The organism is Rhodococcus sp. IEGM 1379, assembly GCF_030056815.1.
Lineage (GTDB): Bacteria > Actinomycetota > Actinomycetes > Mycobacteriales > Mycobacteriaceae > Rhodococcus_F.
On record NZ_JASHKR010000006.1, the window covers coordinates 1 to 57,671 of the forward strand.

Sequence of the window (57,671 nt, forward strand, 5' to 3'; positions counted from 1 at the left end):
TCTGCCTTCCGTAAATGAAGTGCTGGTGTGCACGTCTGTACAAGGCATTCGGAGTCGGCGCCGCGATGGATGGGTGGAGTTCGATAGAAAGTTCGGGGCACTCGAACACGAGAAAACCCCCGAGTTCATCGGGGGTTTTCTGGTCTCGGTGTGTGCAGATCGTGCTGTGTGAGCCGACCTTGCTGTGCCGCTGGGCGCGCCGCGTCTTCAGGAGGCGAGGCGTCCGTTCCGGCGGTGACGCGCGAGAAGTTCACGTTCGGTCTCCGACATCCCGCCCCAGATTCCGTACGGCTCGGAAACGGTCAACGCGTGACTACGGCACTGAATGAGAACCGGGCACTGACGGCACATCTCCTTGGCTCGGGTTTCTCGTTGAGTTCGGGCTCGACCGCGTTCGCCATCCGGGTGAAAGAACATCGAGGAGTCGACTCCGCGGCACAGTCCGTGCATCTGCCAGTCCCAGATGTCTGCGTTCGGCCCGGGAAGATGATTCGGTGCAGGCATGTTGACTCCTTACTGCAAGCTCGTCTTGTTCAACGAGCGGATCAAGTCGCCCGAAGATTATCCGGGCCTTCTACATGTTCGCGCTCGCTAACCGTAAGGGTGCTGAGTAAATCGCGTCAATAGGCTCGCTAGTGGGAATCGGCATATTTTGCCGGGCAAGAATTAACGAGGAAAATATTTACATTTCGGCCACTTCGTGCGTGAGTGAGAATCCGGACAATGTTTTACAGTGTGATGTGATGTGTAAAGGATTTGTGAAGATGGAATATGAAATCGCAGTTCAAGTGCTACATTTTTGTGGTGGTTCATGTCAAGGTTCGGTTTTGGGGCCTACCGCTTGGGTGCGCAGAACCACGTTCAGCGGGCATTATTCGGACTAACTTCCCATATTGGCAGTCGAGCAAGCGTCCAGTAAGTAATGTGTAGTTAACGTAACAGATACGCATCTGTTAAATATCGTTGCAATCAGAATTCTGAATTTAGTTGAACATTTGGTGAACGCCGACGAAAATCGGCCGATTCCGCATCCCACCTTGTGGAACGTGCTTTTTGTGGTGCTTGCTTACCGGGTGCCATGGAGTTCAGCTCCCGCAGCGGCTCCGATGGCAGTGACTGCAATGATCTGACGGTGTCGACAACTTTGCAGTCCGTGGCCTTTGGTGCGGAACCCCAACTCATCCTGCTTCCGGTCCCGGCTTCGGTCGAGAGTTGGTGGTTGACCGCGGTAGCGCTCGGCGGACAAGGGCGTTACGCGCAGGCCCGCGCAGCCCTGGACGTGGTGGACCGGAGAACTGCCGGCCCGGTCACGGATTACGAACGGAGGTACGCGTCGTTGGCGGCGAGTACGCGGGCGTCGTTTCGGCGGCAAACGGGCTGGCACGCAAAGGCCGCGCTTGATGACGGTAGGGCGCTCGCGATAGTGGCCGGACTCGACTCATCGCCATCGGTGGACGCTGCTGTCTGTGACGCGCTTACCGGCCTTGCGGCCGACGCACTCGGCGTCGGACGACTTTCGCTGGGTTGGCGTCTTCTCGCAGAATGTGGTGAGCGTATCGGGGGCAGTTCTCCGGAAGGACTGTGGCGCCAGTCGATCAGGCTCGAATGGGTCTCGGCGGAGCTTGCGCTGGCGTCCGGAGACTTCAACCGCGCACTTCGACACGCTGATACTGCCGTCGAGCTGTCCGGCGATTGCGGCTCTGTCAGGCACAAGGTGAAATCGGACCTCTTGCATTGTGCCGCGATGACGGGTTTCGACGCGAGTGAAGCGGCGCAGCGTGCCCGTGCGGTGTTTGATCAGTGCATGACGTTCGGGTTGCTGCCCTTGGCCTGGGCTTCCTCGATGCTGATCGAGGGTGTGACCGGTACCACGGCGACGCCGAATTCGAGCGTCCTCGATACTGCGATCGCTATCGGTGGTGGCGTTTTCCGTAGCCCGTCGTAGTGCGGTGTGCCACGAAGTAGCGGACGAGTCTCGAACAGAGAAACGATGCCGCAGCGGGCCGGGGATGCGCGGACCAGTCGGTTCGGATGGTTACTCTTAGAGGGTTCCGCTGAGAGTGGAAGCACACCCACTCGGGAAGTGCCACTGTAACGCCAGGATTTTCGCTGACGATGACTAATACGAGCGATGAGTTGGACTCCGCGGTCGCCGCTGCAGCGCAGGGCGACCGTACAGCTCTAGCTTTGGTTTTGGAAAACATTCGACCAATGGTGGTTCGTTACTGCCGTGGTCGGGTGGGTGCGGCGGAGAGAGGCCACCTGTCTGCCGATGACGTCGCGCAGGAGGTGTGTCTGGCTGTGATGACCGCATTGCCGCGTTATCAGGACCAGGGACGACCCTTCATGGCTTTTGTGTACGGCATCGCTGCACACAAGGTTGCTGACGCGCATCGAAGCTCCGCCCGTAACAAGTCGGAGCCCGTAGCCGAAGTACCGGATGTAATCGCACTTGACGACGGACCCGAGCAACGAGCGCTCGATTCGGAATCCAGTAGACAAATGCAAGAACTGCTCGGCACTTTGCCGGAGAAGCATCGAGAAATCTTGATTCTCCGTTTAGTTGTCGGGTTGTCGGCCGAAGAAACGGCCGCCGCCGTCGGGAGCACCGCCGGAGCTGTACGAGTCGCCCAGCATCGGGCGATTGCGAAACTGAAAAAAGTAGTAACGAAAGCGGGTGAGAGCTATGGCTAGAGACGAGAAACGTGATCCTTCCGATCTCGACGACCTCGCAGCCGGTCTCACCGATGACGGGGCACCGGTGGATCTGGCTGCGGTTCGGCGTGACGACGCGCTGATCGAAGCGATTTCGAGTGGTGGGCCGGTAACGACCGATAGCACCGAGCAATACGAATTGGCACTGATCCTATCGAAGTGGCGAGACGACGTCGTGTCGACTCCGATGCCGGAAGGCCCACTTCTCGAAGACGTGATTGCGGCTATCGAATCGGCTCCACCGAGTATTGCTGATAGAGAACGTTCACGTTCACGGCTACGCCTGGTGCGTCCGATAGCGGCTGCGGCAGCTGTGGCGGCAGTGGTGTTCGGTGGCGGTTCGATGCTTGCCTACGACGCGCAGCCCGGCGACGCACTGTGGGGTGTGAAGCAGGTTGTCTTCGCGGACGAAGCAAATTCGACTGTGGCAAAGATCGATACGACTTCCGAACTCGAGAAGGCTGAGCGGTTGTTGGCCGCCGGTGACATTCCCGAAGCGAAGAAGGTCCTCGACAACGCTGCGCAGCGCGCCGGTGATGTGAAGGATTCGCAGGAGAAGACGGACCTCGTCGAACGATGGGGCAAGTTGATGACCCAGGCGCAGGAAACCGGAGCTCCGATCGCTCCGCCGCTTCCCAGCACAACCGGTGGGCAATCGAGCCTGCCGGCGACGTCGGTGACTTCGATTCCGGCGCAGCCGAGTACGTCATCCAACGTGGAGATGCCGGGCACCGGTCCGGTGACGTCGACGTCCAACGCGGAACTTCCGCCGCCGTCGTCGACCAACCCGAGTCCGTCGACGAGCGCACCGACATCCACGAGCGCTCCGTCGTCTTCAACGACGACTCCGTCGTCGAAGACGACAACGACGTCGCCGAATGTGAACACGCCGTCCTGATAGCAGTGAAACCTGTTCAGTAGCAATAGATTCAGCAGGCACAAAAGAGTGGGCCGACAAGCATCAGCTTGTCGGCCCACTCTTTCTGCGTACTTGGGGTCAGGCGTCGAAACCGTCGCCGTGCATCGCTTCGTTCATGGATGCGTCGGCATACCCACGGCAGTAATCCCACGTGACATATGCCTCAGGCATGGGGTCGTAGGCGGGTTCGTGGGGGCGGACGGTTCCGTCGACGAGGAGTTGGAGCAGGTTTGCCCGCAACATGTCCCAGTCGTGGTAGTGGTCTTGTTGGCAGTCTTCGCAGCACACCACGAGTCCGCGGATGCCACGATGAGCGAGGAGGGCTTCGTAAACCGCGAGGTCAGCGAGATCTTCCTCGACGGCCTGCCGTTCTTGAGGGTCGAGTGGTTGACCCGGCTCGATGGCATCGAGAGCCGCGGAAGGGTCAGCGGGGTCGCCGGCAAAAGGATCTGGCGGCAGACCGGGGGGCAGTTGATCACGCACAGCACCACGGTACGCAGGTCAGGGGGGTTGGCGCCACTTGTTACGCGTACCCGCAGCGTGGGTGGGATGGTTCGGACCAATGCGGGAGCCGATACCATGGTGTGCAACGCCGGGAAAAGGTGCCAGGAATATCTTTCTGTGCAGGTGCCTTCTATCCGATATCCAGCTTTCGTAATCCGCTTCGAGGTAGCTGCTACAGCGGCTGCCGACAGGGCGAATCTAGGTCCATGGAGGGTCCTGACCGCATGACTAGTTCTGCAGGGCATGTACACACCGGAGGAGACGACCCCAACAAGGTCGCAATGCTCGGGCTGACATATGACGACGTACTGCTGTTGCCTGCAGCGTCCGATGTCATTCCGAGCCAGGTCGACACGTCGAGTCAGCTGACCCGCGATATTCGTCTGCGTATCCCGTTGGTCAGCTCCGCGATGGACACGGTCACCGAGTCGCGCATGGCGATTGCCATGGCTCGCGCCGGCGGTATGGGAGTTCTGCACCGCAACTCGTCGGTGGAGGTCCAGGCCGGGCAGGTCGAGACCGTCAAGCGTTCGGAGGCCGGCATGGTCACCGATCCCGTCACGTGTAAGCCGACCGACACGATGGGCGAAGTCGACGCGAAGTGCGCTCGCTTCCGTATCTCGGGTCTCCCGGTCACGGACGACGCCGGCCAGTTGGTGGGCATCGTCACGAACCGTGACATGCGTTTCGAGGTCGACCAGAACCGTCCGGTCGTCGAGATCATGACCAAGATGCCGCTGATCACCGCGCAGGAAGGCGTCACTGCAGACGTTGCACTGGGTCTTCTTCGTCGTCACAAGATCGAGAAGCTTCCGATCATCGACGGCAACGGCAAGCTCACCGGCCTGATCACGGTCAAGGACTTCGTCAAGACCGAACAGCATCCGTTTGCAACCAAGGACCGTGACGGTCGTCTGCTCGTCGGTGCCGCGGTCGGTGCCGGCGACGATGCCTTCCAGCGTGCGATGGCGCTAACCGACGCCGGTGTGGACGTACTGGTGGTGGACAGCGCGCACGGGCATTCGTCCAATGTTCTCGACATGATCGTCAAGCTCAAGCGTGAATTGGGCGAGAGGGTTCAGATTATCGGTGGCAACGTAGCTACGCGCGCCGGTGCATTGGCACTTGTCAACGCAGGCGTCGACGCCGTCAAGGTCGGCGTTGGTCCCGGTTCCATCTGCACGACCCGTGTCATTGCCGGCGTCGGTGCTCCCCAGGTCACTGCCATCCTCGAAGCGGCCGCGGCATGCAAGCCTCTCGGCATTCCCGTCATCGCCGATGGCGGCCTGCAGTTCTCCGGCGACATTGCCAAGGCACTTGCTGCCGGTGCGTCGACGGCCATGCTCGGCTCGCTCCTGGCCGGTACTGCCGAGTCGCCGGGTGAGCTGATCCTGGTCGGCGGCAAGCAGTTCAAGAGCTACCGCGGCATGGGTTCGCTCGGTGCGATGCAGTCGCGCGGCGAGGCCAAGTCGTACTCCAAGGACCGTTACTTCCAGGACGACGTCCTCTCCGAGGACAAGTTGGTTCCGGAGGGCATCGAAGGACGGGTTCCGTTCCGCGGTCCGCTGTCACAGGTGACGCATCAGCTCACCGGTGGTCTGCGTGCTGCCATGGGTTACACGGGCAGCGCCACGATCGAGCATCTGCAGGGCGCTCAGTTCGTCCAGATCACGGCTGCCGGGTTGAAGGAAAGTCACCCGCACGACATCACCATGACTGTCGAAGCTCCCAACTATGCTGCCCGGTAATTCGGCCGCTCGTTAGTTCAGTTCGCTAGTTCATCTGTCACGAGAAAGGGGCGCGCGTGCGCGACCTCGTTGAAATCGGAATGGGTCGTACGGCCCGACGTACCTACGAACTGGACGATGTGAATATCGTTCCCTCCCGGCGAACCCGTTCGTCCAAGGAGGTGTCGACTGCTTGGCAGATCGACGCGTACAGGTTCGACATTCCAGTCCTCGCTCATCCGACCGATGCCTTGGTCTCACCGACCTTCGCAATCGAATTGGGTAAGCGCGGCGGACTCGGCGTCATCAACGGTGAGGGCCTGTGGGGTCGTCACGCGGATGTCGAGGCGAAGCTGGCTCGCCTTGTCGAGATCGCGGAAGCGGACGGTGGCGTCGACGCGGCCATCCGTTACCTGCAGGAGTTGCATGCGGCTCCGCTGCAGGCGGAGTTGTTGGCTGCTGCGGTTGCGCAGGTCAATGCTTCTGGTGTGACGACGGCGGTTCGAGTGAGCCCGCAGAACGCGCGTGCACTGACGCCGGCATTGGTCAAGGCGGGAATCGACTTGTTGGTCGTTCACGGCACGATCATTTCGGCCGAACATGTTGATCACAACGAGCAGGAACCGCTCAACCTCAAGACCTTCATCTCGGAACTCGACGTTCCGGTGATCGCCGGTGGTGTGAGTGATCACCGCACTGCGCTTCACCTGATGCGTACCGGTGCGGCCGGCGTCATCGTCGGTTATGGCTCCACCGAGGGTGCAACCACGACGGGTGAGGTTCTGGGTATCGGCGTGCCGATGGCGACGGCTATTGCCGACGCTGCTGCTGCTCGTCGCGACTACATGGACGAGACGGGTGGACGGTACGTCCATGTCATCGCGGACGGCGACATCGTGACGTCGGGTCACCTCGCGAAGGCCATCGCGTGTGGCGCGGACGCTGCTGTCCTCGGTGCGCCGCTGGCTGTGTCTGCGGAAGCTCCCGGCGGCGGTTGGTACTGGCCATCGGCTGCGGCGCATCCGTCGATGCCTCGTGGTGCGCTTCTGCCGGTGTCGTACGGCGACCGTCCGAGCCTGGATCAGGTTCTCAGCGGTCCTTCTGATGATCCGTACGGTTCGCTGAACTTCGTCGGCGGCCTGCGTCGGTCGATGGCAAAGTCCGGATATTCGGATCTCAAGGAATTCCAGCGCGTCGGGCTCACTGTTCGCGGGTAATTTGTACGTTTCTGTGGCCCCGGTTCCTCTGGAACCGGGGCCACAGTTCGTTGTGCAGGACTTTCACCCGTTTCTGCTACCTGCGGTTACGCTTAGAGGCACCCTTGTGGTGGTAGTCACAACAAGTGGGTGCATACTGGCCAGTAACTACGGTTCATGGTGGAGGTTCCTGATGGGCAAACAACGGGCGACGGATTACGACGTACTGATCGTCGGGTCCGGGTTCGGCGGAAGCGTCAGTGCGCTTCGTCTCGTGGAAAAAGGCTACAAAGTCGGTGTCATCGAAGCTGGTCGACGGTTCGCCGATGCAGATTTCGCTAAGAACAGCTGGGATCTGAAGAAGTTCCTGTGGGCGCCCAAGCTGGGGTGCTTCGGTATTCAGCGGGTTCACCTGCTGCGCGACTGCCTGATTCTGGCGGGTGCCGGCGTCGGCGGCGGTTCGTTGAACTACGCGAACACGCTGTACCAGCCACCGGAACCGTTTTTCCAGGACAAGCAGTGGGCGCACATCACCGATTGGCGTAGTGAGCTCACGCCGTTCTATGAGCAGGCGCAGAAGATGCTCGGTGTGGTCCGGAATCCGCACATGACGCCGGCCGACGAGATCATGAAATCGGTCGCAGACGACATGGGCGTCGGCGACACGTTCATTCAGACTCCCGTCGGAGTCTATTTCGGAGAACCAGGCAAGAAGGCTGCCGATCCGTACTTCGGTGGTGTCGGTCCGGAACGCACCGGGTGCATCGAATGCGGTGAGTGCATGACAGGCTGCCGTCACGGCGCCAAGAACACTCTCCTCAAGAACTACCTCGGCCTCGCCGAGACGGCAGGCGCCGACATTATCCCGATGACCACGGTGTCCGGACTCCGTGAGTCGCGCGACGGTACGTGGGACGTGTTCACCGAGCGGACCGGCGCTTTCAAGCGCAAGAATCGTCGCACCTACACCGCTGCCAACGTGATTCTCGCGGCCGGCACCTGGGGCACTCAGCACCTGTTGTTCGACATGAAGGACACCGGAGCGCTGCCCAAGCTCTCCGACAAGCTCGGTGAGCTGACGCGTACGAACTCCGAATCCATAGTCGGTGCCGGCAAGTACAAGGTCGATCCCGCACTCGACCTCACTCGCGGTGTGGCGATCACGTCGTCGTTCCATCCCAGCAAGGACACGCATATCGAGCCGGTTCGCTACGGCAAGGGTTCCAACGCGATGGGCCTGCTGCAGACGTTGATGACCGACGGCGGCGGAACCAAGCCGAGGTGGGTGACGTTCTTGGGCACTGTCGCCAGGAATCCGTTCCAGATGCTGCGCATGCTCACGGTCAAGGACTGGAGCGAGCGCACCATCATCGCGCTGGTCATGCAGAATCTCGACAACTCCATCACGACGTACACGAAGAAGGGACTCTTCGGGCGTCGTAAGGTCACCAGCAAGCAGGGCCACGGCGAGCCGAATCCCACGTGGATTCCCGAGGGCAACGACGCCACTCGACGCGTGGCGGAAAAGATCGACGGCGTGGCCGGCGGCACGTGGGGAGAGATCTTCAACGTTCCGCTCACCGCGCACTTCCTCGGTGGCTGCGCTATCGCGTCCGATCCGGAACACGGTGTGATCGATCCGTATCAGCGCGTCTACGGATACCCGACGCTCAGCGTCGTCGACGGTGCTGCGGTGTCCGCCAATCTCGGTGTGAACCCGTCGTTGACCATTGCGGCGCAGGCTGAGCGCGCGGCGTCGTTGTGGCCGAACAAGGGCGAGAAGGACCTGCGTCCGGCGCAGGGAGATGACTACGAGCGGTTGTCGCCGATTGCGCCCAACTCGCCCGTCGTGCCGGCATCGGCTCCTGCGGCCCTGGTTCTTCCGATTGTGAAGATCACGGTTGGAAAGAAGCCGGTATCGCCTGAAGTGGCGTGATCTTCGTCGCCCCCGGACCCTCGTATGCTGCGTAGAGTCCGGGGGCGCGCAGGTTCACTAGCTGGGCATATTAGACTGCACGTGTGGCAGATATCGAGCAGCAGAGACCAGTTCTTGTCGTCGACTTCGGTGCGCAGTACGCGCAGTTGATCGCACGGCGAGTTCGTGAGGCCAAGGTCTACTCGGAGGTGATTCCACATACCATGACCGTCGAGGAAATCGTGGCCAAGAACCCCTTGGCTGTCGTGCTCTCCGGCGGCCCGTCCAGCGTGTATGCCGACGGCGCCCCGAAGCTTGATCCGGCGCTCTTCGACCACGACATCCCGGTGTTCGGAATCTGCTACGGATTCCAGGCCATGGCCGGTGCCCTCGGTGGCACCGTCGCCGAGACCGGAACCCGTGAGTACGGCCGCACCGACATCTCGGTGTCCGGTGGACTTCTTCACGACGGACTTCCCGCGACGCAGCCTGTCTGGATGAGCCACGGTGACGCTGTCACCGAAGCGCCGGCAGGTTTCGAGGTCACCGCGACCAGTGACGGCGCTCCCGTCGCTGCTTTCGAGGATCGCGCTCGCAAGTTGGCCGGCGTCCAATACCACCCCGAGGTTCTGCATTCCCCGCACGGCCAGCAGGTTCTGAGCCGCTTCCTACACGAGATCGCCGGTATCCCGGCAGCGTGGACGGCGTCCAACATCGCCGAGTCGCTCATCGAGCAGGTTCGCGAGCAGGTCGGCGACGGCCATGCCATCTGTGGTCTGTCCGGTGGAGTCGACTCCGCTGTTGCCGCTGCGTTGGTTCAGCGCGCAATCGGTGACCGGTTGACGTGTGTGTTCGTCGATCACGGTTTGATGCGCGCCGGTGAGCGCACGCAGGTCGAGAACGACTTCGTTGCCGCTACGGGTGCTCGTCTCATCACGGTTGATGCTGCTGACACCTTCATCGGAGAGTTGGCCGGTGTCACCGATCCCGAGACCAAGCGCAAGATCATCGGCCGCGAGTTCATTCGCAGCTTCGAAGGCGCGGTCAGTGATGTCTTGGGCGAGAACGCTTCTCATGGCGCAACCGTTGACTTCCTCGTTCAGGGCACCCTGTACCCGGACGTCGTGGAATCCGGTGGCGGTACCGGAACCGCAAACATCAAGAGCCACCACAACGTTGGCGGACTGCCGGAAGATCTGCAGTTCAAGTTGGTCGAACCGCTGCGCTTGCTGTTCAAGGACGAGGTCCGCGCAGTCGGCCGCGAACTGGGCTTGCCGGAAGAGATCGTCGGACGCCAGCCGTTCCCCGGACCGGGTCTCGGTATCCGCATCATCGGTGAGGTCACTCAGGAGCGTCTCGAGATTCTCCGTCACGCAGATTCCATTGCGCGCGAAGAACTTACGTCCGCTGGTCTCGACGGTGTGATCTGGCAGTGCCCGGTTGTCCTCCTCGCCGACGTGCGCAGCGTGGGTGTCCAGGGCGACGGCCGCACCTACGGTCACCCGATCGTGCTGCGTCCCGTCTCGAGCGAAGATGCGATGACCGCAGACTGGACGCGTTTGCCGTACGAAACCCTCGAGCGTATTTCCACGCGCATCACCAACGAGGTTCCGGACGTCAACCGCGTTGTTCTCGACGTGACGAGCAAGCCGCCGGGAACCATCGAGTGGGAGTGATCCCCAACTGAACGAAAACTGCTGTGTGCCTTTGTCAACCTTCCGCGGTTGACAAAGGCACACAGCTTTTTTATTTCTTGCGATTCGGCAGGATTACCAGCAGTAGCCCCGCAACGACGGCTGCGCCGACGAAGATCCACCGGAATTGCATGTCGGCTGCCGGTGCGAGAGAGAACGGCCCGAGCAGAGCCCACACGCTGACCAGCATCGCCAAGACTCCTGCGATCAGCAGAAGTACGGACGGGCGCTTGGTCTTTCGAGCTTCTTCAGAGTCCGTGGTGTCGTCGTATTCGCTCATGACTGGTGTACCTCCAAGCTTCCGAACGTTGCTTTGGCGTTGATAGTCACAGTGGGTGCATCAGGTCCGGCTTGGGATCCGTGGTGGGGATTGTCCGGGAGACAACCGGATCCATCACCGAATACGACGGTGCAATTATTCACGACGTTCACGTTGTCCGGAACGGAGATGATGAATTCGCCGAAGGCCGCCGAGACGTCGATTGTCTTGTCCTCGGTGAATGCCACACCCTTGAGATCCAGTTGGAAGCTACCGAACCCGCCGGTGTACGACGGCTGAATCTCGGACGCGTTCATGGGAACCCATGTCTGTTCACCCGAGGCGTCGAATTTCAAGGGATCGACCAACGACGCGAGTAGAACAAAGCCGACGAGCGGCGCTGTCACGACCAGCAATCCATATCCCTTGCGAAAGAACGCGCCCAGAATCAAACCGGCGGCGACGACGGCAAGTCCGACGGCACCGACGCGGCCCGGCGTGAACCAGTCGTTGCCGGTCGCAGCCCCGGCCGCGCCGGTGACGGATGTGGCGATGATCGCGAGTCCGAGGACGGTCAGTGTCCAGCGGGAGCGTCGGGGCCGAGGGCGAAGGGGCAGCAGGGGAGTGTTCTTGACTGCCGGATCGGGAAGATCCCAGGCGAACGGTGCAACTCCCAGGGGATCCCAGGACGGTGGGGTGACGGTTCGCTCTTGCTCGTCGACGGAACCGCTGGAGCTCTTGGAACCGCTGGGGCTCTTGGAACCACCGGGGCTTTTGGATAGATCGACAGCCGGCTCGGGGGCGATGTAGCTGTCCGGGAGTTTGGTGTACGGCGTGTAGACCGGCGGCTGGTCCGGGGTGAAATGTCCGGGGGCATAGTATCCGGGAGTGAACGGGCCGGGTGTGAATCCTGTTCCGGGATAGGCTGTTCCGGACCCGATGTACTGAGAGGTGCTCGGGGGCAACGCCGGTGGAACGGGTTGTCGTTGATAGAGAAGCCACAATCCGCCGAGCATCAGCATCAATCCGATCAGTCCAGCGCCGCCCTTTCCGGCCCCGATGGGCCCGATTGTGGTTGCGGCGATGGCGAGTGCCACCAACAGGACGATCGTTTTGGTGCCGGCTTCGGATCGCCGTCGACGATGGAACATCGACTCGGCCGAGGAGGGGCCGGTATCAGCGCGGGCGAGAACCAGCCATCCCGCGAGATACAGGAGGATGCCCGAACCCCCGAAGATGGTCGAGACGACAAAGGCGACGCGCACGAGGATCGGGTCGACGCCGTAGCGGTATCCGATTCCGGCGCACACGCCGGCAACGTGGCCCTGGGCGGGTAGACGCACGGGGCGGGTCCGCCACAGATCTTGGATCTGTTCCTGGAAAGTCGGAGTGCTCATGAATCCATCGTCGTGGGTCGGGTGGTGGTGGCGCATCAGGGCTGGGCCCTGATCTTTGCCGTAGTCGAGCTACGACCTCAGGGTTGGACCCTGATGTGTGCGCCGGAGGTTCGTGCCAGTATCGACTATGTGCAATCTGTGTCTGATCCCGCGCTCGTGAGTGCGCCGCTTCCACTGCCGCTGCGAAAGCTGGAGCGCCGCTCCGGTGGTCGCATCGTCGGCGGTGTGGCCGGCGGAATCTCGGATCATCTCGGCGTCGACGTCCTGAAGGTTCGTGTTGCGTTCGCGATCCTGGCAGCGATGGCCGGTGCCGGAATAGTGGTGTACGGGCTTCTCTGGGCGTTCGTATCGGTGGGTACAGATACCGAGAAGGCGAGTGCTGCCGAGCGTCAACGTGCCTATGGATTGATCGCTCTCGGCCTGGGCGGAGCCGCGGCACTGTCCTGGCTGTTCAGCGGCACTGCCGGATCGGTGCTGGCGCCCTTCTTCGTCGTCGCCATCGGTGCGGCCCTGGTGTGGCGGGAGTTCGATTCCGAGGGCCCACGTACCGTCATCGGACTGCCGCAACGCCCTACCGTCCTGACGTGGACCCGTGTGGTCGGCGGTGCGACGCTTATCGTTCTGGGCCTCGCGGTCGTGGTGTTGGCTCAGGTCGATATCGATGCCCTGCGGTCATCCTTCTTGGCGGTGATCGTGACGTTGATCGGTGCCGGACTGTTGACGGTTCCGTTATGGCTGCGGATGTGGCGAGCTCTGGGCGCCGAGCGTGCTGCTCGAATCCGCAACGACGAGCGTGAGGAAATCGCGTCGCACCTGCATGATTCGGTGTTGCAGACCTTGGCGCTGATTCAGAAACAGTCCGAAAATCCTGCGGAAGTCGCGCGGCTCGCCCGGGGGCAGGAACGCGAGCTTCGGAAGTGGCTGTTCAGCGGCGGCGAGATCGACCACACCAGCCTGACCGAGGGGCTCAAGATCATCGCGGGTGAGGTGGAGGATCAGCACGGCGTGACGGTTCGTCCGGTCACGGTCGGAGACGTGCAACTCGGCGGTGAGAACGGCCTGCCGAAGGAAGCATTTACCGCCCTTCTCGGTGCGACCCGCGAGGCTCTGGTCAACTCGGCCAAGCATTCTGGAGAGAAGGAGATCAACTTGTTCGCCGAAGTCGAGGGCGATCAGGTCAGCATTTTTGTACGCGACCGCGGTGTGGGTTTCGACGTCGACGCGGTGCCCGAGGATCGTCAGGGATTGGCCAAGTCGATCCGGGGGCGCATCGAGCGTCGTGGGGGCCGCGTAGTGGTTCGGTCGAGTCCGGGCAAGGGGACCGAGATCCGGGTTCACATGCCGCTTGACGGCAAGGCTGACCTACAGTGGGACGAGTCCGTAGACCATGCCCCGAACCCTGAGGAACAGTTCTAGTGACCTTGCCGCCAGTGCCCCCGTATCGCGTTTTTCTCGTCGACGATCATGGGGTGTTCCGCTCCGGAGTTCGCGCCGAATTGTCTCGCGAGAACGACATGGAGATAGTCGGTGAAGCCGGCGGTGTGGCCGAGGCGATCGCCGGCATCAACAAGACCAAACCGCACGTCGTCTTGCTTGACGTGCACATGCCCGACGGCGGCGGGGTGGCCGTGCTTCGCGGGATAGATTCGGGCCCGGTGTGCTTGGCGCTCAGCGTGTCCGATGCGGCCGAGGATGTCATCGCGGTGATTCGCGGCGGCGCGCGGGGCTACGTGACCAAAACGATTTCAGGGTCGGAATTGGCAGACGGTGTGCGTCGGGTCGCGGGCGGCGACGCCGTGTTCGGGCCTCGGTTGGCGGGATTCGTGCTTGATTCCTTCACCGGCCGGTCTGCAGCTCCGGAACCGCAACTCGATCCGGAACTGGACTCTCTGACACCGCGTGAACTCGAAGTCCTCCGGTTGCTCGCCCGGGGTTACACCTACCGTGAAATCGCGGAGGAACTGGTGATTTCCGTGAAGACGGTCGAGACCCATGCGTCGAATGTTCTGCGAAAGACTCAGCAGTCCAATCGCAATGCGCTGACGCGTTGGGCGCATCGCCGTCAGATCGACTGAGGTCTTTCGCGATACTCGGCGAAGGCGCACCATGGACCAATGACGGAACCATTGGCGCTGGCGTCGAGACGAGGGCGCTGGGTTGTTGCCGCCACGGTTCTCGGTTCGAGTATGGCTCTCCTCGACGGCACTGTCGTCAACATCGCGTTGCCGCATATCGGCTCCGACCTGGGATCCGGTGTGGCGGGCCTGCAGTGGACGCTCAGCGGGTACACCTTGGCGTTGGCGTCGTTGATCCTTCTCGGCGGTGCGCTCGGTGATCGGTGGGGCCGACGCAGGGTGTTCGTGTGGGGCACCGTGTGGTTCGCGGTGGCGTCGTTGCTGTGTGGAATTGCTCCTGACATCACGTTTCTGGTGGTGGCAAGGATTCTTCAAGGTGTCGGGGCGGCGCTGCTGACGCCCGGGAGTCTGGCCATCATCTCGGCTTCGTTGCGTGAGGAGGACCGGGGTGCGGCTATCGGATTGTGGTCGGGTCTCGGGGGAGTTGCGGGTGCCGTCGGCCCGCTGTTCGGCGGTTGGCTCGTGGAGGTTGCCGGGTGGCGTTCGGTGTTCTTCCTGAACCTTCCGTTGGCTGCTCTTGTGGTGTGGGCCTCTGTGCGTCATGTTCCGGAGAGTCGTGACCCGAACCCGCCGCAGCGCCTCGACGTACTCGGATCTGCCTGTGCTGTGGTCGGTCTCGGTGCATTGACGTACGGGCTGATCGAGATGAGCGTGCTTGCCGGTGTTGTCGGCGGGCTCGCCCTGTGTCTTTTTGTTGTCGTGGAACGACGTTCGCCGAGTGCGCTGGTGCCGCCGTCGCTTTTCCGTTCGAGAATGTTCGTGGCGGCAAACTTGGTGACGCTGGCCGTGTACGCCGCGTTGGGCGGAGTGTTCTTCCTGTTGGTGCTGCAACTGCAACTTGTCGCCGGCTATTCGCCGGTGGCGGCAGGTGTAGCAACGATTCCGATTACGTTGGCGTTGTTGCTGTTCTCGTCGCGGGCAGGAAGATACGCGCAGACTCACGGACCGCGCTTGCCGATGACAGTCGGGCCGGTGTTGGCGGCAGCGGGATTGGTACTGATGACGCGCATCGGTGTGGATGCGTCGTATCTGACCGACGTGCTGCCCGGGGTGCTGGTCTTCGGTCTGGGTTTGTCGGTGATGGTGGCACCGTTGACTGCGGCGGTGCTGGGTTCGGTTCCGGTGGAGCAGTCGGGAATTGCGTCCGGTGTGAACAATGCTGTTGCCCGAACCAGCCAATTGCTGGCAGTTGCTGCGTTGCCGGGAATTGCGGGAATCAACACCGAAGCCCTGGTGGACCCGGCACTGTTCGACGGCGGATTCACGGTAGCGATGTACGTCTGTGTTGGACTCTTGCTGCTCGGCGCAGGTATTGCCGCCGTGTTGATCCGAACTCCGGCAGTGGAGCCGGTGCCCGAAGAGGATTCGGTTGCCTGCAAACCGCATTGTGATCTGACAGGGCCTGCAGTGCAACCGAATCCGGCCGCGGACTAGGTGCTGATATCGCGATCGCGCTTGGGCACCAATGGGATTGCCGCAGCGGGGAATGCTGCCACAATCGCAAAAGCGATGGGATACCCGACCAGGCCGATCAGTGCGCCCACTACCGGACCCACCGCCGACGCGGCAATGAACTGCCCGGTGTTCTGGGCGCCCAAGGCTTTTCCCTGCCACTGGGGACCGGCAGCTTCGGCGACGGACGTGAAGGCCAAGCCGTTGTCCGCCACACTGACGGTAGTGGCGAGCAGGAGTATCAGCGCCGGGATTCCACACGCGGTGGCGTCGGCCGCTGCCATGGCCAACATGACCACGACGGCCGATATCGAGACCAGTCGCAACGGGCCGACTCTGCTCCCGGCGTGGTCGCTCCACATACCCACGACGATGCGTCCCAGAGCGCCGACGAACTGCGAAACCCCGATCAGAATGCCGGCCGGAGCGGCATCCCACTGTTGCTCGCTGATCAGCCACACCAGTCCGAAGGTCGACAATGTGAACTGCGGGAACACCAGCAGCGCCGAGACGATGTGGATGCGCCACAGGAACCAGTTGGAGCGGTAGGGGTTGACTGCCGCGGGAGGTGTCTGGGCTGGGGACGCGGGCCGCGGGGGATTGACCAGTGCAACTGCACAGATCAGCGCGAGCAGGCCGTTGAGAGCTACGGACAGCGCGACCGCCGAACCGATTCCGGTGTGGGCCGCCAGCGTCGGGATGGTGACCGAAGCGATGGTCACGCCCAACGGTTGGGACATCTGCCGGATGCCCATGGCCAGTCCGCGTCGATCCTTCGGGAACCAGCCGACCACTACGCGTCCACTGGCGGCGTTGGTGCTGGCCGCCGCCATCCCGCCGAGCAGGAATGCACTACCCAGGAGCGCATAGTTGTCGGTGGTCGTGGCTGCCAGGGCAGCGAACGCGGTCAAGGCCAATCCGATGGAAATGACCCACTTTTCGCCGAATCTGTCGGCCAGGGCGCCCCAGGCGACCAGCGTCAGCACCATGCCGAAAGTGGGTGCAGCAGCGAGTGTTCCGGCCTGAGTCAGTGAGAGACCGTGCTCGGAGTGCAGTAGTGGAATCAGGAAGGCGGGAGTGCTGACGAAGACGGTGCCTGCCGCCTGGGCTGCGACACCGATGCCGAGCATCGACCATGCCCGGGGTGAGACTGCTGATTTTTCCAGCCGCGACGGTGCGGTCATGTCTGCCTCCCAGTTCGCCGTGATTCAACGGGGTCGAGACTACTCTCACTGTTCCAAATGCTGATATCAACTTCCCGAATGATGGGATTTACGTGTGCTGGGGATGGTGGTCTGCGGGTTTGCGGGCAGTCTCCGGCGCCTCCAGTGGTCCCCCCCTTCGATATGTTCACTCGATCCGGGATGGAGCGAACGGTATGCCCGTCGCCTCAGATGCGCCGAAAGGTACGTTCGCCCAGAAGGGGAAGCGGCAAATCGGGCACGACAGGGTTAGTTGAGAGGCAAGCGAACGGTGAAGATCGTTCTTCCGTTGACCTGATCGACGTCGATGCTGCCGCCGTGCAGGCGTACGTTCTCGACGGTCAGTGACAAGCCGAGTCCGCTGCCCTCACTGCGCCCGCGAGCGGTGTCTACCTTGAAGAATCGGCGGAAGATCGCTTGTCGGTACTCAGGTGAAACGCCGGGTCCGTGGTCGATGACGTGGATGACGGCGTAGCCGGGTTCAGTGCGTAGTTCGACGCGCACCGGGGGAGATCCGTGACGTAAGGCATTGCCGACGAGGTTGGCGAGGACGATATCGATTCTGCGTGAATCAACTCGGGCACTGATGTTTTCGGGTGTGGAGAGTTCTACGATGTCGGACCATCCTCGACTCTCCAGCGTGCGCTCGGTCAGGCTGACGAGGTCGATGTTGTCGAGTACCAGTCGTGCTTGTTGCGAGTCGTGGCGCGACATTTCGATGAGGTCTTCGACGAGTCGGGTGAGTTTTGTGATTTCACTGCTCACGATCCGGGCAGCGGTGGCGGCGTCGGGTGGCAGGTTCGGTATCTCTTCGGACAGGATCTCGCTGACGGGTACGAGTGCTGCCAGCGGAGTGCGCAGCTCGTGCGAGACGTCGGCGACAAATCTCCGGGACTGTTCTTCGGATTCCCTGAGTTCGTTGATCACAGTTTCGTTGCTCGCGACCATGTTGTTGAATGTTGTTGTCAACTGAGCTAATTCGGCCACGCCGTCTTCCGGTAGGCGGATGCTCAAGTCGCCGTCGGCGGCGCGCGATGCGGCTTCATCGAGGCGTTTGAGCGGCCGAACCAGTGTCGACGCGATCCAGAAGCCGAGTAATCCGCTGACGAGGACACCGAGGGCGAGGGTGAGCGCTACGACCCCGAGCAGATTGTCGAACTTGTCCTGTACTCCGACGAGCGGGCGGATGGCGATGGCGCTGACCAGTGTCTGATCTTCGCCACCGGGTGCGGAGGAAGTGTCGGTGAGATTGATCGACACTCCCAGCATGATGTGCTCGGAGTCGAGTCTCTCGAAACGGAGCAGTTTTGGGCTGACCAGCCCGTTCGAGAAGCTGGGCGGTATCTCCGACGGATTGGCGGATCCGAGCTGAACGACATCACCATCCACGATCACTGTCATGTCGGTGGGAAATACCCTCGCCAGGCTTGTCGGGGTGATTCCGTCGACAGGTTCACCGTTGAGAGAGAGTACTTCGTCGCGAAACTGCGCAGTCGCGACGTCTTGCGCATTGGAATAGATCCAGGATCGTGCCATCAGAGACACTGCTCCCGCTGTTGCTCCGGCGATGATCACCACGATGGCGATGAACACGAGAACCAGTCGGGTGCGGAGGCCGTCGACGCGTAGCCAGGCCGGTTTCATCGGGGTTGGTGGTTGAAGCGGTAGCCGAATCCACGAACCGTTTCGATGAACGTCGGTTCGGCTGGGTCGTCTTCGATCTTGCTTCGGAGGCGTTGCACTGCGGCGTCGACGATGCGTGAATCTCCGAGGTATTCCTGATCCCAGGCGGCGGACAGTAGTTGTTGACGGCTCAGGACCAGCCCGGGATTCTGGGTCAGCGCCAGAATTAAGCGAATCTCGGTCGGGGTGAGGGTCAATTGTGCTCCGGCTTTGTGGATTTTGAGTGACGCTCGATCCACCTCCAAGTCTCCGAAAGTTTCTGCGGCAGGGAGTGTTTCGGTGGACGGAGTGGTGGGGGCTGAGCGTCGTACGACGGCTTTGATCCGGGCGTCGAGTACTCGCGGACTGGCGGGCTTGACGACGTAATCGTCGGCACCGGCTTCCAATCCGGCGACGGTATCGATGTCGTCGGATCGTGCGGTCAGGATGATGATGGGGATGGCGCTACGGGTGCGAATGCGTCGGCAGATTTCGTAGCCGTCGGCACCCGGAAGTCCGAGATCGAGAAGTACCAGGTCTGCGGCGAGCAGAGCGTCGTCGAAATCGGTGTTGCCGTCGGGTCGATGGCTGACGATGTGCCCGAGTCGGTTCAGCCCCAACATGATTGCCTCAGCGATGGCCGGATCGTCTTCTATGAAAAGGATGTTCACCATGATCCGGTACCTTCTGCAGTCGGAGGAATCTCGGTAAGCCCAGTATTTCGGTAAGCCCAGTATTTCGGTAAGCCCAGAGTACAGGTGCCTTACACCCTCGAGAGTCGTTCGTTCCCAGGGTCGGCCAGTGCCGAGTGCGGTGGAACCGTGGTGTTCAACGGGAATGCGGATACGGCGAGGGTGTAGCAGCCCACCAGAAGCAATGCGCCGATCACGTCGCTCGGCCGGTGCCATTGAAGGACGATCACGGAGATTGCGGTGCCGATGACGATCAATGCGCCGTTGATCGCAACTATGGCGCGCCATCGATGGGGAGTTGCGAACACGATCGCGCAGACCAGGGCGGTAACAGCGGTCAGGGTGCCACTGGGGAAGGAATTGTGCATGACAAGGCCGTTGAGATCTGGTCGCTGAAGGGACTGTTTGAGTGCCCAGGCTGTGGCGATCGGTCCCAGTGTCACGACGGCAACGCGGAGTGCCAGTGCAATCGGGTTGTTGCGCAACGTGATCATGAGTACCACGAGTACTCCTCCCACTATCAGAATCGGGGTGACCAGACCGATGAATGCCGCGGCCAGGGAGCCGAGATCCTCCGAGTAGGCTGCGTCCCTCATGATCTGCTGATCGACTATCTGACCGCCGGCAGTGTTGACCGCCAACTCGAATTCGATGATTCCCAAGAACAGAAGTACCAGTGCGGCAAACAGTCTCGGTAGTTTGATACGTGTCATGGTCAGCCTTCCGCTCTCTCGTCCGAGGGGTTGCTCAGTTGTGGTGGACACTCGCCGCCGGGGGTGGTGGCCAATTCGAAATGCCACATTTCATTGGCGTAGGTCTGGCACAGTCCGTAGTCGCTGCCGTGCTGGATGAGCCAGTCGTCGGCATTTGTCGGTCCGATGTCGACGGCTTGTCCGCTGACGTGTTTCGAGAGGTTCGGTGGGTGCACCCATTGTGCGGCTTCGCTTGCGCTGCCGTACTTTACGACGGCATTGTCCCAGAGGCGTTGTTGAAATGCTGCGGATCGCCAGCCTGACGTGACATGCATGGCAACGCCGGATTTCTGTGCATCGGCGACGGCTGAGTGAAGTGCAGCGAGTAGTGCGGTGTCCAGGCGTGCCAACGCCGGCAAGTGTGTGTCGCTCGGGCTGATGCCGTCCTCGATCTCGCCGCCGGCGGGGCCTGAATCAGGTTGAGTGGCAAGATAGTTTCCGCTCTTCGGCTGGGCATCGTCGGTATAAGAGCAGGCGGTGAGTCCGAGCACTCCGAGTGCGAGGAGGCAGAGTATTCCGCGGTGGCTGGGCATGCAATTGAGAGTGCTCGGCTGCTGTCACGGTGAGATGGTGACATGTCGTCAACCGTGACACAGATTGCGACAACTCTGTAACAGCTTGGAACGGTGCTGGTAAGAGCTATACCGGGCGCGGGATGGTGGCGAAGGTGGACAGTTCGAACCAAGCCGGGAGGTCGCGACGCAGCGGTGCGGGCCCGGAAATGGTGATGTCTCCGGATCTGACGGCGTCGGCCCAGGTCAGATTGCCGCGCCAGACTTCCGTCATCGGTCGCAACCCCGCAGATATCGATACCGTGACGTCGAAACCCGGATCGTTGTCGCACACGTCGACTTCGCCGGAGTTGATGACCAGCCACCAGTTCCGGGAATGCCCGGGTACTCCGGAGAAGACGAAGTGGACCACAGCTTTTCCGTCGGGGACTACGGAATGGTCTACGCGGCGATGCATGTCCCAGAGCAGAAGTTTCGGATCCAGATCTCCGTCTCCGAGTTCGCCGATCCAACGGGTGCCCCAGATTCCGAGTGCTTCGACGACGGGGCGGAGTTCTCGGCCGGCATCGGTGAGGCGGTAGGCGATGGCTCCGTTGCTGTCGTTTCGTTCCACGATGCCGGCGACGGTGAGTTGGTGCAGTCGTCTGGACAACAGTGTGGGGGACATTCGGGGAAGCCCGCGTCGTAAGTCGTTGAAGTGTTCACTTCCCATCATGAGTTCGCGGAGCAGCAGTAGTGTCCAGCGCTCGTCCAAGAGCTCCATCGCCTTGGCGACGGGGCAGAACTGGTGGTACGACGACCCCATGTATCGATCGTAGGCCGACGAGTTGCCGCGGTACAGATCTGGTACTGGAGGGGTTGCGAATCCCGTCGTAGCGTCAACTGTCAGAACGGAAGCTACTGCGAAAGCAGTTGGAGGAGAATGTAATGACTGAATCAGTAGATACGGTGGTATCGGATCGGGTGCTCAAGTCCAAGCACCGGGTCATGTGGGGGTTGGGTGACTATCCTGCTGTGGCGTCGCAGGTTATCCCGGACCTCGGGCCCGTCCTGGTGCAGGGGTGCGAGGTCGGGGAAGGCGACCGTGTCCTTGACATAGCAGCGGGGGCGGGAAACGCGGCTGTTCCGGCTGCAGTGCGTGGGGCGGATGTGGTGGCAACCGATCTCACGCCTGAACTGTTCGAGGCGGGAAAGCGTGCTGCGGCGCAGGCGGGTGTCGAACTGGTGTGGAAGGAAGCCGACGCCGAGAACCTGCCCTTTACCGATGGTGAATTCGATGTGGTGCTCTCGTGCGTCGGGGTCATGTTCGCGCCGCACCATCAACGGGCAGCCGACGAGCTACTGCGAGTGTGTCGCGTCGGCGGTCGGGTCGGTGTACTGAATTGGACTCCAGCAGGTTTCATCGGAGAAATGTTCAAAGTGATGAAACCGTATGCGCCGGCTCCGCCGCCCGGCGCGCAACCTGCGCCGCTGTGGGGTGACGAGAACCATGTGCGGCGGTTGTTCGGCGATTTGGTGGGTGAGTTCGATGCGCGTCGAAAGATCTTGCACGTGGACAGGTTTGGTGGACCGGAGGATTTCCGCGACTTCTTCAAGGCCAACTACGGTCCGACTATCGCCGTCTACCGCAACATCTCCGACGATCGCGACAGAACGGAAGCTCTGGATCGGGAACTGGTGGAGTTGGCTCGTAAGTACGACGACGGCGACAGTTCCTTCGGCATGGACTGGGAGTATTTACTCGTAACCTGTGTGAGGGGTGTGTGATGAGAACTATTGATGTCGAGGTGCTGAGATCCTCGATCACGGGCCCGGTGTTCGGCCGCGATGACGAGGGTTACGACGATGCTCGGTCGATCTGGAATGGTCAGATCGACCATCGGCCAAGGGTGATAGTGCGGTGCCGCGGATCAGCAGATGTAGTGCAAGCGTTGGGATTTGCCCGGGACAACTCGTTGGAAGTGTCGGTACGGGGCGGTGGACATTCCTACCGCGGCGCATCGGTGTGTGAGGACGGTCTGATGATCGATCTCAGTGGGCTCAACGAGGTGAAGGTTGATCCGAACCTGCGCCGAGCGTGGGCCGGCGGCGGGGCGACGATGGCGAACCTCGATTCTGCGACGCAGGAGCACGGTCTGGCTGTCACGGGTGGGGTGATCAGCGATACCGGCATCGGTGGGTTGACGCTCGGCGGCGGGATGGGGTGGTTGACGCGATCGCTCGGATTGTCGATCGACAACCTGGCGTCGGCGGAGGTGGTGCTTGCCGACGGTCGGGTCGTACGCGCGTCCGAAGACGACCATCCCGACTTGTTCTGGGCGCTGCGCGGTGGCGGCGGCAATTTCGGGGTGGTGACGGAGTTCGAGTATCGGGTGAGTGAGGTCGGTCCGGAGGTGCATCTGGGGTTGTTCTTCTGGGGCATGGACGACGGACCGGATGCGCTGCGTTTGTTCCGTGAGGTGGTGCCTGCGCTGCCGGGCAATGGCGGTGCGTTGGTGGCTGTCAGTTTGTCTGCGCCGCCGGCGCCGTTCGTTCCGGAGCAGTTTCATCTGCGTCCCGGATATGCCTTGCTGGTAGCGGGTTTCGGATCTGCGACGGAGCACGAGAAGGCGATTGCGCCGATTCGTGAGGGGTTGGAACCGCTGTTCGAGTTTGTCACGCCACTCCCGTACGTCGGGTTGCAGTCGATGCTCGACGAGTCCGAACCTTGGGGCGCATACGCATACGAGAAGGCCTTGGATCTCGAGGATTTCTCCGATGAGGTGATCGACGTTCTGACCGAACACGCGGGGAAGAAATTGTCACCGATGTCTTTCATGCCGATTTTTCCGATGCAGGGTGCTTTCACCTCGGTCGGTGAGGACGAGACGGCGTTCGGTGGCACGCGCACTCCGCACTACGTGTGCAACATGACGGCCACGGCCACCGATGAAGGAACGCTGGATCTGGATCGAGAGTGGGTGCGTGATACCTGGGAAGCATTGCGTCCCTTGTCATCCAATCCTGGCGGGTACGTCAACTTCATGACCGATGCCGACGAAGATCGAGTCCGCAGTTCGTACGGGCCTGGCAAGTACGACCGTTTGGCTCGGATCAAAGCCGAATACGACCCGGGCAACGTCTTCCATCTCAATGCCAACATCAAACCGGCCTGAGAATTCCGGTTCGGGTGGGCTCGTTGGCGTAGGGGGAGGCTGATCTGCTTCCCAGGCTGTGCTGAGTGGTGTTTAACAGTGTTCTAATCTTGGTCACGCACAGTGCCGGTATGACAAACGAACCGCGATCGACTCTTCGAGTCGCCATCGGAGCGGGTGGCACTGGTGGACATGTCTATCCTGGACTCGCCGTAGCCGAGGCCCTACGTGAGTTTCCCGATGCCGACCGACCTCGGTACCTCGTTGAACTTCACCTCGGAAGAGGGTCGGCTGCGTAGCACCGCAACACACGAGTTCAGTCGGGAGAAGGGCACCGGCACTTACACGGTTGCCTTGTCAGTCACCGACGGATCCCCGGTGGCCCCGGCACTGGATTACCGCAGTCTGCTCGAGGAGCAGGGTGGCCTGCGTACGCTGCAGCAGAAGATTGCCGAGAATCCGGATACGGCCAAGCTGCTCGGTGCCTTTCACGCCTATCTGTGGGGAGACGCGCGCACTCCCGAAGCGATACGTCAACTCCATGACCTCGGCATCACGAAGATGTGGCTCGGCTACGACTCCGACGACCAGCCGATGACCCGCGACGCCGTCGAAACCGCCACGAACTACGGCTTTCTCGTCGGGCCGTACGACACCTTCGCCAACGCGCAGGACCCATCTGGTGAGGTCGATAATCCCTCGTCTTCGTGGCCCGAAGGGATTTGGCCCGACGCCTGCGTCGTTGACAAAATGGGAGACTTTGAAGGGGGGTTCAGCGGCCGTGGCTGTTACCTGAGCTCGGAGACAGCCGGATCGTGGGCCAACAGCGTTGTGTCCTTCAGCCACGGATCGAGCACGCCGGTGATGAACGGCCTCTGGAAAGCGGAACGAGACAAGGCGAACTGGGGTGCTTACTGGGGGGAAAACGGCCCGGCCTTCTTCTTCAAGCCCGTCGAGCTTTCGTCAGAGCTGAAAACCGGCATGTTCGATCCGAAATACCTTGTGCCGCTGTAGGAGACGATGCTGCACGATTCGGTAGTAAGCACGGATCGATGGGAATTGTCCTTCAATAAACTGCCGGCCGAGCAAACCAATCGCGCATTGTTGGCAATGCTGTACAACACCCCACTGAACTACACCCTGAACGCACAAACCATCGCGGAGGAAGGCCCGAGGATGGCGACCATGCAGAAGTTCTTCGCCACCCGGCACGAGGCGGCCGGAACTGAGCCGATGACGGACTTCCAGTGGCTTTCCGACGACAGAATGGGGAAACACGTTTCCGAGCGGTCATGTTGCCGGCGCGATGGGTATTGCGCTCGGCCTGCTCCTGATCGCGCCATCGTGGATGCGATTGGCCGGGATCGTGCCCTGTGCGGTGTGGGTGACGCTGGTCAGCCGCGACATCATGGGCGATGGATGGCATCGGTTCAGCGATGTCATGGGATCGGTACTGCTGGCCGCTGCGATCGTCAGCCTCGTTGCCGCGATGGTCGCGGTGGGTGGTCGCCGAATGGGAGGTTTGGCACTGGTAGCCACGCTGGTGGGCGGTCCGATGGCACGGTGATGATCGCGCTTGTCCTCGATCCACATCCCTTCGGTGTGCTCACCGGTGTCCTCGCCGTAGGAGTGTCGGTACCGATGGCGGTGTTCGCGAGCGTGATTTCGTCAAGCAGTGAGCACCAGGATGACGACGATAATCGTGGCGAGAATGATGATCGCGACCATTGCGGTCATGGCGATGGGAGCCCAGACGACGACTTTGTCCCTGGTGCTCGCGTCTGCCGGTCCGGTGGGCATCCGAGGTGGCCACGAGAACAAATCCAGTGGGCTGGGTACGGAGCCGAGCGGCGTATTCTGTTGGACCGCAGGCAATCCGGTGACGGTGGGGCCGACCAGTCGGTTGCGTCGGTGTGGATCGGGGAGTTGCGTGGTGCGGTGTGCCCAGGCCGGAACGACGCCCTCGGCCGAGTACAGCGGTGTGCCGATCAGTTGATCGATGGAATCACCGTTGGTGGCGACGGCGGCGAGTGCGTCGCGGGCCTGCGCCATGGTAGGCCGACGCGTCGGATCCGGTGCGAGCAATTGGAGTAGGACGTCGGTGAGCGGCCCGGATTTGGTGGGGCGGTAAATCTCGGCCTTGGCGACGCGGTGCAACAGAGCGATGGGATCGGAGTCGATTCCGAACGGCGGTTGACCTTCGATGACGGTGTAGAGCGTCGAGCCGAGGGAAAACACGTCACTGGCTTCGGTGGGGTCGTCGCCACGCGCAACTTCGGGGGCGAAGTACGCCGGTGTACCGGTGATGACTTCGTCCTGACGATCGGCTCCGTCGCTTTTGGCGCGTGCGATCCCGAAGTCGCTGATCTTGACGATGCCGAGAGAAGTACCGCGGTCGGCAATGAGAATGTTGCCGGGTTTGATGTCTCGATGGACGATGCCGGCGGCGTGAGCCTCGGTGAGTGCGTCGGCGATCTGTGCGCCGATCTGCGCGACTTCGAGGGGTGGCAGAGTATCGGCGAGGTTCATGGCCTGGGCCAGGCTGCGCGACGGGAAGTACTCCATGACGAGCCACGGTTCGCCGGCTTCGAGCGCGACGTCGTACATCCCGATGGAGTGGGGATGTGAGAGTTTGGCGGCGTTGCGGCCTTCGCGCATTGTGCGTTCGCGGATCTCTTCGGCGCTCTCGTCGTCGAGTCCGGCCGTAGTAGTGACCTGTTTCACCGCGACGTCGCGGCTGAGGAGGGTGTCGCGGGCAAGCCAGACGGCACCCATGCCGCCGCCGCCGATTTTGGAGCGGAGTCGGTACCGCCCCGCCAGCAGGTATTCGGGGCCGATGCCCCTCCCGGTCTGCTCTCGAACTGTCACAAGTTCAAGGTTAGTGGATTGATACGCCTGTGACCCTCGAGGTTGGTGTGAACTGGGCCCTTTGTCCCGCCTTGACGTGCCGTAAGTGACAGGCTTTACTGGAAAACGATTCGAAAATATGTTCGATTTGTTGTCTGTTCGACGCGTGTCAGACCTCGACTTCCCCGTGGTTTGCCGGCTGGCTATGGATCGCTTGCCGAGTTTTCCGGAGTTTCACAGGACGGGGATGAAAAAAGAGGTGACCGAAGTAGTGGAGTCCGCGATCGGCGAGTCGGACTTGTCCCGTCAGGATCGGTTGGCGCAACTCCGCAATCGGATGGCATCCATTCCGGCCGGTGGCGACGGGAAGGCTGTTCTGTCGTTTCCTACTGGCGCTTCGGTGGGAGTGCCCGTGGACCGAGCGGCAAAAGCGGGCATCTTGCCCGTGCCTGCCGGTATCGCCGAGTTGCTGCCACAGGGCGGATTGGTGCGGGGCACCGTGGTGTCCGTGGAAGGGGCGGCGTCGCTGCTTGTGGGGCTCATGGCATCGGTGACCGCTTCGGGTGGGCATGTTGCCGTCATTGGCCAGCCTCGGTTGGGAGTGTTGGCCGCCTACGAGATGGGTGCGAAGTTGGAACGCCTGGCCTTCATACCGGCTCCCGGCCCCGATCCGGTCGAGGTCGCCGCCGTGCTGCTCGACGGTATGGACCTGGTGATTTTGGGATTGGCTGGGGCGTCGGTGCCGCCATCGCGGGCGCGGGCAGTGGTGGCGCGTGCTCGAAGTAAGGGTTCCACTCTTGTTGTGACGGATGGTCATTGGGATGGAGCGGAGATCCGGCTGGATGCGCGGGTCGAGGGGTACGGCGGCTTCGGCCAAGGGCGGGCGCTGGGGCGGGGGCGGCTCGAATCGCTCAGCCTTGCAGTGCGTGCCCGCGGACGTTCGTTCCAGCCGCGCACCACGCGTCTGGATATCTGCAGTGCGGCCGGACACGTGGAATGGCGGCCGACGCGCGAGGTAAGTGCAGCTCAGGTGGTGGCGCTGTGAGCAGGGTTCTGGCTCTTTGGTGCCCGGACTGGCCGGCAGTGGCAGCGGCTGCGCTGGCTGATCTTCCGGCTACACATCCTGTGGCTGTCACCTCCGGCAACCGGGTGATTGCGTGCAGTGCGACGGCACGGGCCGAAGGGGTTCGGCGAGGATTACGCAGACGCGAGTCGCAGGCGCGATGCCCGGAACTGTATGTGGCGGTTGCAGATCTGGAGCGTGATGCTCGGTTGTTCGAGCCGGTTGCGGCCGCGGTCGATGCGGCAGCGCCCGGTATCGAAGTGCTCCGTCCGGGGCTGTTGGTACTGAGTGCGCGTGGTGTCAGCCGGTATTTCGGCAGCGAGGAAGCCGCAGCGGAGCGGTTGGTGGATCAGGTTGCGGCGGTGGGCGTCGAATGTCAGGTGGGGGTGGCAGATCAGCTGTCGACGGCGGTGATTGCCGCGCGTAGAGCTGTGCTGGTTCCGCCAGGCTGCGGCGCGAGTTTCCTTGCACCACTGCCGATGTCGGAGTTGGCAGCTGAGCCCAGTTTGTCTGCGCAGCATCGCGGTGAGTTGGTGGACCTGCTGCATCGCCTCGGGATCAGAACCATCGGGGCGTTTGCCGACTTGCCTGCCGTCGATGTGGCGTCGAGGTTCGGTGCCGATGCGGTACTGGCGCACCGGGCGGCCCGCGGTGAACCCGAGCGGCCACCGTCGGCGCGGACACTGCCGCCGGATCTCGAGGTGGAGCAGCAGTACGACCCGTCCATCGAGCGAGTGGACGCCGCAGCCTTCGCCGGACGTGCGTTGGCGAGTCTCCTGCATGACAAGTTGTCGGGAGCAGCAGTTGCTTGCACGAGGTTGCTGATCTCGGCGAGTACCGGGAACGGTGAGCATCTCTCTCGTACGTGGCGCTGCGCGGAGCCGTTGACGCCGGAGGGAACGGCAGATCGAGTGCGGTGGCAACTCGACGGATGGCTGAGTGGGCGCAGCGAAGCCAAACCCACCGCCGGAATCGCGGTACTGCGTCTGGAACCGGTGGAAGTGGTCAGCGCCGGCGCTTTGCAATTGGGTCTGTGGGGTGGGGTGGGTGACGAGGACGAACGGGCCAGGCGCGCGTTGGTTCGAGTGCAGGGATTGTTGGGCGGTGAGTCGGTTCAGGTGGGAGTTCTCAGCGGAGGAAGGGGCCCGTTGGAGCGAATTACCTTGTTACCCTTGGGTGATGAACGTGTGGCGGTGCACGACCCGACGTCGCCGTGGCCGGGGCGACTGCCGCAGCCGGCCCCGGGATCGATCTTCGTCGACAATCCGAAGGTAGTGCTCCGGGATGCGTCGGGCACCGCGGTATACGTCACCGAACGAGGGGTGTTCAGTGCGAGGCCTGCGAGGCTGACGTGGGGAAGCAAGGAATGGGCGGTGCAGGGTTGGGCGGGGCCGTGGCCCGTCGATGAGAGATGGTGGGACACGGCAGCGGTGCGGACGGCGGCGCGGGCGCAGGTGTTGTTGGAACAATCGCGGGCTCTGCTGGTGATCTGTGAAGGGGGAAGGTGGTCGGTGGAAGGCGTGTACGAGTGAGCGGGTCTACTCTGGGATCTCGTGAGTGTCGCTAACGTACGCAGTGCCGGTGGAATCGAAATCAGCTACCGAGATTCCGGTGCCAACTCGAGTGCTGCCGAACTTCCGCCCGTAGTCCTGATTCACGGGATGGGCGGTGACAGCCGAACCTGGGACAGGTTCGCCCGGGCATTACGGTCTCGCGATCGGCGGGTTGTGTCTGCAGATCTTCGTGGACACGGGCGGAGCGACAGGGCGTCGTCGTACCTGTTCGAGGAGTTCGCCGAGGACGTCATGGACGTGTGCGATCACTTGGAATTAGACCAAGTCGATGTGGTGGGGCATTCTCTCGGCGGGCATGCAGCGTCGCTGATTGCGCAGAAACGACCCGCCGGAGTCCGCAAATTGGTCATCGAGGAAGCTCCGCTCCCGCTACGCGCCGGCGATCCGGAACAGGTGTTCACGAAAAAGTTACCGAGCGTCCCTGAACTGTGGCATGCCACAACAAGTTTGGTCCGACATCCTCGTGCCGCATTTTCATTCGATCGGTCGATGACAGGGTCGGCGCTCGAGCAGTTTCGCAGACCGGATCAGCAATGGTGGGACAGGCTGCCGTTGATCGAAGCAGATACCTTGTTCTTGCGCGGTGGACTCGGCGGAATGGTCGATGCGGATCGCCTGCGCGAAGTTGCGGCCACGCTCAGACGCTGTGAGGTCGTGTCATTTCGTACCGGTCACAGTGTTCATCGGGACGGCTACCGCGAATTCGAGTCTGCAGTAGTGCCGTTCATTTCCTGAATCGAACGAGCCTGAATCGAACGAGCCTGAATCGAAACGAATATGTGTAACAAGCGACAAAACGGTCAACTCTGAGGACACACTCTCGAGAGGACGCATTCCGTGAGCCCAGAAACTGCGAACGTCCACCATCTCAGTCATGGAGTTCCCCGTCGGATGTTCTTGGGTGGTGTGGGCGCGGTGGTTCTCGCAGGTATGACGGATATCGGGTCGGCGACCGCCGCAGACACGCCGGCAAGGAAAGCGCCCAGCGATTCATTTCCGGCCCAGCCCAATATCGTGGTCATCATTACCGACCAGGAACGGCGGCCGATGTACTGGCCGCAAGGATGGGTCGAGCGGAATCTGCCTAACCGACAACGGATTGCGGCTCACGGACTCACATTCGATCAAGCCGTGTGCAATACGGCGATGTGTTCGCCCAGTCGCAGCACATTCTTCACCGGCCTGTACCCGGCGCAGCATGGCGTGACCAGAACCCTTACCGAGGGCGGCACGGTATCTCCGACGGAACCGCAATTGCAGACGTCGGAGCAGAACCTGGCGAAGATGTTGGCGTCGGCCGGCTACAACGTTCATTACCGTGGCAAATGGCATTTGAGTAAGGGTTCCGACGGCGGAGATCCCACCAGCGACGACGTCGCGGCATTCGGTTTCGAGGGATGGGTTCCACCGGATGCCGGCCAGGACACCAATCCCGATCATTTCGGCGGGGGATGCGCCGATCATGATCGTCGCGCCGCGGAAGAAGCGGTAGAATTTCTTACCGGACCGGATGCGAAGGGAGGCAAACCTTTTGCGCTCATCGTCTCGTTCGTCAATCCACACGACGTACTTGCCTACCCACAATCGTGGAATGCCATGAACGGCACGTGCGACAACTACGGGTCGGACGCCCCCGGTTCGTTCGAGCAGGGTATCGAACTGCCGCCGACCTTCGACGAAATCCTGGCTTTCAATCACAAACCGAGCGCGCAGGTTCAATCCGAGTTGTTGCTTGCCGCCGGACTCGGACCACTGCTCGGACCGGACCAGGCCAAGAACTACATCAACTTCTACGCCTACATGCACAAGGTGGTGGACGAGCACATCGGCAGCGTGCTCGATGCGTTGGAAGCCACCCCACAGATGCTCGATCAGACCGTCATCGTGCGCATGTCCGATCACGGCGAGATGGGGATGTCGCATGGAGGGCTCCGGCAGAAGGTGTTCAATGCCTACGAGGAAACTTTGCGCGTCCCGCTTGTGATCAGCAATCCGTTGTTGTTCCCCAATCCGGTACAGACGGATGCTTTGGCGTCGTTGATCGATGTGGTGCCGACGCTCGCAACACTCGCCCAGGTGCCGGACCGAGGTGCGTGGAACTTTCTCGGAACGGATCTGACACCGGTGATTGTCGACGCGGCGGCCTATCCGAACGCGCCGAGTATGCAGGTCCAGGACACGATTCTCTTCACCTACGACGATCAGAACTGTGCGACACCGGACGGTCAGAGCATTGTTACGCAGCCGAACCATATTCGCTGTATCCGGGACAGTCGCTGGAAGTACACGATGTACTTCGATCCGGCGGGAGTTGCTGCGCCCCAGTACGAGTTGTACGACATGGCGGCCGATCCGCTGGAGCTGAATAACCTTGCGAACCCGCTCAACTTTGCGTTCTATCAGCCGGCCAAAGCCGCCGAGATGAACACAAAACTCTTCGCGGTGATGCAATCGAAGGGTGTTTCCCTGGCCGAATCGAGCAATGTTCCGCAAAACTGATTCACGTTGTAGTTCAGCGGGCATTCTAGTGGGACATATGTCTTCGTTTCGGGAAGAAGGAATGTCATGACGCTCACCTCTCCGGGGCGAGAAGGTTTCAGTACTCTCCGATCGGGAGGGCTGAACTGGGACTCCTTCCCGCTTCGTTTGTTCACCAAAGGAAATGCCAAATTTTGGAACCCCGCCGACTTGGATTTTTCGCAGGACGCCCAGGACTGGCAGGAATTGACCAGCGAGCAGCAACGTAGTGCCACATTTTTGTGTGCGCAGTTCATCGCCGGAGAAGAAGCCGTCACCGAGGACATTCAACCGTTCATGAAGGCAATGTCCACCGAGGGCAGGTTCGGCGACGAGATGTACCTGACTCAGTTCTGTTTCGAGGAAGCCAAACACACTCAGGTTTTCCGACTCTGGATGGATGCGGTCGGACTCACCGACGATTTGCATTCTTACGTCGCCGACAATCCCTACTACCGCCAACTGTTCTACGAGGAGTTGCCGTCGTCGTTGCGGATCCTCGAGACCGATCCCAGTCCCGTCAATCAGGTACGCGCAAGCGTCACCTACAACCACGTCATCGAAGGCAGCCTGGCATTGACGGGCTATTACGCCTGGCAGAAGGTATGTGCCACCCGCGGAATCCTGCCCGGAATGCAGCAACTGATCAAAAAGATCGGCGACGACGAACGACGCCACATGGCGTGGGGGACTTTCACCTGCCGTCGGCATGTGGCGGCGGACGACTCCAACTGGGACGTCGTCCAGCAGAGGATGGGGGAGTTGATGCCCATGGCTCTCGGAATGATCAACTGGGTCAACGAACAATTCGAGGTGCAGCCTTTCGGCCTCGACAACCAGGAATTCCTCGAGTACGCCGCAGATCGAGCGCAGCGACGCCTGTCTGCAATCGAGTCGGCACGTGGACGCGATGTAGCTGAAATCGACCTGGACTACTCGCCCGAGACTCTCGAGGAGAAGTTCGGGGAAGAAGATGCAGCAGCGATGAGTGAGGCCGCAGGTTGAATCTGGTTCTCCAAACCGTAAGCAGCAGTGCCCATTACAAATATTCTGACTTTTCCGACCGATTTGACTGTGGCGGTTTTCTCCGAACATAGTTTCGAATCCGATTGCGCCCTCATCGATTTCATTGCCGAATTGCATGAGTGTGAAGCGAAGTTGGTGGAGCGTAAGTGTGCTGCGATTGCGGAGTTTTTCACCCGTCGTAGTGCCGAGCACACCGCTTCCGGGACGTGGTTGTCCACCGCGCACGAGTTGGCGGAATCGGAGATCGGGGCGGCGAAAGACGATGGGCCGCGCCGGCGCCGGGAAGCTCATCGGACTGGGCATTGCGTTGAAAACGCGTCTGCATCGTACGCGGGCGGCGATGGCGCAGGGGGAGTTGGATCTCTATCGGGTCGGGTTGATCGAATCCGCGACCGCGAACGTTTCGGATGAGTTGATCGGCGAGGCGGAACGCCTTGTGCTGGAGCAGGTGTTGGTTCCGGCGGTTGGGGGTGGGACGGGGTTGACGGGTCGCCGGTTGCGGGAGTTGGCGTGCTTGGTGTGTCGGCATGATTCGCGGACGTAGGAGCAGCGGCGGGCTGATGCGTTGGGTGCTTTGTTAAGACGAGCCGGCGTATCTGGACGGGTACGGGGTGATCGGTGCCGAGCATGCGCGAGAGATCGCGAAGGCTGTGATCGTCAAGGAAGTGCGGGCGCCTGAGCCTGCCCGCGAGGCTGCGTCGGCGTTCGTCTACCGCCCCGGCGCGGCATTGGATACGTGGTTGCGGGTTCGTGCGGGGAGTTGTCAGTGGTTGCACTGTGATGTTCCGGCGTGGAATTACGATCTCGACCATATGGTGTCGTTCGATCACGCTGATCCGGCTAGTGGCGGGCAGACTGCATTTCGGGCGTTGGTTGCATACCCCGAACCCGGATCGGACGGTCGGCTTGGTTTCTCCGACGGGGCATTGTTTCCGGACCCGGGCGGCGGGGTTGCTCGCGGGGATGGCGGATCCGGTTCTGTCGGAGGGTGGGTCGCGGCGGCGGAGTCGGTTGGAGAACAAGGGCTGCCCGGGTTCGGGGTGAACGCCGGCGGATTACGGGGACGACCCACCACCGTTCTGAGCGCCATGTCCGTTGGTCGGGCTCAGACCCTGTCGGTCTAACCAGGCCAAGCTGTAGTTCGCGATCTCGCGCCACCCGTGGTCGATGGTCAGTGAATGCCCACGGTCGTCAAAGATCTTGTACTCGTTGACTGTTGGTGCGTTGTGGTACATCTTGAAAGAGCTGTCGGAGCTGGCTTTCGGGACCGTTCGATCTTTTCCGCCGCCGATCATCAGCAGTGGGCCGCGGTCTGCGTTGAAGTCGACTTTTGCTGGACTGTGGGGCGAGAAGTTGGCGAGAGCGGCTTCGAAGAGTGGTCGACCAGGCGCCGGAATGACGTATCTCTCGTACAGTGCGTCGGATTCGTCTTTCGTGATCGCGCTGGCGAAGGACTTGTGAAAGGACTTCTTGGTGTGGGAATACGCCTTCCGATAGTTGGTGGGGTTGGACAGGACCGGGAGCACGCTGCCGAGTTGCACGAGAGGCAATTTCAGGACACCTTTGGGTTGTGCGGGGTCGATAGCTACTGCGGCAGAAGCCAATTTCTGTCCCAGAAGTTTTTGGGCGATCAGTCCGCCGAAGGAATGGCCGACCACGATAGGCGGTGCATCAAGGTCGGCAATCACCCGTGCGTAATGGTTGGTGATTTCGTCGATCCCGTGATCGGCAATGTCCTCAGGATGTTCGCGAGACTCGCCGACGGTAGACGCGTCTCCGGGCCAGCCGGGTGCCATCGTGGCATAACCGAGTTCGTTGAAAGCCTGTGTCCACGGTTCCCAGGTGCTCGGATGCATCCACAGTCCATGAATGAAAAGTACCGTCGGCTTGGTGGTGGTGGGCATGGGCTCTCCTGTGATCGATCGGGCCTGACCGGTAGGGATACCCGCATTCGTCTAACTCATTCATTTCGCAACTGGCAAGATTGCTGTCATGTTCAGAATCTCGAATCAGCGATCCATGGCCGTATGGTCCGCGACTTTTGTTCTCTCACAAGCCAATATCGTCAGACTTCTGGGTCCGGCGGCTCCGCGGGTTCTGGAAGTGCAGACGGCATTCTCAGCTCGTCGATACCACGAGGTTCTGGCAAGAATGGATGACGCCGAAACCGCACGTTTCCGTAGCCACTACTTCCCGGACTTTGTGCATCCGGCGGTCTACGCAATGGCATTACGCGCGGGTGCACAGCGACTGGGAGAGCACGTGCCCCTGTCGCCGGTAACGCAGAAAGCTCTGGCTGTAGCACCGGTACTTTCTGCTGTCGGTGACTACATCGAGAACATTGTCGGATTGCACCTGCTCGATCACCGCGATCACATCACCGATGGAGCGGTGCGAGTCACCTCGGCTGTCAGCATCGCGAAATGGGTATTGGCGCTGGGAACTCTGGGATACCTGTCGCAAGGATTTGTCAGAGTGTGGGCATCGAGACTGTAGGGAGTGACGATGGCGATAGAACTGGGCACCGAATATTTTGCCGATGGCGAGGAGTTTCGCCGCTGGCTGTCGCAAAATCATGAGTCTGTGCCGGGGGTGTGGCTGAAGATGGCCAAGAAGACCTCATCGCATTCATCGATCGATTACGACCAAGCTCTCGATGTCGCTCTGTGCTTCGGTTGGATCGACAGTCAATCCAAGCGGGTGGACGACAACTTTTTCGTGCAGAAGTTCTCCCCGCGCACGACGCGTAGTCCGTGGTCCACACGCAACGTGGAGATCGTCGCGAGATTGGCTGATGCTGGTCTGTTGGAACCGGCCGGCATTGCCGCGATCGAGAAGGCCAAGGCCGACGGTCGGTGGGAACGGGCGTACGCAGGATCGGCAAAAGCCGAGGTGCCGCAGGATTTCCTCGACGCGCTTGCCCAGAATCCTCAGGCGCAGGCGTTCTACGAGACTCTGAATTCCACGAACCGGTACACAATCTTCTACCGGTTGCAGGAGGCCAAGCGACCGGAGACCAGAACGCGCCGGATCGAGAAGTTCATCAGCCAACTCGCGGAGGGCAAAAAGTTTCATTGAGCGAAGCTGACACAATGGGCATCGTGATCGAAGCCATGACCTGCTCAGCACTCTCTGCCGTCGACGAGCCCTTGGAAGGTACAGCCGCGGAGGTGCGTGGTTGGGTGTGTCTCGAGTTCACCGCCGCGTGGGGCCGAGACGTGCTCGACGGCACCGCGTTGGGTGAGGAACTTGCCGCGGAGTTGATCCGTCGGGCTGATGCCGCAGATGTGCGCATCATGTTCATCAGGCATCCGGGTCGCAGTGAACCGCTGACCTCCGGCCACACGGTGTTGCTGGCTCGAACTCACCCCGACGATTCCTGGTGCGAGCGGGTGAAGATCGATTCACCCGTCGATCTCCTCGAGATCGACTTTGCAGTGCTCGGTGGGCCGGCGCCAGGTCTGGGCGACCGCGTCGAGGAACCCATGGTGTTGGTGTGTGCACACGGCAAGCGCGACCAATGCTGCGCAGTTTTCGGTAGACCTGTTGCAGCAGAGCTGGTTCGGTCATTCGGTGAGCATGTATGGGAATGTTCGCACACCGGTGGGCATCGCTTTGCACCGTCGATGATCCTGCTGCCCAGTGGCTATACCTACGGAAGACTGTCCGAAGCCGACAGCCTCGAAGCCGTCGAATCAGCAATGAGTGGCAGCGTCTACCTGTCGGGATTGCGTGGCCGAAGCACCTGGACTCCGCAGGGTCAGGTGTCGGAAATTTCTGTGCGGCAGCACATTAGTTGCGGTGTCGACGATCTGAGCGTGATCGATCTGGGTAGCGGAGTATCCATCGTTGAGCATGTAGACAGTCGGCGATGGGAAGTGGAGACCGAGACTTCAGAGCTGCCTCCGCGTCCACCGAGTTGTGGGGCGGCGCCCAAACCTGTTCGGTCCGTTACCGCCACGTCTGTTCGCGAACTGGGTTCGGGCCTGCTTCTCACTTAACGTGACTCGGGCGGTCACCGAATATAAACCACGCCGCCGCGCCGAAGATCGGAAGAATGGCGATAATGGCGCACCAGCAGATCTTCGATTCCCATCGAAGCGTGGTCGATCTGAGAACAGAGAGAAGGGCTACGACGGTCAGCGCCAACCACAGGATTGCGGAAATGCCCCAGGCGATGTCGTAGCCGATAGGCACCGTCGGATTCGAGGTGTTGTTGTCCATGGTCGAACGCTACTTCACCAGTGTGTTCCGGGGACAAGGCGCGCAGCGCGCCGCCCGAGCTTACGCAATCGTGAGTGCGAGTGACGGCTGGGTGCGGGTGCCGGCGCCACAGTTTCGGCGTCGTCCTGTCCCTTGGACGCTGGGGAGTCCGGGAAGGCGCGGTACATCTGATGAAGGATCCGGTCTTTGGTGCGAGGAGCGAACATCGTGCCCAGATCACCCAGGGTGCCCAGCGGAACATCGATGCGTTTGGGCCGCTCGATCAGTGCGCGGATCACCATGGCGGCGGCCTTCTCAGGGCTGGTGACCGGGCCACTGTTGGAAGCGCCGGACGGCGCGATCATCGGGGTTTCGACCAATGGCATGTGAATTGTGGTGAAAGTGATTCCGTCCGTCAGTGTTTCGGAAGCGACAACATCCGAGAATGCATCGAGGGCGGCTTTGCTGGCCACGTATGCCGAAAATCGTGGTGACGCGGCCTGCACACCGGCGCTGCTGATGTTCACGATGTGGCCGAAGCGTCGCGCACGCATGGTCGGTAGGAGCGCCAATACCAACCGGACTGCGCCGAAGTAGTTGACGGCCATTGTCCGCTCGTAATCGTGGAAACGGTCGGTGGAGCGGTAGATGCTGCGCCTGATGGATCGGCCGGCATTGTTGACCAGCATGTCCACGTGATCATGTTCGGCGAGAATACTTTTCATTGTGCGATCGACGGCTGCCTCGTCCGTGATGTCACACGGGTAGCCGTGAGCTGTGCCGCCGGCCACGCGGATTTCTCCGACCACAGTATCGAGTTCGTCTGCACGCCGCGCGATCAGGAGCACCGTGGCACTTTTAGCTGCAGCCGCGATGGCCGACGCGCGGCCGATGCCTGACGAGCCGCCGGTGATCAGGACGATCCGGCCCACGAGGGGACCGTCCGGATGCGTGTGACGGGCTCGATTCGGGTCAAGATTCTCCTGCCAGTATTGCCACAAAACCTTTGCATAGGAGCCGAACTCGGGAACCGACAGGCCAGTTCCAGTCAGCGCCTCGACCGTCCTTTCGGAGGTGAAAGTTGTGGCCATCGTCAGGTTGTCGAGCAATGCGGCGGGTAGACCCAGTCGGTTGAGAACTGCCTTGCGCGCGGATTCTGCCGAAGCGATGGGGAGTCCCGAGACAAACGGTTTGGCAATGGCGCCAGGCAGACTCAGGAAAGGGCGCGGGGCGTCGGCAGCTTTGGACAGTCCCGCGTAGATTTCACGAACCGGTTGAGGCCTCGGATTGATCAGATGAAAAGCTTCGCCGTCACGACCGGGAAGATGCATCAACTCGACCAGAGCAGCGGCAACATAGTCGACTGGCACCACGTTGGTGGACCCGAGATCAGGGATCGGAACCGGTAGCGCTGCCGGTAGTTTCGCGAGCAATGCCAATCCGGGAAACAGGAAGTACGGACCGTCGATCTTATCCATTTCCCCGGTGACGGAATTGCCGACCACGGCAGACGGTCGATAGACACGCCAGGTGAGTCCGTCACGCTCCCGAACCAGCTTTTCGGCTTCGAACTTGGTGCGATGATAGGGCGTCGGAAAGGCTTGGCCGCAGTCGAAGTCGGTTTCGTCAAACGTTCCGGGATAACTGCCGGAAACCGCGACCGACGACACGTGATGGAGGGTTGCGTCGACTTGGACGGCGAGGTCGATCACCGATCGTGTGCCTTCGACATTGGTGGCGGCTTGCTCGTCGCCGGCTCGTAGGTCGTAGACGGCGCCGAGGTGGAGGATGTGATCGGCGGCCGGCGGTGCGTCGATGCCCAATCCGGGTACGGTCAGATCGCCAATCAACGGATGTACCCGATCGCGGCCGACGACATCAGACATCTGCGCCGCGAGCTTGTCCACGGAACTGGCTCTGACCAGCACATGTATCTGTGTGGTCGCATCACGTTCGAGCAGAATCGGTAACACCGCTCGACCGAGGAATCCAGTACCGCCCGTGACGATGTATGTGGCCATAGCCGATTAACTTACTCCAAAGTAAGTTAATCGGCTAGAGCGAAGCAGTGATCAGTGGCCAATGCCGACTGCTCCGTGCACTTTCTTCATCCACGCCGGCGCCCACCAGTTGGCATCGCCCATGAGTTTCACCAGAGACGGCACCAACAACATGCGGATGATGGTCGCGTCGACGATCAACGCCACGATCATTCCGACGCCGAGGAACTTCATCACGCCCAGTCCGGACATAGCGAAAGCACCTGTCACGACGATGAGAAGCAGTGCGGCGGCGGTCACGATCCGGCCCGTTCGCTCGGTGCCGAACTTGACGGCTTCTTCCGTCGTCGCGCCGTCGTTCTTGGCTTCGACCATGCGGGACATGAGGAAAACTTCGTAGTCCGTGGACAATCCGAAGACGACGGCCAGGATCAACACGACGAAGGTAGCTTCGAGTGGTGTTTGGCTGGCCCCGAGCAATTCGACGCCGTGCCCGTCCTGGAACACGAACGTGAGTACACCGAAGGTGGTGGCCAAACTCAAAGCCGCCATGAGGACCGCCTTGATCGGCAATACAACTGATCCGAATGCCAGGAACAACAGGACCAGGGTTGAACCGACCATGATCAACATCATGACTGGCAACCAGTGCAGGACAGCATTATTGCCGTCGTCGACCATGGCTTGACCGCCGCCTACCAGCAGTTCGGTGCCGTCCGGGGCGGGGATCGCCCGCAGATCTGTGACAGCGCTGCTTTGAGACTGCGACGTGGAACCTTCACTGTAGAACGCTTGGACCGCGATCAACTTGTTCGTGGTCGCGACGACGGTTGCCTGCCCGATGCCCTCGACCTGGCCCGCAGCTTCGGCGATTATGGCGGCTTCTTCTGGGGTGAGCACGGTGTCGCCCTGCGCTTGCAGGATCAGCGTCGCGCCATTGCCGGTTTGCGGAAAATCGTTGACCAAGGTCTCCGTGGCGACGCGAGCTGGGTCGTCGGAAGGAAGTGCGGTGAACGAGAGTTCGCCAAGTCTCGCGCCCAGTAGCGGCGATGCGAGAACGAGAAGGATGGTGACGATCGTGACCGACACGGCCACTGGGCGTTTCATCACCCAGGTGACGACGCGTCCCCAGAATCTGCGCGAACGTTCTTCTCCGCGTTGGGCTGCGCCTTTGCGCCAGGTCCACGAATTGATGCGGTGGCCCAGAATGGCAAGCAGCGCCGGCACTGCGGTCAATGACAGGACGGCTGCGCTCAGGACCGCGGCAATGGCCCCGAATCCCAGTGAACGAATCACGGATTGGGGGAACACCAGCATGCCGCTGAACGCGCAGATGAGAAGTAGACCCGAGAACATGACGGTACGGCCTGCGGTCAGAACGGTGCGGGTTGCCGCTGCACCGGGTTCGGACCCGGATTCGAGTTCTTCACGGAACCTGCCGACAATAAACAGGCCGTAGTCGATGGCCAGTCCCAGTCCGAGGAGCGATGCCACGTTGATGGAGAACGAACTGACATCGGTGAAGTAGGTCAGAATCCGAAGAACAGCCAATGCGCTCATCACACTCAGGACACCGACAAAAATCGGTACGGCAGCGGCGACTATGCCGCCGAAGATGAAGACCAGCAACACCAGGGTGATCGGGATGGCGATGGCTTCCGCGACTACCAGATCCTTCGCCAGGGTGTTGTTGAAGGCGACACCGACCACGGTATTACCGGCGAATTGTGTTTGCGCACCTTCAACTTCGAGCGTCGGAAGGAGATCGGTGAAGGTTGCCGACGTGATCCCCGAGTCCGGTGCCAACGTGATGGCGACGGCACCCATCGCCCCGTCGTGGGACAGAAGGTTCGGACGTGTTGCGGCGTCGGCAGTCCAGTACGACTTCACCGACGCTGTCGACACTTCCGTCTTGAACTCATCGACGGCAGCGGTCACCGCGGGGCCGATGGCGTCGAGGCTCCGGCCGTCGGTCGGTGTGTAGATCGCGATGATGTCGGGTGTTTGAGGCCCGAGATTCTCCTCGATGATGTCCGCGACTTTTGCGGAGTCGCTTCCCGGATCGATGAACCCGCCCTGGCTGAGTTTGCCGAATACGCCGAGGCCCCAGACGCCGCTGATGAGCACGATGAGGATCGCGAGCGAGAGCACCCACCATTTTCGGTAGACGACGGTACGAGCCCAACGTGTCATTTCAACTCCGGTACTTACATTTTTCGGACATGGCCGTACCGACTGTAATGGTCGGGAATCCTGTTGCCCCCGGTTTGGTCGATGCGAGCATTCCTGGATCCGCGTGATCAGGTTCGGACGCATCGTGCATACTGCTTTCAAGCACTTGTAAGCCACACGAGTGGGGGAAGCCGGTCCAAATCCGGCACTGACCCGCAACGGTAGGTCGAAAGTCTCGGTAGTCGCCGAGCGTCGACGAGTCCGATTACCCACCGTGCGGTGTGCGACATCCCATTCGTCGTGGTCTACGAAACGGAAGTCCAGCAGGAGCTCTGGCCCGCGGATCCATGCGGGGAAGAGCCCACTGTCGGATTCTCATTCGTGGCTCTGAGCCCTTACGAGGTCCCCGTGTCACTTCAGATTTCCACCACCCGCACCATAGCTGCGTTGATCGCAGTCGCGTTGGTGACCGCAGGTTGTTCGAAAGGCGATTCCGCCGAAAGTTCTACCGGGGCCGAGTCATTTGCCCAACAGGTCAGTATCACCAACTGCGATCGCGAGCTGACTTTCGCTTCGCCGCCGCAGCGCATCGTGTCCCTGAACGGCCATGTCACCGAGGCTCTCATCGAGATCGGTGCGGGTGACCGCATCGTCGGTCGGGCGTACAGCGACAATCCGCCCACCGCGGAGACCGCAGAACAGTTCAACACGATTCCCAGTCTGTCCGACACCTTCCCGAGTGCGGAGCAGATCCTCGACGTGAATCCGGACTTCGTAGTGGGCGGAATGACCAGTGCCTTCAACGAGAAGCAGGGTCGATCACGGGATGCCCTCGCAGAGCACGGAATCAACACCTTCCTCTTCTCTGAATACTGCGGTACGGGGTTTCCCGACATCGGACTCCTGGTGAACGACTACACCCAACTCGGTCGTGTTTTGGGCGTCGAAGATTCCGCTCGCACGGTTGCCGAGCAGATCAGTACCGGCCTCGACGAGGTCCGTACTTCGGTCGATCATGCCGCTCCGGTGTCCTCATTCTTCTACGACAGCGGCGAGGACGTCCCGACAACTGTCGGCGGCACAGGCGTCGGCGACCTGGTAGCGGAGTACTCGGGTGTGACGAACATCTTCGCCGAAGGGCCCAAGCCCTATTTCAAGACAACCTGGGAGACGGTTGCCGAACGTGCACCCCAGACCATCGTCGTCATCGACTACGGTGACAAGACGGCCGATCAGAAGATCGACTTCCTGCGGTCCCAGCCGTTGATGGCGACGACACCGGCAGTGCAGCAGAACCGATTCGTCGTGGTTCCTCTGGCGGATCTCTTCGAGAGTTCACGTCTGGTGCGTTCAGCGCAGACAATCGCCACGGCATTCCATCCGGGCGCTTCAACTGCAGGCTCTGACGCGGCAAAGTGACTCGTTCGCGTGCCGGGTACGGCGCTCTGCTCGTTGGCCTACTGATCGCACTGGCAGTGGCGCTGGGGTTGGCGGTGTCCTTCGGATCGGTTCGTATTCCAGTCGGTGACGTGTGGGCGATAGTCGGAGCACGCTTGGCGCCAGGAACTTTCGAGACCTGGTGGTCGGCAGCGAGGGACTCGATAGTCATCGATTCCAGGCTCCCGCGCGCGCTCACCGCAGCTGTCGTGGGTGCATCGTTGGCGATGTCGGGTGCAGTGGCTCAGGCAGTCACTCGGAACCCGCTCGCAGACCCTTACCTGCTAGGGGTGTCGTCCGGCGCTGGTTTCATGGTTGTGTTGGTATCCGTGCTCGGAATCGGAGCCGGTGTACTGGGGGTCTTCACGATCCCGGCAGCGGCCTTCATCGGGGCGATGGCACCATTGTTCCTTGCATTGTTGATCGGTGGGCGATACCCGCAGCCGACTGCCATTATTCTGGTGGGAGTTGCACTCGCACAAATATTCTCGGCGCTCATCACTTTCTGCATTCTGGTTTTGGCAGACGATCAGCACGTGACCTCCGTGATGCACTGGTTGGCAGGCGGATTCGGTGACGCACGATGGTCGACACTGATCTTCCCGACGGTTGCGCTCGTTGTCGTCGGAATAGCGCTGATGCTCAGCGCGCAATGGATGGACGTCCTGCAGACCGGTGACGACGGAGCTGCTGCCCTCGGTATGAACGTACGACGCTTTCGGGTGTTGTCGCTACTCGCGGTGTCCGTGCTCGCCGGCGCCGCAGTGAGCGTCGCCGGCGGCATTGGCTTCATCGGTTTGCTGATCCCGCATCTCGCCGGATTTATTGTGGGTACCAGAGCAATTCGTCTCCTTCCGGCAGCGGCACTGTTGGGTGCGGTCGCGATGGTAGCTGCTGACACAGTGGCTCGTTCGGTATCGGAATCGACCGAGGTTCCTGTCGGTGTGATCACCGCCTTGGTGGGTGCGCCCATCTTCGTCTGGATGCTTTCTCGACAGTATCGGAGGTTGGAACAGTGACATTAGGGCTGGAGCCAGTGAAGCTGCTGGAACTCGTAGACGCCCGAGCCCGCCTGGGTAACCGGGAAGTGCTGCACGGAATCAGCTTCGAGGTTGCAGCGGGTGAAGTTCTCGGTCTGGTCGGACCTAACGGCAGTGGCAAGACCACGGCACTGCGTTGTTGTTACAACGCCTTGACTCCCAGCGGCGGGGCGGTGCTGATCGATCAGGTGGACGCAACGTCGCTCTCGCGCCGAGACATTGCTCGAACCGTATCGGCGAGTGTCCAGGAACCTGCTGTGTCCGGCGGACTCTCGGTTCGCGAATCCGTGGCACTCGGTAGGACACCGCATCGGAACTGGTTGGATCGGATGACAGAGCGAGATTCCGACATCGTGGATCGCTGCATCGAACAGGTTGGCCTCGCGGCACTTTCCGGGCGCGATGTCGCCAGTCTCTCGGGCGGTGAAAGGCAACGCGTGTCGATTGCCCGTGCGTTGGCACAGGAGCCCAAGATTCTGTTGCTGGACGAGCCGACCAACCATCTCGATCTACGGCATCAGTTGATCGTGATGGAACTGCTCACCGAATTGGCGTCTCGAGGCTTGGCGATTGTGGTGACGATGCACGATCTACGGTTGGCTGTCGAGTACTGCGACAGACTGGCAGTCCTCGCCGATGGTGATGTGCGTGCATGTGGGCCGACCGCCCTGGTGCTGGAAGAATCGTTGTTGGCCGAGGTGTTCGGGATCAAGGCTCGAGTGGAGCAAGGTGTGCGTCCACGGATGGAAATTGTGGGGTTGGCGTGAGCGAGAAGATTGCGGAGATCTATGCGCGGATGGCGGCCGCTGTACCGTTCTTCGAGGGCCTCGACGCGTATCCGGAAACTGTTCCGGCAGAGTTGATGACGGACGCGGATTGGATGTCGGCGCGCGTCGCCGATACTGCGCGACGCTGGGGGAGCGACGACGACCGTGTCAACGGAACCCTGTGGTGGTATTCGGCCAGTTCCACGTTGGCCGGTATTCCTCTCGGGACGGGGTTGGTCACCGGGTTCGCAGCTGATCCGTCATTGCATAGTGGTCGAATATTTTTGCGCGACAATGGATATCTCGGCGGATTCGCGGCGGGTGCGCTCATCCCCATTTCGGAAAGTATTGGCGACTTGGGTAGGGCGATATACGGAGCTATGGCTCCTGTCATCAAGGTGTTGGCCGAGGTGTCCGGAGTCCGTGAGAACGCGCTGTGGGCAATCACCACCGACTCTATTGCCAACCGCAGTCTGGATGCGGCCGGTGTGCGTCGGGAGCGCGGAAGTGCTTGCGCCACTGGATTGATCGATGTTCTACGCAGTGAAGGGGTGCCAATCCCTCAGTCTCGATTCGTCGACGTAGATCGATCCGGAAATGCTGTGCCGGTGGAGAATCCGTTGACGCTGGTACTTCCGGGACGGCGGAGATTCACGCAACGGGCGTCGTGTTGCCTGATCTACGAGGTGCCGGGTGAGGGCAAGTGCACCAGTTGCCCGAAGCGCGCACCCGCAGATCGGGTGCGCGCCCTCACTGCTCTTGTTTGACGGAAAGCGGGCAACCTGCCAGAATTGAACGTATCGAACATAAGTTCGATACATGATGCGCCTTCCCTCCCAGCATCTCCGTAGATTGAGCGCGCGTGAGGCAAGTTATGGGTTGGGGTAATGGACCGCCGACGTGGTCCGAGATGGAGCGAGTGCTCTCGGGGCGAGCCGGCCGGGTCGGCCACATTCAACACGGCCGGGTCGAGCATGAAGACTTGTTTCCGGGCGACGGAAGCGACAGTCCTGCCTGGTCACGCAAGCGCGGGGAGTACCGCGCCGGTGAACTCATGCGTGGCATGAACACCGTGCCCTATGCAGAACTTCACGCCCATTCGGCCTTCAGTTTCCTCGAAGGGGCGTCGCCTCCGGAAGAGTTGGTGGAAGAGGCGGTGCGGTTGGGTCTCGAAGCTATCGCTGTTACCGACCACGACGGGTTTTACGGAGTAGTGCGGTTTGCGGAGGCCGCCCGTGAATGGGGGATGCGGACGGTATTCGGGGCCGAGTTGTCCTTGGATTCGGCACCTCGTACCGGAACCCCGGACCCAGGCGGAACTCACCTGCTGGTGCTTGCGCGGGGGCAGGAAGGGTATCGACGACTCTCCCGTGAGATTGCCGCCGCGCACCTGGCGGGCGGTGAGAAGGGGAAGTTGCAATACAACATCGATACCTTGACCAAAGCTGCCGGCGGGCACTGGCATATTTTGACCGGTTGTCGGAAAGGTCATGTGCGGCAAGCACTCACAACAGGTGGGCGAGACGCTGCCGCAGAAGCGCTACGGGATCTGGTCCAGCGTTTCGGTGCCGAGCGGGTATCGGTCGAGCTTACCCATCACGGGCTGGCCGAGGACGACGAGCGTAATGCCGTTCTTGCCGAGCTTGCGCGCGAACAAGGTCTGCGGACAGTGGCTACTACGGCTGCACATTTTGCGGCACCCGCGCGGCGCAGACTGGCGATGGCGATGGCCGCTGTCCGGTCGCGGCAGAGCCTGGACGACGCAGCCGGATGGTTGGCTCCGACGGGCGGGGCGCACCTACGTTCGGGTGAAGAGATGGCTCAACTTTTCTCGCTTTATCCCGAGGCTGTCAGTGGCTCAGCCGAGTTGGCGCGTGAGTGTGCCTTCGATCTCAAGCTCATCGCTCCGAAACTGCCACCGTTCGAGGTGCCGTCAGGCCACACCGAGGCGTCGTGGTTACGCGAATTGACTATGGAAGGTGCGCTGAAACGCTACGGCTCGCCCGCGGTAGCGCCGAAGGCCTACACGCAACTCGAACACGAACTGGCTGTTATTACGACCTTGAACTTTCCCGGGTACTTCCTGGTTGTCCACGACATCGTCTCGTTCTGCAAGAACAATGACATTCTTTGTCAGGGAAGAGGTTCCGCGGCAAACTCTGCCGTGTGTTACGCCATCGGCATTACCAATGTCGACCCGGTGCGCAACGAATTGCTGTTCGAGCGGTTTCTGGCGCCCGAGCGTGATGGTCCACCGGATATCGACGTGGACATCGAATCCGACCGTCGTGAAGAAGCTATCCAGCATGTGTACACCAAGTACGGCCGCGGCTATGCCGCGCAGGTTGCCAACGTCATCACGTATCGAGGCAAGTCGTCGGTGCGGGATATGGCTCGGGCACTGGGCTTTTCGCAAGGTCAGCAGGATGCGTGGAGCAAGCAGGTGGGTCGGTGGGGAGGTATCGACAAGAATGCCGAGACGGATATCCCTCGCCCGGTGCTGGAATTGGCGGCGCAAATCGAAGGATTTCCGCGGCACCTGGGCATCCACTCCGGCGGCATGGTCATCTGCGACAGGCCCATCGCTGACGTCTGCCCGGTGGAATGGGCGCGCATGGCCAATCGCAGTGTCCTGCAGTGGGATAAGGATGATTGCGCCGCAGCCGGTTTGGTCAAGTTCGACCTCCTGGGGCTCGGCATGCTCTCAGCTTTGCACTACATGATGGATCTGGTGTCCGAACATAAAGGCGTCACAGTCGATTTGGCGCAACTCGACCTCTCGGAGACTGCCGTGTACGAGATGCTGCAGCGGGCAGATTCGGTGGGAGTGTTCCAAGTGGAATCACGGGCGCAAATGGCGACATTGCCGCGTCTCAAGCCCCGCAATTTCTACGATCTGGTAGTCGAGGTTGCGCTCATCCGCCCCGGCCCCATTCAGGGTGGATCAGTGCATCCATACATCCGTCGACGCAACAAACGCGAACCCGTAACCTACGACCACCCGTCACTCGAGAAGTCGCTGAAGCGCACGCTGGGTGTTCCGTTGTTTCAGGAACAGTTGATGCAGATGGCCGTCGACGTCGCGGGATTCACGCCGTCCGAGGCGGATCAACTGCGTCGGGCCATGGGGTCAAAGCGGTCCAGCGAGAAGATGGAGCAACTGCGGGCGAGGCTGTATCAGGGAATGCGTGACCTCCACGGAATCGAGGACGCCGTAGCCGATCGCATCTACGAAAAGCTGCATGCTTTCGCCAATTTCGGCTTCCCGGAGAGTCATTCACAAAGTTTTGCCGCGTTGGTCTTCTACTCGTCGTGGTTCAAATTGCATCATCCGGCCGCATTCTGTGCCGGACTGCTGCGAGCGCAGCCGATGGGTTTCTACTCACCCCAGTCGCTCGTTGCCGATGCGCGTCGGCATGGGGTGCCGGTACACGGGGCCGACGTGAACATCAGCCTCGCCCACGCCACCGTTGAAGCGGAGGGACTCGAGGTTCGGTTGGGGCTGGGAGAGGTACGCAATATCGGTGATGCGCTCGCGGCGAGAATCGTCGAGCAGCGCGTCTCGGACGGTCCCTTCACCTCGTTTCTGGACCTGACCGGACGAGTGGAACTCACTACCGCACAAGCAGAATCGCTGGCAACAGCTGGTGCGCTCGCCAGCTTCGGGATTTCGCGTCGAGAAGCGCTGTGGGCTGCGGGCGCTGCGGCAGCGGAGCGTCCGGATCGTCTACCGGGAATCGGCGCTTCGGTGACGGCTCCCACCTTGCCGGGCATGAGCGACGTGGAATTGGCGTCGGCGGATGTGTGGGCAACCGGCGTTTCTCCCGGCACCTTCCCGACGCAATTCCTTCGCGAGCAACTCGACGCCTTGGGGGTAGTGCCGGCCAACGGTCTGCTCGACGTCCCGGACGGCGATCGAGTGCTGGTCGGAGGAGCGGTGACGCACCGCCAACGGCCGGCCACGGCGGGAGGTGTCACGTTCATCAACCTCGAGGACGAAACCGGGATGGTCAACGTGGTGTGTTCGGTGGGGCTGTGGGCGAGGTATCGAAAGCTCGCAAACACGTCGCCGGCTCTCCTGATCCGGGGGAAAGTTCAAAACGCCGAGGGCGCCGTCACGGTTGTGGCAGATCGGATGCAGCGGATGGATCTGCGAGTCGCCGCCACTTCTCGGGATTTTCGTTGAGAATTCCCGCTATTAGCGTATTCAGCATACTTTTGGCAAACAGGTAGACGAAATATCACCCCGTGTTTCACCCTTCGGATAAATGGCGTGCAATCTATTTTGGCCATTGTTGTCCATTTCTTGTCTCGACTGAGGGGTACATGAGACGTTTGGCATTTTGCGGGACCTTGGTCCGTGAGCTACACAGTGGAATGTTTCATCGGCCAGCGCTCAGTCGCGTGGCGATTGTGGCCATTTCGCTTCTGAACTGGGCATTTCTCCGAAGTGCATCCTTGAAATTTTTCAAAACTATGCCAGTTTGATCGAAATCGCCGCAAAGGGCCACTTCCGAAATGGGACGAAAGTCACATGGGTGATTTTTGGGGTGAAGTGCGCGGCATCGCTAGGCCGTCCATTCTGTGAAGATTCTGCGAATGTGCTGGCAGTGCGCCTTTCCTGTGGGGGTGAGTCCGCGATTGGGGAAGCGGTATTGCCTTAATGGACTCTAAACATCGAAATTAGCCATCAAGTCGCTGGCATTTATTTTTGTAAAGACGTAGCGTCCGTGCAATCACTCAGCTAGTTGAGTAGTGAACTACAGCGGTGAACCAAGTTGGTGAAATTTAACTCACGGGGGACGGGATGTCAGAGCGTAGGGGTCTGTCGGTCGATGCCTGGTCCGGGCTGGCCGTGCCGAAGGCCGGCCGGAGAACAGCACCTCGACGTTTGAACCATGTGTTCGAGGCAACCGCAGACTCCGCGCCGGACGCAATCGCACTGGAATGCGACGGCTACGCCATCACCTACAGTCAGCTCGACCAGCGATCGAACCAATTGGCGCACTTGCTGATCGGACAAGGTATCGGTCTAGGTTCCCGTATTGCGATCTTCCTGAATCGTTCGGTTGACACTTACGTCAGTCTGCTCGGGGTGCTCAAAGCCGGCGCCACCTTCGTTCCCATCGACCCTGGCGCGCCGGCGGATCGTGTGGCGTATGTCGTCGACGACGCCGGAGTTCAACTTGTACTGACCTCGACGGATCTGATCGAGAGCACCGAACTGTGCAGTGTCGCGCGTCTGGCGATGGACACCTGCAGTGCAGCGATGGAAGAACAACCGTGGGATCGACCCATCGTGGATTCGAGTTCAGACACGGACCCCGCCTGCTATGTCCTGTACACATCGGGTTCGAGCGGGCGACCCAAAGGCGTTGAAGTCGCGCAGTCGAGTATCTGCAATTTCCTCGACGTGGTCCCCGAGATCTACGACGTGCGGCCGAGTGACCGTGTTTACCAGGGAATGACGATCTCCTTCGACTTCTCGATCGAAGAAATCTGGCCGACGTGGGCTCGGGGCGCCACCGTGGTAGCCGGCCCCACGGACAGTCGCAGACTGGGCGGTGAACTGGCCGATTTCCTCGAAGAACACACCATCACGACGCTGTACTGTGTTCCCACCCTGCTGGCCACGATCCCGCGGGACTTGCCGAAGATCCGAAACTTGCTGGTCGGTGGGGAGGCGTGCCCGCGTGAACTTGTCGAACGTTGGGCGCGCCCGGGACGCAAGATCCTCAACACGTACGGGCCGACCGAAGCAACCGTCACCGCCACCTGGGGTGAACTTCTTCCCGGTCGCCCCGTCACGATCGGTCGACCGTTGCCCACCTACTCCGTGGTGATTCTCGACGACGCCCGCGAGTTGGTTCCCCACGGTGAAGTGGGTGAAATCTGCATCGGCGGACGAGGCGTGGCGCGTGGATACGTCGGGCGACCGGACCTCACGGCAGACCGATTCATCGATCACTTCTCGGTAACGGCCGGTCAGAAGCTCTACCGGACAGGTGATCTGGGACGGTGGACACCGGACGGTGAGATCGAGTACTTGGGCCGGGCGGACGCCGAGGTCAAGATTCGCGGCCATCGTGTCGATCTCGGTGAGATCGAAAGTGTTCTCCTGGAACACCCGTTGGTATCGGAAGCTGTAGTGGCCTTGGTCGCGTCCGCGCCGGATGAGACGACACTATCCGAATTGTGCGCCTACCTGGTGCTCGTCGATCCACGGGAAGAAGATCACCTTGTCGGCGAACTAGCGAACGCGGTATCTCAACGACTTCCCGCCTACATGGCACCGGCTTTCGTCGACGTCATCGCCGCGCTACCCGTGATGCCAAGCGGAAAGGTTGATCGATCGAAGCTTCCCGAGTCGACCCGGCGACGCTTCTCGGCTCCGACGGGCCCAGTGGTCCCGCCACGGAATGAGCAGGAGGTGGCAGTTCGCGATATCTGGGCGCGTGCCTTTGGTTTACCTGCGGAAGAACTGTCGGTCGAAGCGAACTTCTTCGACGACCTCGGCGGGCATTCGCTACTTGCCGCAACCGTGGTGTCTGCTCTGCGTGAGAGTGGCATCGGAGCAAGCCCCTCGATCCGAGACCTGTACAGCCACCCCACCGTACGGTCGATCTCGGAAGCCTTGGCCGCATCGGACTCTCAGCATCCGATTGCTGCGAATGTCGCTGTCAAACATACGGATGCGCAAGTGGCCCGCGCCGGTGGTATTCAGTTGGCGGTGATCTATCTGTTCCTGCTCATCACGACGCTTCCGGTCTCGTACGTCTACACGAAAAATGACGGTTTTGTCTCCGTGCCGGTTCTGTTCGAGATGTTGGCCGCCATCATGCTCACCTATCTCTGTGTGCGCTGGTTCCTGCCGGTGGTCTGTGCGCGACCGCTTGCCGCCGGAATCAAACCAGGGCGATACAGACTCTGGGGCCCAACGTATCTGCGACTGTGGACGCTCGACTTGCTCCTCGCTGTCGGTGCGTTGCCTGTGGTCAGCGGATCGCCGTTGATGTCGATTTATCTCCGAATCCTCGGCGCACGCGTCGGGCATCGCACGACAATCGCGACGTCCTCTATATCCTTGCCGGGACTGGTCGAGATCGGTGACGGAGTATCGATCGGATACGGCGCGACCATCAGGCCGTGGCGCGTCGAGTCCGGTTCGGTGATCGTCGGAAAGATTGTCGTCGAAGCAGGTGCGTTTGTCGGTGCCAACGTGGTACTGGAACCCGGATCGACCGTCGGGGTGCGCGCCGCGCTCGGCGATCAGTCGTTGCTTCCGTCCGGGCACATCGTGCCGCAGGAGGCTCGGTGGGCGGGATCGCCCGCAGTTCCGGCAGAGTCTCTCGATCCGGCCGTCGAGATGATGATGCGCGCCGAAAGTGTTCGTGCCCGTTGGAAAGTGCGCCATATCGCGGCAGCGATCGCGGCATTGGCTGCACTCGAAGTGGGTGCCATCGCCTTGATGATTCCCGGTATCGCGCTGGTGTGGGGAGCACTGCTGGCCTGGGGTGTGTTGGCGGGGCTGGTGGCGACGTTGTTCACCGGACCGATTTTCGTGATCACCGTCTGCGTGTTCGTCGCCGTGAACAAACGACTTGTTCTTCGCAATGCTCCTGCCGGAATGCATCCCGTTCGATCAGGTTTGGGAATCCGCAAGTGGATGGTCGACAAACTGCTCGAATTCAGTCTGTTGTTCACGAATTCGCTTTACGCCACGCTGTACACCGCACCATGGTTGCGGTTGCTCGGGGCGGACATCGGCCGCGGGGCAGAAGTGTCCACCGTTTCGCATATCGACCCGGACATGCTCACCGTCGGGCAGGACAGCTTCATTGCCGACATGGCCAGCGTGGGTAGCGCGAGTTTCGCAAACGGACGGATCATATTCCAGCCCACCAGAATCGGCGAGAGATCCTTTATCGGTAATGCCGCTGTGGTGCCATCGGGTATGGAGATCGGCGACAATTCTCTGATCGGTGTTGCGACGGTACCGCCGGTGAACGGTGTTCCGGCAGGGACGTCGTGGCTCGGTTCACCGGCCATTTACCTACCGCGCCGCCAAGACAGTGGAGACTACGATGACGCACTCATCTACACGCCGGCGAAGGACGTGGTGCGTCACCGGTTGGTGATCGAGTTCTTCCGTGCCACATTGCCGCCCACCGTTCTGGGCGTGAGCTTCTATCTTTACCTATTGGTCTTGTCCTCCTTGGCGTTCAGGCGTGCACTCCCGGTTCCGGCGCTGGTGGCGCCATTGGTCGCAATGGCGTCAAGCCTTGCGGTCATCGGATTCTGCGCGGCAGTCAAGCGAAACACGGTGGGACGTTACCGACCGCGAGTGGAACCGCTGTGGAGTAAGTTCGTCCGCCGATCCGAATTCGCTACCGGACTCTACGAGAGCGCGGCTGTCCCGATCGGCGTCGGAATGCTGGTCGGCACCCCCTTCCTGCCGATGGTGTTGCGATGGTTCGGTACGACGATCGGCAAGCGAGTGTGGTTCGGAACCACGTACCTCACCGAATTCGACCTCGTTCATGTCGGTGACGACGCCACTATCGGTACGGAGGCGTCATTGCAGACGCACCTGTTCGAGGACCGCGTCATGAAGATGTCCACGATCACCATCGGCGACGGCGCCAGCGTCGGAACGCGTTCGATCATCCTTTACGACACGATTGTCGGGGAGGAAGCATCGCTCAGTCCGCTGTCCCTGCTGATGAAGGGTGAGGAGCTGCCGCCGCGCACGAGTTGGCGCGGAATTCCGGCTGAGGGAATTCGCTCCGACGAGACACAAGCCCCTGCAGTCTTCAGCGTCGATGTTCCCCTCGATGAAGCTGCCACAGAAATTATCGTGACTGAAGGAGTGCCCGCATGAAATGGGTATCGCTGTCTCGGAACATGACTCGTCGAAATATGCGCTCCGGTACGCGCCCGCACCCGCGGGCCCTCGTCTACCGAGGCCCGGCTTCATTGCCCGGTTGCTCGGAGGCCGTCGCGGACCTGTTGTCCTCTAGCGTCTGGAATTTCGACGTACATTTTGTCGGCCCCGACGAGGCGCTGCAGATCGACGATTCCACGCTCTATTCGGCTGCTGTGTACGCTCAACCCGGTGGCGGCGACCTGGACGGAGCCTTCACACATCTGCGCCGTCATGTTCCGGCGATCCAACAGTACGTGCGGTCCGGCGGGCGATACCTCGGGTTCTGCCTCGGCGGCTATCTTGCGGGCCGAAGTCCGGGTTTCGAACTGTTTCCCGGCGACGCGGACCAGTATGTCGCTTTGCAGAACTCCGAGGTGCAGGACACAAAAGGTGCTGTGCTCGAGGTGGACTGGCGCGGACAGGTCGAGGAAATGTATTTCCAGGACGGGCCGTACTTCTCACTCGACCGCCACTACCGTGACTACTACGATGCCGAGGCGGAAATCCTTGCCCGATATCGGAACGGGCAGATTGCGGCACTGAAGATCGACTACGGGAAAGGCCGGGTTGCAATTGTCGGGCCGCATCCGGAAGCCGACGAATCTTGGTATCGGGGAGACGGATTGCGCGCTCCTGAGCGTCTGTCCACAGACCTGGGATACCGCTTGATCAACGCGGTGATGACCCGATGACAGTAAGCTCGACCGCGCCGACGGAACAGATACCGGTTGTAGCGAAGAAGCGGCTTCTCGGAATCGACGCTGCCCGTGGAATCGCGCTACTGGGAATGATGGCCGTCCACTCCCTGATTGCTGTCGGCGATGATGGATCGCCGACGCTGTCCTACAGTATTGCGGCAGGACGATCCTCGGCATTGTTCGCTGTTCTCGCCGGAGTCGGTATTGCATTTACGACGGGGCGGGCGCGGGTTCGACGCGAAAATCCCGGTGCCACTGCGGCTTCGCTGGCCGCCCGCGCCGCTGTGGTCGGCGCAATCGGATTGGCCATGGGATATGGCGAACCCGAATTGGCCGTGGTGATCCTGCCCTACTATGCGATCCTGTTCTTACTGGCGATTCCGTTGGTGTTCTTGCCGACACGGGTGGTCGCCGCTGTCGGTGTCGGCATCGCGCTTGCGGTGCCGGTGTTGATCGAATGGCTCAGTTCGGCGTTACCCGAACCAAGTCTGGACAACGTGACGTTTGTCGGAATCATCGAGAATCCAGTCGGATGGATGGTCGAACTGCTCTTCAACGGCGAGTTTCCGGCGCTTCCGTGGATGGCATACATGTGTGCCGGAATTGTCATCGGTCGATTGAGGCTGACGTCAGCCAATGTTGCCGGAGTCTTGTTGGTGATAGGGTCCGCACTCGCAGTTGGTGCTCGAATCCTCGCAGAGGTCTTGCTCTTTCATCTCGGCGGCCTTGAACAGATCATGGCTAGCGGAGACCTTTCGCGCGAAGAAGTTCGCGACATCATCGCTTACGGTGCCGATGGCTCGGTGTTCGGTTCGACGTGGTGGTGGCTTGCTGTCGACGGACCTCACAGCAGTACCCCGTTGGATCTTCTGGGCACGGTCGGTTCATCGATGGCAGTGATCGGAGCCGCGCTGTTCCTCGGCCATCTGACGGGAAACAGATTGGCTCGTATGGTCAACATCGTGATGGTTCCGCTGGCTGCGGCAGGTTCGATGACGTTGACGCTGTATGTACTTCACATTTGGTTCATCAATTCGAACTACGACATCTACTCGGCCTGGGCCGGGTACATCCTGCAGGTGCTTGCCGCACTCGGTATCGGACTCTTCGTGAGGCTGACTGCCGGACGTGGACCTTTGGAAGCGTTTGTGACGATGGTTGCGAATCGAAGTAGTCGGGCAGTAACGGATAGTGCGTCCAAAACTACTGCTGCGGAACGAGAGTGACGGTTTCGATAAGATCGTGCCCGAGATCGGAACGGATGCCGTCAGGGTTGGACAGGCCCCGTGTGTACCAGGAACGATCGGCTTCGGGATGCGGACCGACCACGCCGACGCGGCCCAATCCGAATTCGGTCACCACTGCTGCCACTTTTCCGTTGCGGTAGCGGGCCAAGACCTCGACTGGAGCGTCGTCGCGCAGCACGAAGATGGGGCCGTCCTGGAAGAACATCGAGCGAGGTTCGCCGCGCCACGACACCTCGACGATCGAGTTCTCGGTGGTGTCGATGTCTGATCCGCGAGACGAGATGTACCGTGCGGTGTCGCCGGGCAGTAGCCCGAAACTCGGTGTGGCTCCGGCTAAATAGCCACCGAGACAGAATCCGAGGTAGTGTCCGCCGGTACGGACCCAGCCGCGGATCGGTTCCGCGTACTGCTCCATGTGGACCCACGCTGATAACAGGTCGCCGCCGCCGGGTTGTGCGTAGAGCGATGCACTTGCCAACGTCCGTGCGCTCAGCGGAACATCTTCGTCCGGACCGCAGAAGGTGACGTCGTACGGATCAGGCGCAGATTCGAGTAACCGAGCAACAGCTTCGGGGCATCCGGGCGAGGATGCCGGTCCGCGGTAGACCAGTGCACTGCGCGATCGGATTCGAGTGGAATCAGCCGACGCGGCAACAGTTCCGCCAATTGTCACCAGCGCGGTTGCCGAGATGAGAAATGTGCGTCGATTCAGCATTTCTTTGCGTTCAGCATCGTCGGGCAATCATGTACTTACTGTATCGAACTCGATGAGGTGGGCGGCGTTCCCTCCGAACCGAAGGCGCCGCGTACCGTTACTTCCAACACCTGCGGCGCAAACTAGAAGGTAGGAAGAAGAGCAATGTTGGAAGTCGACTTGAATTCACTGGAAGCGGCACTGGCGGCGGGTGCACCGTTGATCGATGTTCGGGAGGCCGACGAGTTCGCTCAGGTGCGCGTTCCCGGTGCGGTGCTGATCCCGATGAGCGAGTTCGTTGCGCGACTGGGTGAGATTCCCGAAGCAGAAACCGTCTACGTGATCTGTGCGGTCGGCGGACGCAGTTTGCAGGTCGCCGAGTACCTGCAGGGCCGCGATATCAACGCTGTATCGGTGCGGGGCGGAACGATGGAGTGGTTCCAGTCCGGCCGTGAGGTCGAGACCGGCGAGGTCTGACCTGTTGTTCGGTTAGGCGGCGGCCGGCAGGACGCCACTGCGGATCGAACCCACGGTGCGGCTTGCCACCGTTGCCCAGATAGGGATCAGTGCAACCAGCAGCGTGACGGCCACAGCGAGAACCAGTGGCGAACCGGTGGCGCCCCCGAAGGCGCTGGCGCCGACGGCGCAGGCGCCGATCGGGAAGGTGAAACTCCACCACCCGAGCGAGAAGGACAAGCCGCGTCGGAGTGCCTGAACGGTAATCGTCGTGACGGTGATGAACGCGACCACACCGAGCGCTCCGACGACGGTGCCGTACACAAGTCCGAACGTGTGTAGGGCGGTAGCGGTGTGTGCGTCGAGAACATTGTGCGACGCTGCGGCCAGGAGGTTGGATGCGCCGATCGACTGGCCGATCACGCCGAGCGGGATCCACAGTGAGGGAATGGCATTGAACGGAATCGCATCAATTCCGCGAGCACGATTGTCTGCGAACTGGCGAGCGACAGCGATGATGATGACGATCGCGGCCGTCAGTGCCATCGCGAACAGGAGGTAACAGAACACGAGAGCCGACGTGCGCAGCGCGCCTTCGGGCAGATGCGACGTGACTGCTGCTCCTGTCGTCGCGGAGACCATCGGCGGTACGACGGGCATGAGCCAGAACGGCATGGCCGTCGCCATGCCGGCGTCGCGGGCCAACCGAACCATCATGACGACGTACGTGCCGAGACCCAGCGCGGTGCCCAGAACCCACAGCGTCAGTGAGATGGCGATTGCGACGCCATGGCCGAGAAAGATTTGACCGGTGGTGCCGGTCGCTGAACCCACAGTCAGCAGTGCCATCGCCACGGCCCCGTAGAACGGGAACATCGCGGGGCTACGCATGTACACCAGAGCTTGATCGCGATGCGATGTCCAATGCGCGGCAAAAGCGCCCACCAATGCGACCAAGATGGCAACAGCCAGGAACCAGAAGACCTCCGCTACAACCTTCAGTGCTGCGACCTCGGGTTCGAGGGATGCCGCCGCCACCGACACGATTCCGGTTCCCATCGCAGCCGCGAACCAATTCGGGGTGATGTGCGCGAAGGCGGACTGTGGTGCGGTGTTCATGGACTCAAGTCTGGCCGG

Annotated in this window: 49 protein-coding genes, 2 pseudogenes and 1 riboswitch; of the genes and pseudogenes, 34 read left to right on the plus strand and 17 right to left on the minus strand. The window is 61.1% G+C overall.

The window, feature by feature from the left end; genetic code table 11:
- Positions 1-207: 207 nt before the first annotated feature.
- The gene (locus QM600_RS05395) at positions 208-504 is read right to left on the minus strand and encodes a WhiB family transcriptional regulator (RefSeq protein ID WP_094271958.1); all 297 of its coding nucleotides are present in this window, start codon (positions 502-504) and stop codon (positions 208-210) included.
- A gap of 574 nt (positions 505-1,078) precedes the next feature.
- Here QM600_RS05395 and QM600_RS05400 point away from each other — a divergent pair.
- The 3 genes from QM600_RS05400 to QM600_RS05410 all read left to right on the plus strand — a co-directional run bounded on the left by QM600_RS05400 (position 1,079) and on the right by QM600_RS05410 (position 3,613).
- Entirely contained in the window at positions 1,079-1,945 is an 867-nt protein-coding gene (locus tag QM600_RS05400) for a hypothetical protein (RefSeq protein WP_283260451.1), read from the plus strand.
- Positions 1,946-2,115: 170 nt separating this feature from the next.
- Positions 2,116-2,694: a sigma-70 family RNA polymerase sigma factor gene (locus QM600_RS05405; RefSeq protein WP_094271959.1), complete on the plus strand. Its 579-nt coding sequence runs from the start codon at positions 2,116-2,118 to the stop codon at positions 2,692-2,694.
- On the plus strand, positions 2,687-3,613 hold the full coding sequence (locus QM600_RS05410) for an anti-sigma-D factor RsdA (RefSeq protein ID WP_283260452.1): 927 nt from the start codon (positions 2,687-2,689) through the stop codon (positions 3,611-3,613). The genes QM600_RS05405 and QM600_RS05410 overlap by 8 nt, the downstream gene beginning before the upstream one ends.
- A 99-nt stretch (positions 3,614-3,712) precedes the next feature.
- Here the strand turns inward: QM600_RS05410 and QM600_RS05415 are convergent, their stop codons facing one another.
- Positions 3,713-4,117: a DUF5319 domain-containing protein gene (locus tag QM600_RS05415; RefSeq protein WP_033231326.1), complete on the minus strand. Its 405-nt coding sequence runs from the start codon at positions 4,115-4,117 to the stop codon at positions 3,713-3,715.
- A 245-nt stretch (positions 4,118-4,362) separates the two neighbouring features.
- On the opposite strand from QM600_RS05415, the gene guaB reads away from it, so the two are divergent.
- The 4 genes from guaB to guaA all read left to right on the plus strand — a co-directional run bounded on the left by guaB (position 4,363) and on the right by guaA (position 10,652).
- Positions 4,363-5,886, plus strand: coding sequence for an IMP dehydrogenase (gene guaB / locus QM600_RS05420; RefSeq protein ID WP_283260453.1), 1,524 nt, complete (start codon positions 4,363-4,365; stop codon positions 5,884-5,886).
- A 56-nt stretch (positions 5,887-5,942) separates the two neighbouring features.
- The gene (locus QM600_RS05425; protein WP_243620889.1) at positions 5,943-7,082 is read left to right on the plus strand and encodes a GuaB3 family IMP dehydrogenase-related protein; all 1,140 of its coding nucleotides are present in this window, start codon (positions 5,943-5,945) and stop codon (positions 7,080-7,082) included.
- A gap of 172 nt (positions 7,083-7,254) precedes the next feature.
- Complete coding sequence (locus QM600_RS05430; RefSeq protein ID WP_283260454.1) at positions 7,255-8,997, plus strand: GMC oxidoreductase; 1,743 nt, start codon at positions 7,255-7,257, stop codon at positions 8,995-8,997.
- Positions 8,998-9,080: 83 nt separating this feature from the next.
- Positions 9,081-10,652: a glutamine-hydrolyzing GMP synthase gene (gene guaA / locus QM600_RS05435; protein WP_283260455.1), complete on the plus strand. Its 1,572-nt coding sequence runs from the start codon at positions 9,081-9,083 to the stop codon at positions 10,650-10,652.
- A 70-nt stretch (positions 10,653-10,722) separates the two neighbouring features.
- On the opposite strand, the gene QM600_RS05440 is transcribed toward guaA, so the two are convergent.
- Positions 10,723-10,950: a hypothetical protein gene (locus tag QM600_RS05440; protein WP_283260456.1), complete on the minus strand. Its 228-nt coding sequence runs from the start codon at positions 10,948-10,950 to the stop codon at positions 10,723-10,725.
- Positions 10,947-12,326 (minus strand): PspC domain-containing protein, encoded by a 1,380-nt coding sequence (locus QM600_RS05445; RefSeq protein WP_283260457.1) that lies wholly within the window; start codon positions 12,324-12,326, stop codon positions 10,947-10,949. The genes QM600_RS05440 and QM600_RS05445 overlap by 4 nt, the downstream gene beginning before the upstream one ends.
- A 93-nt stretch (positions 12,327-12,419) precedes the next feature.
- On the opposite strand from QM600_RS05445, the gene QM600_RS05450 reads away from it, so the two are divergent.
- Genes QM600_RS05450 through QM600_RS05460 form a run of 3 tightly spaced genes read left to right on the plus strand, consistent with a single transcriptional unit; the run spans position 12,420 to position 15,895 of the window.
- Positions 12,420-13,742, plus strand: a complete 1,323-nt coding sequence (locus QM600_RS05450; protein WP_283260596.1) for an ATP-binding protein — start codon at positions 12,420-12,422, stop codon at positions 13,740-13,742.
- Positions 13,742-14,401: a LuxR C-terminal-related transcriptional regulator gene (locus QM600_RS05455; RefSeq protein ID WP_283260458.1), complete on the plus strand. Its 660-nt coding sequence runs from the start codon at positions 13,742-13,744 to the stop codon at positions 14,399-14,401. Before QM600_RS05450 ends, QM600_RS05455 begins: the two co-directional genes overlap by 1 nt.
- Before the next feature lie 39 nt (positions 14,402-14,440).
- A complete protein-coding gene (locus tag QM600_RS05460) occupies positions 14,441-15,895 on the plus strand; it encodes an MFS transporter (protein ID WP_283260459.1) in 1,455 nt (484 codons plus the stop codon).
- On the opposite strand, the gene QM600_RS05465 is transcribed toward QM600_RS05460, so the two are convergent.
- The 6 genes from QM600_RS05465 to QM600_RS05490 form a co-directional block, all read right to left on the minus strand.
- On the minus strand, positions 15,892-17,097 hold the full coding sequence (locus tag QM600_RS05465) for an MFS transporter (RefSeq protein WP_283260460.1): 1,206 nt from the start codon (positions 17,095-17,097) through the stop codon (positions 15,892-15,894). The genes QM600_RS05460 and QM600_RS05465 overlap by 4 nt on opposite strands.
- Before the next feature lie 267 nt (positions 17,098-17,364).
- Positions 17,365-18,759, minus strand: a complete 1,395-nt coding sequence (locus QM600_RS05470) for a sensor histidine kinase (RefSeq protein ID WP_283260461.1) — start codon at positions 18,757-18,759, stop codon at positions 17,365-17,367.
- Positions 18,756-19,451, minus strand: coding sequence for a winged helix-turn-helix domain-containing protein (locus QM600_RS05475; RefSeq protein ID WP_283260462.1), 696 nt, complete (start codon positions 19,449-19,451; stop codon positions 18,756-18,758). Before QM600_RS05475 ends, QM600_RS05470 begins: the two co-directional genes overlap by 4 nt.
- A gap of 89 nt (positions 19,452-19,540) precedes the next feature.
- Entirely contained in the window at positions 19,541-20,182 is a 642-nt protein-coding gene (locus QM600_RS05480; protein ID WP_283260463.1) for a phosphatase PAP2 family protein, read from the minus strand.
- Between the two features lie 2 nt (positions 20,183-20,184).
- Complete coding sequence (locus tag QM600_RS05485; protein WP_283260464.1) at positions 20,185-20,754, minus strand: M15 family metallopeptidase; 570 nt, start codon at positions 20,752-20,754, stop codon at positions 20,185-20,187.
- Positions 20,755-20,860: 106 nt separating this feature from the next.
- Entirely contained in the window at positions 20,861-21,538 is a 678-nt protein-coding gene (locus QM600_RS05490) for a winged helix-turn-helix transcriptional regulator (protein ID WP_283260465.1), read from the minus strand.
- Between the two features lie 122 nt (positions 21,539-21,660).
- On the opposite strand from QM600_RS05490, the gene QM600_RS05495 reads away from it, so the two are divergent.
- The 5 genes and pseudogenes from QM600_RS05495 to QM600_RS05510 all read left to right on the plus strand — a co-directional run.
- Entirely contained in the window at positions 21,661-22,500 is an 840-nt protein-coding gene (locus QM600_RS05495; protein WP_283260466.1) for a class I SAM-dependent methyltransferase, read from the plus strand.
- Positions 22,500-23,888 carry an FAD-binding oxidoreductase gene (locus QM600_RS05500; protein WP_283260467.1) on the plus strand — a complete coding sequence of 463 codons (1,389 nt, stop codon included), beginning with the start codon at positions 22,500-22,502 and terminating at the stop codon, positions 23,886-23,888. The genes QM600_RS05495 and QM600_RS05500 overlap by 1 nt, the downstream gene beginning before the upstream one ends.
- A 110-nt stretch (positions 23,889-23,998) precedes the next feature.
- Positions 23,999-24,166 (plus strand): glycosyltransferase, encoded by a 168-nt coding sequence (locus tag QM600_RS29760; RefSeq protein WP_502942887.1) that lies wholly within the window; start codon positions 23,999-24,001, stop codon positions 24,164-24,166.
- A pseudogene (locus tag QM600_RS05505) lies at positions 24,108-25,121 on the plus strand (glycoside hydrolase); the annotation flags it as partial. The gene QM600_RS29760 and the pseudogene QM600_RS05505, both read left to right, overlap by 59 nt.
- 19 nt (positions 25,122-25,140) lie before the next feature.
- Positions 25,141-25,434, plus strand: a pseudogene (locus QM600_RS05510) (phosphatase PAP2 family protein); the annotation flags it as partial.
- A gap of 101 nt (positions 25,435-25,535) precedes the next feature.
- Here QM600_RS05510 and QM600_RS05515 read toward each other — a convergent pair.
- Positions 25,536-26,735 carry a serine/threonine-protein kinase gene (locus QM600_RS05515; protein WP_283260468.1) on the minus strand — a complete coding sequence of 400 codons (1,200 nt, stop codon included), beginning with the start codon at positions 26,733-26,735 and terminating at the stop codon, positions 25,536-25,538.
- A gap of 226 nt (positions 26,736-26,961) precedes the next feature.
- Here QM600_RS05515 and imuA' point away from each other — a divergent pair, with 226 nt between their 5' ends.
- The 7 genes from imuA' to QM600_RS29770 all read left to right on the plus strand — a co-directional run bounded on the left by imuA' (position 26,962) and on the right by QM600_RS29770 (position 34,018).
- The gene (imuA', locus tag QM600_RS05520; RefSeq protein WP_283260469.1) at positions 26,962-27,759 is read left to right on the plus strand and encodes a DnaE2-dependent mutagenesis accessory factor ImuA'; all 798 of its coding nucleotides are present in this window, start codon (positions 26,962-26,964) and stop codon (positions 27,757-27,759) included.
- Positions 27,756-29,309 (plus strand): DNA polymerase Y family protein, encoded by a 1,554-nt coding sequence (locus QM600_RS05525; protein WP_283260470.1) that lies wholly within the window; start codon positions 27,756-27,758, stop codon positions 29,307-29,309. Before imuA' ends, QM600_RS05525 begins: the two co-directional genes overlap by 4 nt.
- Before the next feature lie 21 nt (positions 29,310-29,330).
- Positions 29,331-30,086: an alpha/beta fold hydrolase gene (locus tag QM600_RS05530; protein ID WP_283260471.1), complete on the plus strand. Its 756-nt coding sequence runs from the start codon at positions 29,331-29,333 to the stop codon at positions 30,084-30,086.
- 102 nt (positions 30,087-30,188) lie between these two features.
- Complete coding sequence (locus QM600_RS05535; RefSeq protein ID WP_283260472.1) at positions 30,189-31,850, plus strand: sulfatase family protein; 1,662 nt, start codon at positions 30,189-30,191, stop codon at positions 31,848-31,850.
- Between the two features lie 66 nt (positions 31,851-31,916).
- Positions 31,917-32,873: a R2-like ligand-binding oxidase gene (locus QM600_RS05540; protein ID WP_283260473.1), complete on the plus strand. Its 957-nt coding sequence runs from the start codon at positions 31,917-31,919 to the stop codon at positions 32,871-32,873.
- A 283-nt stretch (positions 32,874-33,156) separates the two neighbouring features.
- Positions 33,157-33,438, plus strand: coding sequence for a hypothetical protein (locus tag QM600_RS29765; RefSeq protein WP_502942889.1), 282 nt, complete (start codon positions 33,157-33,159; stop codon positions 33,436-33,438).
- A 67-nt stretch (positions 33,439-33,505) separates the two neighbouring features.
- Complete coding sequence (locus QM600_RS29770) at positions 33,506-34,018, plus strand: hypothetical protein (RefSeq protein ID WP_502942890.1); 513 nt, start codon at positions 33,506-33,508, stop codon at positions 34,016-34,018.
- On the opposite strand, the gene QM600_RS05550 is transcribed toward QM600_RS29770, so the two are convergent.
- Positions 33,950-34,798, minus strand: a complete 849-nt coding sequence (locus tag QM600_RS05550; protein WP_283260474.1) for an alpha/beta hydrolase — start codon at positions 34,796-34,798, stop codon at positions 33,950-33,952. The genes QM600_RS29770 and QM600_RS05550 overlap by 69 nt on opposite strands.
- A gap of 88 nt (positions 34,799-34,886) precedes the next feature.
- Here QM600_RS05550 and QM600_RS05555 point away from each other — a divergent pair, with 88 nt between their 5' ends.
- The 3 genes from QM600_RS05555 to QM600_RS05565 are packed head-to-tail and all read left to right on the plus strand — an operon-like array spanning position 34,887 to position 36,895.
- Entirely contained in the window at positions 34,887-35,390 is a 504-nt protein-coding gene (locus tag QM600_RS05555) for a hypothetical protein (RefSeq protein WP_283260475.1), read from the plus strand.
- Positions 35,391-35,399: 9 nt separating this feature from the next.
- The gene (locus QM600_RS05560) at positions 35,400-35,972 is read left to right on the plus strand and encodes a YdeI/OmpD-associated family protein (RefSeq protein WP_283260476.1); all 573 of its coding nucleotides are present in this window, start codon (positions 35,400-35,402) and stop codon (positions 35,970-35,972) included.
- A 14-nt stretch (positions 35,973-35,986) separates the two neighbouring features.
- Positions 35,987-36,895, plus strand: coding sequence for a ferredoxin family protein (locus QM600_RS05565; protein WP_283260597.1), 909 nt, complete (start codon positions 35,987-35,989; stop codon positions 36,893-36,895).
- Here QM600_RS05565 and QM600_RS05570 read toward each other — a convergent pair.
- Genes QM600_RS05570 through QM600_RS05580 form a run of 3 tightly spaced genes read right to left on the minus strand, consistent with a single transcriptional unit; the run spans position 36,888 to position 41,290 of the window.
- Positions 36,888-37,118: a PLD nuclease N-terminal domain-containing protein gene (locus tag QM600_RS05570; protein ID WP_283260477.1), complete on the minus strand. Its 231-nt coding sequence runs from the start codon at positions 37,116-37,118 to the stop codon at positions 36,888-36,890. The genes QM600_RS05565 and QM600_RS05570 overlap by 8 nt on opposite strands.
- Before the next feature lie 14 nt (positions 37,119-37,132).
- Positions 37,133-39,118 (minus strand): SDR family oxidoreductase, encoded by a 1,986-nt coding sequence (locus QM600_RS05575; protein ID WP_283260478.1) that lies wholly within the window; start codon positions 39,116-39,118, stop codon positions 37,133-37,135.
- 51 nt (positions 39,119-39,169) lie between these two features.
- Positions 39,170-41,290: an MMPL family transporter gene (locus QM600_RS05580; RefSeq protein ID WP_283260479.1), complete on the minus strand. Its 2,121-nt coding sequence runs from the start codon at positions 41,288-41,290 to the stop codon at positions 39,170-39,172.
- Positions 41,291-41,402: 112 nt separating this feature from the next.
- Positions 41,403-41,560, plus strand: a riboswitch (cobalamin riboswitch).
- 117 nt (positions 41,561-41,677) lie between these two features.
- Between QM600_RS05580 and QM600_RS05585 the strand changes: the two genes are divergently transcribed.
- The 8 genes from QM600_RS05585 to QM600_RS05620 all read left to right on the plus strand — a co-directional run bounded on the left by QM600_RS05585 (position 41,678) and on the right by QM600_RS05620 (position 55,363).
- Positions 41,678-42,688 carry an ABC transporter substrate-binding protein gene (locus tag QM600_RS05585; protein ID WP_283260480.1) on the plus strand — a complete coding sequence of 337 codons (1,011 nt, stop codon included), beginning with the start codon at positions 41,678-41,680 and terminating at the stop codon, positions 42,686-42,688.
- The gene (locus QM600_RS05590) at positions 42,685-43,725 is read left to right on the plus strand and encodes a FecCD family ABC transporter permease (protein ID WP_283260481.1); all 1,041 of its coding nucleotides are present in this window, start codon (positions 42,685-42,687) and stop codon (positions 43,723-43,725) included. Before QM600_RS05585 ends, QM600_RS05590 begins: the two co-directional genes overlap by 4 nt.
- Positions 43,722-44,513 carry an ABC transporter ATP-binding protein gene (locus QM600_RS05595; RefSeq protein WP_283260482.1) on the plus strand — a complete coding sequence of 264 codons (792 nt, stop codon included), beginning with the start codon at positions 43,722-43,724 and terminating at the stop codon, positions 44,511-44,513. The genes QM600_RS05590 and QM600_RS05595 overlap by 4 nt, the downstream gene beginning before the upstream one ends.
- Positions 44,510-45,280 (plus strand): (2Fe-2S)-binding protein, encoded by a 771-nt coding sequence (locus QM600_RS05600; protein WP_283260483.1) that lies wholly within the window; start codon positions 44,510-44,512, stop codon positions 45,278-45,280. The genes QM600_RS05595 and QM600_RS05600 overlap by 4 nt, the downstream gene beginning before the upstream one ends.
- Before the next feature lie 107 nt (positions 45,281-45,387).
- Complete coding sequence (locus tag QM600_RS05605) at positions 45,388-48,699, plus strand: error-prone DNA polymerase (RefSeq protein ID WP_283260484.1); 3,312 nt, start codon at positions 45,388-45,390, stop codon at positions 48,697-48,699.
- A gap of 621 nt (positions 48,700-49,320) precedes the next feature.
- Entirely contained in the window at positions 49,321-53,394 is a 4,074-nt protein-coding gene (locus QM600_RS05610; RefSeq protein ID WP_283260485.1) for a Pls/PosA family non-ribosomal peptide synthetase, read from the plus strand.
- Positions 53,391-54,131, plus strand: a complete 741-nt coding sequence (locus QM600_RS05615; protein WP_283260486.1) for a BPL-N domain-containing protein — start codon at positions 53,391-53,393, stop codon at positions 54,129-54,131. The genes QM600_RS05610 and QM600_RS05615 overlap by 4 nt, the downstream gene beginning before the upstream one ends.
- Positions 54,128-55,363 carry a heparan-alpha-glucosaminide N-acetyltransferase domain-containing protein gene (locus tag QM600_RS05620; protein ID WP_283260487.1) on the plus strand — a complete coding sequence of 412 codons (1,236 nt, stop codon included), beginning with the start codon at positions 54,128-54,130 and terminating at the stop codon, positions 55,361-55,363. The genes QM600_RS05615 and QM600_RS05620 overlap by 4 nt, the downstream gene beginning before the upstream one ends.
- Here the strand turns inward: QM600_RS05620 and QM600_RS05625 are convergent.
- Positions 55,341-56,126 carry a BPL-N domain-containing protein gene (locus QM600_RS05625; protein ID WP_283260488.1) on the minus strand — a complete coding sequence of 262 codons (786 nt, stop codon included), beginning with the start codon at positions 56,124-56,126 and terminating at the stop codon, positions 55,341-55,343. The genes QM600_RS05620 and QM600_RS05625 overlap by 23 nt on opposite strands.
- A 117-nt stretch (positions 56,127-56,243) precedes the next feature.
- On the opposite strand from QM600_RS05625, the gene QM600_RS05630 reads away from it, so the two are divergent.
- Positions 56,244-56,555 carry a rhodanese-like domain-containing protein gene (locus QM600_RS05630; RefSeq protein WP_283260489.1) on the plus strand — a complete coding sequence of 104 codons (312 nt, stop codon included), beginning with the start codon at positions 56,244-56,246 and terminating at the stop codon, positions 56,553-56,555.
- Between the two features lie 12 nt (positions 56,556-56,567).
- On the opposite strand, the gene QM600_RS05635 is transcribed toward QM600_RS05630, so the two are convergent.
- Positions 56,568-57,653, minus strand: a complete 1,086-nt coding sequence (locus tag QM600_RS05635) for a TDT family transporter (protein ID WP_283260490.1) — start codon at positions 57,651-57,653, stop codon at positions 56,568-56,570.
- Between the last annotated feature and the right edge of the window lie 18 nt (positions 57,654-57,671).

Bases quoted from the DNA above. Each gene is read 5' to 3' on its own strand.
- guaB (WP_283260453.1), top strand. From the start codon at position 4,363: ATGACTAGTTCTGCAGGGCATGTACACACCGGAGGAGACGACCCCAAC.
- QM600_RS05605 (WP_283260484.1), top strand. From the start codon at position 45,388: ATGGGTTGGGGTAATGGACCGCCGACGTGGTCCGAGATGGAGCGAGTG.
- QM600_RS29760 (WP_502942887.1), top strand. From the start codon at position 23,999: ATGACAAACGAACCGCGATCGACTCTTCGAGTCGCCATCGGAGCGGGT.
- QM600_RS05475 (WP_283260462.1), bottom strand. From the start codon at position 19,451: ATGGTGAACATCCTTTTCATAGAAGACGATCCGGCCATCGCTGAGGCA.
- QM600_RS05615 (WP_283260486.1), top strand. From the start codon at position 53,391: ATGAAATGGGTATCGCTGTCTCGGAACATGACTCGTCGAAATATGCGC.
- QM600_RS05465 (WP_283260460.1), bottom strand. From the start codon at position 17,097: ATGACCGCACCGTCGCGGCTGGAAAAATCAGCAGTCTCACCCCGGGCA.
- QM600_RS05440 (WP_283260456.1), bottom strand. From the start codon at position 10,950: ATGAGCGAATACGACGACACCACGGACTCTGAAGAAGCTCGAAAGACC.
- QM600_RS05580 (WP_283260479.1), bottom strand. From the start codon at position 41,290: ATGACACGTTGGGCTCGTACCGTCGTCTACCGAAAATGGTGGGTGCTC.
- QM600_RS05490 (WP_283260465.1), bottom strand. From the start codon at position 21,538: ATGGGGTCGTCGTACCACCAGTTCTGCCCCGTCGCCAAGGCGATGGAG.
- QM600_RS05450 (WP_283260596.1), top strand. From the start codon at position 12,420: ATGTGTGCGCCGGAGGTTCGTGCCAGTATCGACTATGTGCAATCTGTG.
- QM600_RS05630 (WP_283260489.1), top strand. From the start codon at position 56,244: ATGTTGGAAGTCGACTTGAATTCACTGGAAGCGGCACTGGCGGCGGGT.
- QM600_RS05430 (WP_283260454.1), top strand. From the start codon at position 7,255: ATGGGCAAACAACGGGCGACGGATTACGACGTACTGATCGTCGGGTCC.
- QM600_RS05395 (WP_094271958.1), bottom strand. From the start codon at position 504: ATGCCTGCACCGAATCATCTTCCCGGGCCGAACGCAGACATCTGGGAC.
- QM600_RS05410 (WP_283260452.1), top strand. From the start codon at position 2,687: ATGGCTAGAGACGAGAAACGTGATCCTTCCGATCTCGACGACCTCGCA.
- QM600_RS05445 (WP_283260457.1), bottom strand. From the start codon at position 12,326: ATGAGCACTCCGACTTTCCAGGAACAGATCCAAGATCTGTGGCGGACC.
- QM600_RS05575 (WP_283260478.1), bottom strand. From the start codon at position 39,118: ATGGCCACATACATCGTCACGGGCGGTACTGGATTCCTCGGTCGAGCG.
- QM600_RS05485 (WP_283260464.1), bottom strand. From the start codon at position 20,754: ATGCCCAGCCACCGCGGAATACTCTGCCTCCTCGCACTCGGAGTGCTC.
- QM600_RS05470 (WP_283260461.1), bottom strand. From the start codon at position 18,759: ATGAAACCGGCCTGGCTACGCGTCGACGGCCTCCGCACCCGACTGGTT.
- QM600_RS05500 (WP_283260467.1), top strand. From the start codon at position 22,500: ATGAGAACTATTGATGTCGAGGTGCTGAGATCCTCGATCACGGGCCCG.
- QM600_RS29765 (WP_502942889.1), top strand. From the start codon at position 33,157: ATGGGCCGCGCCGGCGCCGGGAAGCTCATCGGACTGGGCATTGCGTTG.
- QM600_RS05460 (WP_283260459.1), top strand. From the start codon at position 14,441: ATGACGGAACCATTGGCGCTGGCGTCGAGACGAGGGCGCTGGGTTGTT.
- QM600_RS05495 (WP_283260466.1), top strand. From the start codon at position 21,661: ATGACTGAATCAGTAGATACGGTGGTATCGGATCGGGTGCTCAAGTCC.
- QM600_RS05400 (WP_283260451.1), top strand. From the start codon at position 1,079: ATGGAGTTCAGCTCCCGCAGCGGCTCCGATGGCAGTGACTGCAATGAT.
- QM600_RS05565 (WP_283260597.1), top strand. From the start codon at position 35,987: ATGGGCATCGTGATCGAAGCCATGACCTGCTCAGCACTCTCTGCCGTC.
- QM600_RS05555 (WP_283260475.1), top strand. From the start codon at position 34,887: ATGTTCAGAATCTCGAATCAGCGATCCATGGCCGTATGGTCCGCGACT.
- QM600_RS05570 (WP_283260477.1), bottom strand. From the start codon at position 37,118: ATGGACAACAACACCTCGAATCCGACGGTGCCTATCGGCTACGACATC.
- imuA' (WP_283260469.1), top strand. From the start codon at position 26,962: ATGAAAAAAGAGGTGACCGAAGTAGTGGAGTCCGCGATCGGCGAGTCG.
- QM600_RS05635 (WP_283260490.1), bottom strand. From the start codon at position 57,653: ATGAACACCGCACCACAGTCCGCCTTCGCGCACATCACCCCGAATTGG.
- QM600_RS05405 (WP_094271959.1), top strand. From the start codon at position 2,116: ATGACTAATACGAGCGATGAGTTGGACTCCGCGGTCGCCGCTGCAGCG.
- QM600_RS05550 (WP_283260474.1), bottom strand. From the start codon at position 34,798: ATGCCCACCACCACCAAGCCGACGGTACTTTTCATTCATGGACTGTGG.
- QM600_RS05540 (WP_283260473.1), top strand. From the start codon at position 31,917: ATGACGCTCACCTCTCCGGGGCGAGAAGGTTTCAGTACTCTCCGATCG.
- QM600_RS05480 (WP_283260463.1), bottom strand. From the start codon at position 20,182: ATGACACGTATCAAACTACCGAGACTGTTTGCCGCACTGGTACTTCTG.
- QM600_RS05560 (WP_283260476.1), top strand. From the start codon at position 35,400: ATGGCGATAGAACTGGGCACCGAATATTTTGCCGATGGCGAGGAGTTT.
- QM600_RS05620 (WP_283260487.1), top strand. From the start codon at position 54,128: ATGACAGTAAGCTCGACCGCGCCGACGGAACAGATACCGGTTGTAGCG.
- QM600_RS05610 (WP_283260485.1), top strand. From the start codon at position 49,321: ATGTCAGAGCGTAGGGGTCTGTCGGTCGATGCCTGGTCCGGGCTGGCC.